The organism is Ruegeria jejuensis (assembly GCF_041537905.1).
GTDB lineage: Bacteria > Pseudomonadota > Alphaproteobacteria > Rhodobacterales > Rhodobacteraceae > Ruegeria_C.
Map to the genome: position 1 here is coordinate 1 of NZ_JBGRUO010000024.1, position 57,671 is coordinate 57,671.

Below are 57,671 nucleotides of genomic sequence, written 5' to 3' on the forward strand. Positions count from 1 at the left end.
CGCCCTGTTCGAGGGGCAGGCAACGCTGGTTCTCGGTGGCGATTTCGCGCAAGGCGCGGCGTCGGTGCGCACGTTCGATCAGGCAGGCACCACGATTGTCGAGGCGGATATCAACGCCAATGGCATCGCGAATTTCAGGCTGGAGTTTACAAGCACTTTGCAACTGTCCGAAGCGGATTTCCTCCTGTAACCTGCTCAGTGCGTTGCGCGGTGCGGGATGACATGTGGATATAGCCAAAGCAGATATCGAAAGCTTCGACCTGGCCAACGCGCCGGTTGATTTCCTGCGCGACCCGTTTGCCTATTACGATGCGCTGCTGGCGCATGCGCCGGTGCTGCCGCAGCCTGACGGGTCGGTGCTGCTCAGCCGCCACGCGGATCTGGATCGGATTTATCGCGACACGGCGCTCTATTCCTCGGACAAGAAGGCGGCGTTTGCTCCGAAATTCGGGGCGGAGTCGCCACTGTTTGAACATCACACCACCTCGCTGGTCTTCTCCGATCCGCCGCTACATACACGGGTGCGGCGGATCATGACCTCGGCGCTGACGCCGCGCGCCATTGACCGGATGGAACCGGGGCTGATCGAGACGGTGGGTCATCTGCTGGACGGTTTGGCAGGGCGTGATCAGGTGGACCTGATCGAGGATTTCGCCGCAACGATCCCGATCCAGATCATTGGCAACCTGCTGGATGTGCCGCTGGACGAACGCGCGCCGCTGCGCGACTGGTCGCTGGCCATTCTGGGGGCGCTGGAACCCAGCCTGAGCGCGGACCAACTGGCGCGGGGCAACCACGCGGTGGAGGCGTTCAAGACCTATCTAGCGGACCTTGTCGCGCGGCGCCGGGCACAGCCGGGCGATCCCGAGACAGATGTGCTGACACGGCTGATCCGGGGCGAGGGGGCGGATGCGCAATTGTCCGAGATCGAGCTGCTGCAGAACTGCATCTTTATCCTCAATGCCGGGCATGAGACCACGACCAACCTGATCGGCAACGCTCTGGCGCTGCTACACGATCACCCCGAGGCGCGCGCACGCCTGCTGGTCGACCCCGATCTGTTGCCCTCCACCGTCGAAGAGGTGCTGCGGTTTCGCTCGCCGAACCAGTTCGGCAACCGTGAGACCACCGCCGAGGTCGAATTGGGCGGGCAGGTGATCCCGGCAGGCACCAACCTGCATCTGTGCATCGGGGCGGCCAATCGCGACCCGGATGTGTTTGAAAACCCGACGCGATTCGATATCACCCGCAAGCCGAACCGGCATCTGGCCTTTGCGGGCGGGCCGCATGTATGTGTCGGGCTGACGCTTGCGCGGCTTGAGGGGCAGGTGGCGATCGGGCGGTTTTTGCAGCGCTTTCCCGACTATCACCTGCTGCCGGGGCGGGCAGGTGGCGGGCGCATCCGGTTTCGCGGCTACGCGTCGCTGCCAGCGGTCACTGGCTAACGGGTGGGGCGTCAGCCGTCGGTCGCCCGGGCGAAGTTCAACTCGGCACTCAGGCCGGGATTTGCATTGCTCAGCGTCAATGCGCCCTCATGCAGCCGGGCAATGGCGGCCACCAGCGCCAGGCCAAGCCCCGCATTCTTCTCGGTCCGGCTGGGGTCGAGGGTGACGAAAGGCTGGGCAAGTTTGTCCAAATCCTCCTCCGGCACGCCGGGCCCGCCATCCCTGACCGACAGCAGGACGTGGTCGTCGCCCTCAGCCACCGTGATGTCTATCCGTGCGCCCTCGGGTGTGTAGCGCAAGGCGTTTTCCAGCAGGTTGGACAGTGCTTGGGCGATCAATGTCCGGTGGCCAAGAACCTGTCCGGCAGTGCCAGCCTCGGCAAGGGTGATCCCCTTGTCCGCGGCGACCGGTTCATAGAACTCCATCACATCATGCACCAGTTGCGTCAGGTCCAGCGGCTCGAACTCCTCGCGGCCAATTCCCGCCTCGGCGCGTGAAATCTCGGTAAGTTGCGAGAAGACTCTGAGCAGGTGGTCGATCTCGCCCATGGCGCGGGCGGCGTCGACCTCGCGCTCCTCTGCAGTGCGATCGCTTGAGGTCAGCAATTCGACCCGCTGGCGCAGGCGCGAGAGCGGCGAACGCAGATCATGGGCGATGGAATTGGTGGTCATGCGCAAATTGCCGACCAGGTTTTCGATCCGGTCCAGCATGTCGTTGAGGGTGGTGGCCATGCGGTCAAATTCATCATCTGAGCCGCGCAATGGGATGCGGCGTGACAGGTCGCCGGACATGATGTCATCTGCGGTGTGGGTGATATCGGAGAGCCGCGAAAACACCAACCGCGTCAGCAGCCAGCCTTTGAGCAGACTTAGAACCACCGCCGCCAGCAGCGCAAGCCCGACCGATTGCAGAAGCACCCGATCAAAGCGCCGTGCCTCGGTGGCCAGACGTCCGACCAGCAATTGCTCACCGCGACCCAGGCGGATCGAGGCCGCCGCGACCGGCACCGTCTGCGTCGCGCCGGTACGCTTGATGTCAAGCTGAACCCAACCGCTGCCGGGCTCGATGGCGGCGGGCCAGCTTTTCAGGTTGCCAGCCAGCACCGTGCCATTCGCACTGGTCAGAAGGTAAAGCGCGTCACGCTCAATCGCATCCGCCAGGCGACGGTCGATCGAGTTGACGAGGCCAATCACCCCAGACCGCTGATAGCTGACCGCGAGCCCGGCCAGTTCCGCCGTCACAACGCTGCGGGTCTCATTGGCGATGGTCCGGCTTGCGCTCACATAGACCAGACCCAGCACCGCTGAGGTCATCACCATGCTGAGCGCTATGCTGGCCAGAACCAGACGCGTACGCGCGTTGCGAAAGACCGACGGGGTTTCAGCCATCGCGCATGATATAGCCAGCGCCCCGCACGGTTTCGATCAGCGCAACCTCGGCACCTTCGTCGATCTGGCGGCGTAGTTTCGAGATATGCACGTCAACGATGTTGGTGTTGGGATCGAAGTGATAGTCCCAGACGCCTTCCAGCAGCATGGTGCGGGAAATGACCCGGTTCTGGCGGCGCAGGAAAAACTCCAGAATCTGGAACTCGCGCGGGGTCAGCGTGATGTCGCGCCCGTCGCGGGTGACCTTGCGCTTGAGCAGGTCCATTTCCAGATCGCGGCAGGTCAGTGTCGCGGTCTCTTCGGTTTCCTGCGGACGGCGCAGCAGCGCCTCGATCCTTGCGTGAAGTTCCTGAAACGAGAAAGGTTTGACCAGATAGTCATCGGCCCCGGCACGCAACCCCTTGACGCGTTCGTCCACCGCGCTCATGGCGGTCAGCATCAGAACGGGGGTCTGAAGGCCGGCGGCGCGGATGGATTTGGTCAGGGACAACCCGTCAAGGCCCGGCATCATCCGGTCGACGATCACCACGTCAAAGCCACCATCGGTCGCGTGATAAAGCCCTTCGCGCCCATCTTCGGCGGTTTCGACCGCAAAGCCTTCTTCGGCGAAGCCTTTGGCGACGAATTCACGGGTTTCCGCATCATCTTCAACAATCAATACGCGTCTGCTCATGGTCTTAATCCTGTTCTAGTAAAAAGGTATAAGCCGGGTTTCTTCGGATTGCACGCGTCGGGCGCATCTTGATTGCGCCCGACGGGTCCGGCGGATCGGGGACAGAGGTGACCCGCCGGACCTAACGCGCCTCCACCCCCCCAGGCAGCGCGTATCTCTTTGTGTGGGATCGTCTTACGCGATCCTCACCGGGACAAAGATCTGGCTGCCGGAGCGGTTGATCAGCAGAAGCGCCGGATCGGTTTTTTCCGATTCAAGCGCATTGATCAGGGCTTCGGGCGTTTCGATCTCCTGGTTGCCAAGGCGAACGATCACGTCGCCTGTGCGCAGCCCCGCTTCGGCGGCAGGGCTGTCGGGGGACAGAGACTTGATGACGACGCCATTGACGTCCTCACCAACACCGATCTCGGCCCGTGCCGCCTGATCCAGCGGTGCCACGGTGACGCCCAGTTTCGGGTCGTCAGCCTTGTCGGTGAGGGTATCCGCCGCGCTGGCGCTGTCCTGATGGGCCCCCAGCGTGACCGTCATGGTCTGTTCCTTGCCGTCACGGATCAGGGTGATCTCGCTGGGCTTGCCGCTTTGGGTGCCACCGACCAACCGGGGCAGGTCGGAACTGTCATCGACGGCGCTGCCATTGAAGACGGTGATGATATCGCCGGTCTTCAGGATTCCGTCCGAGGGGCTGCCCTTGACCACATCCGAGACCAGCGCGCCCTGCGCGTCCTTAAGCCCCATCGCGGCGGCGATTTCGGGGTTCACGTTCTGGATCGACACACCGAGCCAGCCGCGATCCACCTGACCGTCATCGATCAGGTCGGCCACGATATCCTCGACGATGTTCGAGGTCACCGCAAAACCCAGACCAACCGAGCCGCCCGAGGGCGAGTAGATGGCCGAGTTCACGCCGACCACTTCGCCGTCCATGTTGAACAGCGGCCCGCCGGAATTGCCCTTGTTGATGGCGGCATCGGTCTGCAGGAATTCCGCGTAAGGCCCGGCCGAGATATTGCGACCCTTGGCCGAGATGATGCCGGTGGTCACGGTCGAGCTCAGCCCGAACGGGTTGCCCACGGCCACCACGTCTTCGCCAACGCGGATCACTTCGCTGTCGCCAAAGGTCACAGCCTGCAGTGGCTCGTCTGCAGCGATCTTGAGCACGGCCAGATCGGTCAGCGGGTCGGTCCCGACAATTTCGGCCTCATATTCGCGGTCGTCGCTGAGGCGGACGGTGACGCTGTCCGCGCCGTCCACCACATGGTGGTTGGTGACGATCAGCCCGTCCTCTTCAAGAACAAAACCTGATCCCAGGCCGCTGCGCGGGCCGGGGGCGGGCATCGGGGAGCCGCCGAACGAGCCTTCGGGCAGGCCGAAGCGCTTGAAGAACTCATCGAAACGGGGATCGGTCGCGCCGGGATTGGGCGCATTGGCGGGCTGCGGTTGTGCCTTCTGCTTGGCCAGAATGGTCACAACCGAGGGCGATACCTCGTCGACCAGGTCCGCCAGGGCGGCACCGGCCGCAGCAGGCAGCGCCGCGCTTGTCAGCAGCAATGCGCTCAGCGCCGAGGCACCGGCCCATTTGGAAAGATTGGAAGGAAAGCCGGAATGGCTGCGATCGCTCATAGTTGTCTCCTGTATTGGCTCCGGTTCAATCCGGGTCCGATCACGAAATAGGCAGGGCGCCTTTCGGGATTCTGTGCGGGACATGAAGATTTCTTAATGAACGTTAAGCCCGGCTTCATGTTTCCTGAACGGAAGAGGCACCGTCGCGGTTGTCCAGTCGGTGCCCTCACTAGGCCTGCCCGATGTTGGGATGGTGCTCCCAATTTGGTCGCGGGGGAGCGAATCGTGACAGCTCAAACCCCGCATTGTTCCCGAACTGCAAAAAATGCCGGGGTCTACAGGTTTATTGGTTCCACGAATTTCGGCTATTGCGGCGAAAAAAAGGCACCCGAGTCTGGGCAACAATCCGGTTGAGTCAGACCCGCGGTTGTTCTCGCTATGGCGACAAACATGTCACCGCCTTTTGTCCCTCGTTTGCCGGGACCAGCCTTGCGAAACAGGCGCGTCAAAGGGGTGCTTGCAGGTGGCGTGCGGAAACAGTCAACAACCACAGGGAGAGCAATGCCCACTGGCCAAACAGGTTAATCACAGCGGCAGAAACGTTTGGAAACAATTTATGTGACATTTTTCCTTTTTCACGCGCGCTCCCTTCGCTATCCATGACACAGCCCGACTGGGGGGCGGTTTGAGTTGGTCACGGGGGCGACCGCACAAAGCAGCATCGAAAGATGCGAGAGGGGGGCGCGACGTCTCAGGCGGTATTTTTCGCCATGTGACGAGTGCTTGACCGGTATGCAAGGTGGCGTACCGGGTGTTGATTGGTATCGTTGTGTACCCCCCTCTTGCTCGCTTTCGGCGTGTCGTGCGGCGTTGGATCAGGTTGGGCTGTCTCGTGGATGGGCGAGGTCTCTGTGTGTTGGAGGCCAGCAGAACCCATTGCGGAGACGAATATGACGCGCAGTCGCAACATCTCAGGCTCGGATCGGATCGCGGATAGGCCGCGTCTCTGTTACGGCATGGGTGCGTCCGGCGGTCTTGGGGGTAAGATTTCACCGCAAACAAAGAGGCTGTACCGGATTCGGGGAAACCCGGATGGGGAGGCCGGGGTGTCGCACCGTGCTGGGGGAATTGGCACGGAACTTGGCACCTCGACCGCCTTTTCGATACGGAACGGCCAGAAGCGGATTGTTTGCAGGGGTATGGAATCCGGGCAAAGGGGGATGCAGCACGGTGTCATTGCACGCAATGACGCCAGACATGAAGGGCGTGTTACAATCGACAGCAGAAACACTGTTTTAAGTGGTGTGGGGACCGTAACGAGTGTCATCGGAGAGGGGGGCGGCCTTGCGGCTGCCACTGGTGACTATGGTGTTCGAGCTGGGGGCGCATTTAACACAACTTTCATCAGGCACCGGGCCGGAGAAGATGTCGGCGGGCGAAAAGTCCGTTCGTCGGCAGGCTCCGGTCCGGTGTCGCGTTCTCTGAGGCCGGGCCATGTTGCGCGCCGGTCTGTGTGTTGTTGATGGTTTAGAGCATAGCCGGAGCATGGCGGAGATTGGTGTGTATGTTGCCAGTTATCATGCCCCGCCCTGGCTATGGTCGAGTTTCGAAAGTGAGTAACCTGTGTCCTGTTTTACGCCCGGAACCCTGATTGCCACGCCAAAAGGCGAGCGGAAGGTCGAAGAACTGCGCGCCGGCGATCGCGTTGTGACGCGCGACAACGGGATTCGGAAACTCAGTTGGACCGGTCTGCGTCGGGTCTCGGCGCGACAGATGGTGCGGGCCGGGCATCTGCAACCCATCCTGATCCGCGCGGGCGCGCTGGACTTCGAACTGCCTGAGCGGGACATGCTGGTCAGCCCGAACCACCGGGTTCTGGTCGCAAGCGACCAGACCGCGCTTTACTTCGAAGAGCGCGAGGCGCTGGCAGCGGCCAAGCACCTGACCGGGCTGGTCGGCATCTTGCGGGCAGAACTGCCCGAGATCAGCTATGTCCATATCGCCTTTGACACCCACGAAGTGGTGCTGTCGGACGGTGCTTGGAGCGAGTGCTTTCAACCCGCTGATCCGTCCCGGACCGGGGTTGGGGGCGGTAATGCGCAGCGCAACGAGCTTTATGAGCTGTTTCCGGCACTCAAGACGCGCCAGAACATCGTGCCGACGCCGGTGCCTCGAACAGGGGACGGCGTCGATCTGCGCCTCGCAACCTGAAGGTCTATTGGCGGGCGAGCCAGTCGGACCAATCCTGTTCGGTATCCAGATCCCGCAGCGCGTTGTGACCGGGCAAGGGAACGCAGATGGTCTGATCTGCGTGGGCCCGCGCCACGCTCTGCGCGCCGGCATCTCCGGTCAGGGCCAGCAATTCGGGAAAGAGCGCGCGGGAAAAGACCACGGGATGGCCGGGTTTTCCGGTCTCGGTGGCGCCGCGCCAAATCAAGTTATCATATTTTAGATCAACAACTTGCATCACCTTATTCAAGTCATCTCTGGTGATATCGGGCAAATCCGCCAGCAGTATCATTGCCGCAGGTGCCGAGGGTGGAAGTGCCGCGACCGAGCGGCGCAAGCTGGCATTCATCCCCTCCGCCGCGTCGGGCACGGGGATGATGCAAACATCAAGGCCAGACAGCGCCGCGTATCGCGGATGTGGCTCGGGCGGCAGCGCGACATAGACGGGTCCAGCCCCAAGGGCGCGGCGGGCGGTACGCCGCAGCAGGGGCTCGCCTTCGATCGGGCGCATCAGCTTGTCGGCGCCGCCCATGCGGCTTGAGGCCCCGGCGGCCAGCAGGATGATCGGGATCGACGTCATGCTGCCACCATGGCCATCACGCGCGGCGTTGTCACCCGCGCATGCGTGTCCCATCCGGGTCAAAAAGCGGCCTGTCCAGCACCCGCGCCTTGCGCATCTGGCCGAGAATCTCGATCTCGACCTCAAGGCCGGGCGCAATACGGTCGCTCGGCAGGAAGCCCTGGGCAATGGATTTCTCTGCATAATGCGAATACCCGCCCGAGGTGCAGAACCCCACAACCGCGCCGTCCAGCCAGATCGGCTCATAACCCTGCACATCCGCATCATCGGCTTCGACCTCGAATGCGCTCAAGCGTCGTGCGGGGCCGTTCTGCTTTTCTGTCTCGGCAGCAGGTCTGCCAATGAAATCAACATCCTTGCCGAAAGAGATGAAGCGATCCAGCCCGGTTTCCGCAGCCGTATAATCGGGCGAGAACTCGGCCATCCATGAGCCGAAGAACCGGTCCAGCCGCAAGCTCATCATCGCGCGCATCCCGAACGGTGTGATGCCGTGATCCTGCCCTGCGTTCCACAGCGTCAACCAGAGCTGCCGTTGCGCCATCGGATCGCAATAGATCTCATAGCCCAGATCGCCGGTATAGCTGACGCGCTGCACGATGCAGTCGGTCATGCCAATCACCATGGGGCGAACGTCGAGAAAGCGCAGGCTGCTCACATCTGCGCGACTACAGGCGGCGAGCAAATCGCGCGCCAACGGTCCGGCGATCTGAAAACCGTTGCAGGTATCGCTTATGTTTTCGATACTTACGCCGTCCACCTGATGTTGGAGGAACCAGCGCATGTGAAAGGCCTGCGCACCGTAAGAGGCGGTCAGCCGGAACTCGCGCTCATTCAGGCAGGACACCGTGAAATCCCCGATCAGCTTGCCGCTCGGCGACAGCATCGGGGTCAGCGACAGGCGGCCGGGCTGCGGGATGCGGCCCGCCATGATCCGGTCGAGCCAGGCGCGCGCGCCCTCACCGCTGACCCGGTATTTGCCGAAATTATGCACCTCGTTGATGCCGACGCGCTCGCGCACCGCGCGCACCTCGCGACCCGTTGCCGCAAACGCGTCAGAGCGGCGGAAAGAAGGGGTTTCATAGCCCGGCTCATCCCCTTGGGCGAAGTAATTTGCCACCTCCAACCCGTATTGCTGGCCCCAGACCGCGCCCAGATCGCTGAAGATGTCATACATCGGAGTGGTGCGGTTGGGACGGGCGGCGGGCAGTTCCTCGTTGGGGTAGGAGACGGAAAAGCGTTTCTGGTAGTTCTCGATCACCTTGGGTCGTGTGTAGCCGGGGCTGATCCAGTCGCCGAAACGGGCCACATCCATGGCAAAGACATCGCGTTCGGGCTCGCCCTCGATCATCCATTGCGCCAGCATCAGGCCGACGCCGCCGCCCTGAGAGAACCCGGCCATCACGCCACAGGCCGACCAATAGTTGCGCATCCCCGGCACCGGCCCGACGAGGGGGTTGCCATCGGGCGCAAAGGTGAAGGGACCGTGGATCACCGACTTGACCCCGGCGCGGGCCAGAACGGGGAAGCGCTCATAGGCAAATTCGACACTGCCGGTGATCTTGTCAAAGTCATCGGGCAGCAGTTCGTGACCAAATTCCCAGGGCGTGCCATCGACCGCCCAGGGCTTGCAGGGCTGTTCATAAAACCCGATGCACAAGCCGCGTCCTTCCTGGCGCAGATAGCTTTCTCCGGCGGGGTCCATCACATGGGGATGTTCGCCACCGCCATCGATGATCGCCTCGATTTCAGGGATGTTGTCGGTGACGATATACTGATGCTCCATCGGGTGGAGCGGGAAATAGATGCCAGCCATCGCGCCAACCTCGCGCGCCCAGAGGCCACCGGCATTGACGACATGTTCGGCATGGATGGTGCCCTTGTCGGTGACCACGTCCCAGCTGCCATCGGGGCGCTGGTTGGTCTCCTGCACCATGCAATGGGTCTCGATGCTGGCCCCACCGAGGCGCGCGGCCTTGGCATAGGCGTGGGTTGTGCCCGAAGGGTCCAGATGCCCGTCCAGCGGATCATAAAGCGCGCCGAGGATGCCGTCGGTATTGGTGATGGGCGCGATCTTCTTGATCTCATCGGGTCCGACGATCTCGGTCTCCAGCCCCATGAAGCGATGCTTGGCCCGTTCCGCCAGCAGCATGTCGAAGCGGTCCTGATTGTCGGCCAGCGTCACGCCGCCCACATGGTGCAACCCGCAGGACATGCCGGTGATCTCTTCAAGCTCCTTGTAGAGCCGGATTGTGTAGCCTTGCAGGGCGGCCATGTTGGTGTCGCCGTTCAAGGTGTGAAACCCGCCCGCCGCGTGCCAGGTGGACCCGGACGTCAACTCGGAACGTTCCAGCAGCATCACGTCCGACCAGCCCAGCTTGGTCAGGTGATAGAGGACGGAACAGCCAACGACGCCGCCACCGATGACGGCCACTCTGGTGGTGGATTTCATACGTATTCTCCGGTTTTTGCGCCAATCTGTGGGGCGTTCCTGCCAGTGGCTGTCCGGTTTGCGACATCAGTATGTCGCGGCAGTCAAACTGCGCACCAGGAGGTCATTTCAGCAGTTTGCTGTTTCAGCCATAGCACATCGAACCCGGCAATGACGCGATGACCGCGTTCAAACAGCGCAGCCGCCTGTGTCGCATTGAGCGCGGCACCGCCAAGCGGCAGACCCGCGCGCAGTGCAGCGTCTTCGACACGCTGTTGGGCCCGCATATAGTCGGGATGGTCGAATTGACCGCTGATCCCCAGAGATGTTGAAAGATCGAAGGCCGCCACCACCAACAGATCGATCCCTTCGACCGCGCAGATCGCGTCGATATTCTCGACCGCCTCGGTGGTTTCGATCAGCAGGCAACAGATCAGCTGATCCTCGATCCTCTCGCGATACTTCATCAGCGAGGTGCCCCAGCGCGAATGGGCGATGAAGGGGCCGAACCCGCGCGTGCCACGGGGCGGATAGCGCAGGCTGGCCACGGCGGCGCGCGCGTCCTCGGCGTCGCGGATCAAGGGAAAAACGATCCCTTCGGCCCCCATGTCGAGCACCCGCTTGACCTGCGCTGTGTCATTCTCTGCCACCCGCACCAGCGGAGCGCAATCAGATCCGGCGGTGGCGGCGATCATTGCATGGCACGTGCCGTGATCCACGGCACCGTGTTCCATATCGATCATCACGAAATCCATCCCCGCCGCCGCCATGGCCTGCGTGACAATGGCGGACGGGATGGTGCAGATCGCCGAGGTGAGGCGGCGGGCCGGATCGCCGAGTTTCTGTTTCAGGCTGGGCATAGAAGGTCCTCCTTGCGCCAGATTGGCGCAAGCCTGCCTGCATGACTACAGAATTTACACGGCGTTGGGATCAGTTCGACATCAGCAGCGGGCGGATTTTCAATTCGGTTACCCGGTTCCCCTCGCGCGCGGTCACCTCGAAGCGGAAATCGTGGAAGGCAAAGACCTGGCCGACCGTGGGGATCATCTGCGCCTCATGAATGACAAGACCGGCCACGGTATTGGCCTCTTCATCGGGCAAATGCCAGTCGGTGGCGCGGTTCAGGTCGCGGATCGTCATGGCGCCTTCGACCAGATATTGGCCATCTTCGGCTTTCTTCACCTGGATGTCCTCATCCGGGTCGAATTCGTCGGTGATCTCACCCACGATTTCTTCCAGAATATCCTCCAGCGTGATCAACCCGCGCAGCGAGCCATATTCATCCACCACCAGCGCGAAATGGCTGCGCATCCGCAGGAATTCCCGCATCTGGTCGTCCAGCGTGGTGGTTTCAGGCACGAAATAGGGCGCGTTCCAGACCTTCGAGATATCGAAGTTCTTGATCTGATGCGCATCGCCGCCCGCGCCGCCCACTTGCGCATACATGGAGCGGAACAGGTCCTTGGCATGGACCACGCCAACAATGTTCTCGGGCTCGTCGCGAAAGACGGGCAGGCGGGTATGGGGGCTTTGCAGGCATTGCTCCAGAATCGCCTCGGGCTGAGCGGCGGCGTCGATCATCTCGATATTCGAGCGGTGCAGCATGATCTCTTCGACCGCCCGGTCGTTAAGGTCAAGCGCGCCCAGAATGCGGTCGCGATCCTCTTTCTCGACCACGCCTTCGGAATGGCCCAGTTGCAGCGCCCCGGCGATCTCTTCGCGGACCGCAAGGATGCGGCTGTCAGGGTCGATCTGCACACCAAACAGCCGCAGCACGCCGCGCACCAAGAGCCGCACGGCGCTGACCACGGGCGCAAACAGCGTCACCACGATGCTGATCGGGCGCGACACCAGCGAGGCGGCTTCCTCGGAATTGGTGATCGCATAGGTCTTGGGCAGCACCTCGGCAAAGACCAGCACCAGCAAGGTCATCACCAGCGTTGCCAGTGCCACACCGCTTTCGCCGAAAAGCCGGGTGAACAAAGCCGTGGCCAGCGAGGCGGCCAAGATATTGACCAGGTTGTTGCCCAGCAGCACCGAGCCGATCAGCCGTTCATTGTCGTCGGTGATGTCGAGCGCCCGTTGCGCCCCGAGATTGCCCTTGTCGGCCTGCGCGCGCAGCTTGCCGCGCGAGGCGGCGGTCAGCGCGGTCTCGGAGCCGGAGAAGAAGCCGGAAAGGATGAGAAGAAACAGAATTGCGCCAGAGGTGATCCAGAATGCGCTGTCGATCACAGAAGGGGTGGGGTCCATTGGTCCTTGACTATCATAGATACAGGCCCGTTATGGGCACCGTCGCATGCTGGTTCAAGAGCTAACGCGGTTTCTTCGAGAGCGGGTGGTGATCCAGCACCAGTTCGGCCAGCCGCTCGTCCAGAACATGGGTGTAGATTTCGGTTGTGGCGACGTCTGCGTGGCCCAGCAATGTCTGGATCGAGCGCAGATCGGCGCCATTTGCCAGCAGATGGGTGGCAAAGGCGTGACGCAGCGTATGCGGCGTGACCTTCGCGGGCGACACACCGCCCGCAACGGCCAGTTCCTTGATCAGCAGATAGAACCGGTGCCGGGTCAGATGCCCCAGCTTGCCGCGCGAGGGGAACAGAAAACGCGAGCGGGGCTTGCCCTTGTCGGCGGCGGCCTCTTCGGCCTCGTCGCGCAGGGTCAGCCAGGCGGCAAGCGCTTCGCGAGCCGGGGGCGACAGCGGCACCATACGTTCCTTGCCGCCCTTGCCGAGGATCAGCAACATGCGCGGGTCGCCACGCGCGGCAGAGACGGGCAGCGAGACCAGCTCGGTCACCCGCATGCCGGTGGCGTAAAGCAATTCCATCAGGCAGGTGTTGCGCACGCGGTCAGCCTTGCTGCGCCCGGTTTCACGCGCAGCGGCCAGCAGCCGGTCGACCTCGATCACCTCCAGCGTCTTGGGCAGCGATTTCTGCCGCCCCGGACCGCGGATTTGAATGGCGGGGTTGTCGCTGCGCCAGCCTTCCTCGAAGGCGAAGCGATAGAGCTGCTTGATCGCCGACAGCCGCCGGGCGCGGGTGGCGCGTGACAGGCCCTCGGCATCGCAATCAATCAGATAAGCCACGACCTGATCGCGTTCGGTGCGCGCGAAGTCGAGCTTCTTGCGGGTCAGCCAGCCGGAGAAATCCTGCAGGTCGCGGCCATAGGCCAGCAACGTGTTCGTCGCTGCCCCCAACTCGGCGGCCTGCGCTTCGAGAAAGCTGGAAATCCAGAGATCCTGTGTCTGCGGCGCGGCCATGCTCATCCCCGATCCAACAGCATCAGTTGCAGACCGGATTGGCGCGCGGTGTCCTCCAGACCGACCGAGCGGAACAAGGCGGTCGCCGCCGTCAGATCGGCGGGGTTGCCGCTGGCACCGTCGTCAAACAGGATCATCGCTTCGAGAATCGCCTCGCCCAGCCGGCCACTGTCGATCATGTCCTGCAATTCCGGGCGCAAGGCAGGGCGGGCGAACCCGTCGGCTATGGCCCGTGCGGTGGCATCGGGCGCGGTCAGATCGCCGGGGTTGCCATTGGCGAGGGCGGCCAGAAACAGCGAGGCCGCCGATCCGTCAGACGCAAGCGGGCGTGCGCCTGACAGCAGTGTGATTTCCCATATCAGGCGCGAGGTACCCGGGTCGGTCTGCGCGATCTTGCCCAGCTTCTCGGCAAAAAGTTCGGCAAAGGGCACTTCCAGCCCCGCTTGGCGCATTGCGGTCCAGGCGGCGGGCAGCGTTTTCGAAACGGCCTCGGCGCTGCCGCTTTGTAGGGCCTGATCGAAGCGTCGCAAGGCGTCGACCCGGTCCCAGACCCCGCCCGAGGCGGAGGCCTTGCGTTCGGTATACAGCCCCAGCAGGTGGTTGGGTGTCAGCGCGCCGATCCGTGTCAGCCGCTCGGCGGCTTCCAGCTGCGCTTTCCAACCGGCCACATCGCGCAGATCGGCGGTGGCAAAGGCGCGCGGCATCGGCGCGGTCGGCAGCCGCTCTCCGATCGTTTCATAGAGCCGGAAGGTCAGTGGATCGGGCATGTCGGGCCGGGGCAGGGGCGGTGCACCCTCGAACAGGTCCGGGCTGAGGTACCGGTCCATCAGGTTGAGCTTGTCCGGCGTCAGAAGCTCCAGCGCATGGGCGGCCTCAAGCGTCAGGGCGGCGGATTGCCAGTCGCCACCGCGCGCCTGGCAGAAGATCATCGCGTCATAGCCCGGCGACAGATGCGGTGCAGTGGTCAGCACCTCGCAACTGCGGTCCTCATCCCCGGTCAGCAGCGTCGCATCGAACCAGCGCCGGAATCGGTCGGCATTCCGGGTGGCACCGGCCACCTGCGCGAGGTTCTGCGCCGGATCGGTTGCGCCCAGCTCCAGCAACCGGTCGAGCCGGGCATGCAGCAGGATTTCTTCGGCGCCGGTGCCTGCGGGGGCAGTCGCCTCGGTCAGCAGCAGCGAATAGAGCAGCTTTTGCATCGCGGGCGAATTGCGCACCGGCACCCGCGCAATGAGCTGCGCAAGCCTATGCGGATCGCTGCCGCGCCACAGATCGACCGGCAGGCCCGTCACCGAAGACGGTACAAGACCGATGGGCGGGCTGGGAGCATCCAGCGGCTGGACCGCAATTTCGGGCAGCCGCCCCACGGCAGCAACCGGCGGCTCCATAAGCACCGTGCCGGGCAGTGCGGCGGTGGGCGGGTCATTCAGCCATTCGATCGCAGAGAGCGGCTGTTGCGCCGATGCCAGCACCGGCAGCGCGGCAAGGGCCAGCGCAAGTCTAGTTCGCATCCAGTGTCACCGGTTCCCGCACCTCGCTCTGCGGCGCGCTGAAATCCACACCGAAGAACGGACCAAGATAGGCATATCCAATCAGCGCCACGAAACACAGGCAGATCACGTATACCAAGAATTTTATCAGACGCCCCATAGCCGCAACTGCCTCTTTTCGTCGTTTTGCCCCAAGTTATAGCTAGCCTTTTTCACAAGATCACGTCATTCAAGGGCAAATGAGCGAAATTGAGCACAACTTGACCAAATCCGCATCGCACGCCACGTGGCGGTTGCACAAGACGGTGGTCATGGTCGGCATGATGGGAGCCGGAAAAACCGCCGTGGGCCGGGCGCTTGCGCAACGTTTGGCGGTGCCCTTCCTCGACAGTGACGCCGAGATCGAATCAGCCGCCAACATGACAATACCCGAAATTTTCGCCCGAGATGGCGAGCCGTTTTTCCGGACCAAGGAAAGCCAGGTGATCGGGCGGTTGCTGGACGAAAAGCGCGGGATTCTGTCAACGGGCGGCGGCGCGTTCCTGTCCGAGGCCAACCGCGCGATGATTTCCGCACGTGGTGTCTCGGTCTGGCTCAACGCGGACCTGCCGGTGCTGTGGAACCGGGTCAAGCACAAGGACACGAGACCGCTGCTCAGAACCGACAATCCGCGCGCGACGCTGGCCGCGCTCTATGAGGCGCGGGTGCCGCTTTATGCCAAATCGGACCTGAGCGTGACCTCCGATGGCGAGGCCGCGATTGAACAGATGGTGGACCGGGTGATCGGGATGCTGGAAACCCGGCCCGATGTTTTGGAACGGATTTAGATGCAGGAAACGGTGTATGTGGACCTGGGCGACAGGTCTTATGATGTTGTGATCGGCCCCGATCTGCTGGCCGAGGCAGGGACCCGGATCGCGCCGCTGCTGCGCCGGCCCCGCGTGGCGGTGGTCTCGGACGAACAGGTGGCAGCGCTGCATCTTGACGGGTTGCGCGCCGGGTTGGCCAGTGCGGGGATCGAGATGGTCTCGATGGACCTGCCCGCCGGAGAGGCCACCAAAAGCTGGCCGCATTTCGAACGCACGGTGGAATGGCTGCTGGCCGAAAAGGTCGAGCGTAACGATGTGGTCGTGGCCCTGGGCGGCGGTGTGATCGGCGATCTGGTCGGCTTTGCCGCTGCCGTGCTGCGCCGGGGTGTGCGGTTCGTGCAGATCCCGACCTCGCTGCTGGCACAGGTGGACAGTTCAGTGGGCGGCAAGACCGGCATCAATGCACCGCAGGGCAAGAACCTGATCGGTGCCTTTCATCAGCCGTCGCTGGTGCTGGCCGATACCTCGGTACTGCAAACCCTGACCCCGCGCGATTTCATCGCTGGCTATGGCGAGGTGGTGAAATACGGCCTGCTGGGGGATGCTGCATTCTTCGACTGGCTTGAACAGAACGGACCGGCGCTGTCGGCAGGCGATATGGGTGCGCGGGTGCGGGCGGTGACGCGCTCGGTCCAGATGAAGGCCGATATCGTGGCGCGTGACGAGACCGAGCAGGGTGACCGCGCGCTGCTCAATCTCGGCCACACCTTCTGTCACGCGCTGGAGGCCGCCACCGGCTATTCCGACCGGTTGCTGCATGGTGAGGGCGTTGCCATCGGCTGTGCGCTGGCCTTTGAGCTCTCCTCACGGCTGGGGCTCTGTTCACAGGAGGACCCGAGCCGGGTGCGCGCGCATCTCAAGGCGATGGGGATGAAGACTGATCTGGCCGACATTCCCGGCGATCTACCGGGGGCCGAGGCGCTGCTTGATCTGATGGGGCAGGACAAGAAGGTGATCGACGGGCAGTTGCGGTTCATCCTGGCGCGCGGGATCGGGCAGGCCTTCGTCACTTCGGATGTGCCTGGCGATGCGGTGCGATCGGTGCTTGAGGATGCGCTCGCAACCTGTTGAGAAACATCAACGACCCTGGATCACCATAAGCTCGCCGATATTCTCCGGTGTGATATAGCCCAGCATGATGCCGTTGGCGGCGCAGACCGCGACGGCGGGGGCCCCGTTATGCAGGGCCTCCAGCACCGTTTCCAGCCCATCGGTCAGCGCGACGCGCGGGATGTTCTGATCCATCACGGAAACCGCCGGGGTGGTGCGAGGTTCCTCGCCCGCCAGTGCCGCAAATAGGCGCGCGCGCGTCACGAAACCCAGCAAAGCGCCTGATGTATCGACCACGGGAAACTCGTGCTGCGTGCTGCGGATCACCGCCTGAGCCGCAGAATTCAGGGTATCGGCAGGCGTCAGCGTCTCGAAGCTGGTGATCATCGCGTCACGCGCCACAAGGCTGCGCGAGACTGCGCGCATGGCGACATCCTGACTTTCGGCGCTGGCGGCAAAAAACACGAACACCGCGATCAGCACCAAGACCGGATTGCCGGAGCTGAGCCCATAAAAGCCCAGAGCCAGCGCCAGAATCCGCCCGGCGGTGGCCGCAACCCGTGTGGCCATGACCCGGTCCATCCAAAGGCAGAGCAGCGCGCGGAACACCCGCCCGCCATCCATCGGAAAGGCCGGGATCATGTTGAAGACCGCAAGAAACAGGTTCACCAGCGCCAGGCGACCCCAGAAATCGGCATTGGGATTTTCGACGCTGCTGAGCGTGTCAGCGCCAATCCGCGCGCCGAGTAGGAACAGCACCGCGCAGATCACAACGTTCACCGCCGGTCCGGCCAGGGCCACAGCGATCTCTTGGCCGGGTTTTTTTGGCATCCGTTCCAGCCGGGCCAGCCCGCCGATCGGTAAAAGCGTGATGTCAGGGGTGCGGATGCCATAGCGCCGCGCCATCAGCGCGTGGCCGTATTCATGGGCAACGACGCAGGCAAACAGCGCCAGAACAAAGATAATGTTCCACAAGGCGCCCACAGCGCCGCCGCTGCCATAGGCCGAAAACCCGACCCAAGCGATCAGCAGGAAAAACGTGACATGGACCCTCAGTTCCGACCCCAGAAGGCGGCCTATCGGAAAGGACCATGTCACCGGTTCATGTCCCTAGAACGGAATCTCGTCATCATCGATTCCGCCCGAAGCCGGGGCAGGGGCGCTGCTGCTGCCGCGCGAGCCGCCATAGGGATCGCCCTGCGGCCCGCTGTCATAGCCGCCGCCCTGACCACCGCCATAGCCGCCGCCGCCACCGCCGCCTTCGCCGCGGCCGTCCAGCATGGTCAGCGTTGACCCGAAGCCCTGCAGCACAACTTCGGTTGAATACCGGTCCTGACCGGATTGATCCTGCCATTTGCGGGTTTGCAACTGGCCCTCGATATAGACCTTCGAGCCTTTGCGCAGATATTGCTCGGCAACACGGACCAGACCTTCGTTGAAGATCGCGACCGAGTGCCATTCGGTCCGTTCGCGGCGTTCACCGGTGTTGCGGTCTTTCCAGGTCTCGGAGGTTGCGATGCGCAGGTTGCAGACCTTGCCGCCGTTCTGGAACGACCGCACCTCGGGGTCGCGGCCCAGATTTCCGATAAGAATGACTTTGTTGACCGAGCCTGCCATGGCTTTCCCCATCTGTTGTTCTGTCTTGGTGTCGCGAATCTGTGCGATCTGTCGTGGTGACCCTATACGGCCCTGAAGTTGGTTAAAACTATGTATAGCAACGCGGAGCCACTCGCGCGGGATAGATATCCCGAACTCTTTCATTTCCGGGCAAAATATGTATAGTCCGGCGTCGAGGTGTAGTAGGCGGGCAGTGAGTATGCGCAGGTTTGTATCGGGGCTTGTTGTTGTTGGCTTTGTGCTATCGGCGGTGCCGGCGGCGGCTGATATGTTCGGAACCAAGAGCCGCAGGGACCTGTTCAAGAATCAGGCGAGATTCCTCGATACGCGCGGTGCCAGCCAGTACGAAAACTCGGTGCGCCTGCGTCCGCCCTCGGCCCATGGCAGTTTCGACAAGCGCTATACCGGCAAATACCGGGGCCAATACACCGCCATGGCGCGCGATGCGGCGCGGCGGCACAATGTGCCCGAGGAGCTTTTCTTGCGTCTGGTGCAGCAGGAAAGCAATTGGAACCCGCGTGCCAAGTCACACAAGGGTGCGCTGGGTCTTGCGCAGCTGATGCCCAAGACTGCGCGGTCACTCGGTGTGAACCCGCATGATCCTTATGAAAATCTGGATGGCGGCGCGCGGTATCTGTCGATCCAGTTCCGCGAGTTCAAATCCTGGCCTCTGGCGCTGGCCGCCTATAACGCCGGGCCAAAAGCGGTGCAGAAGCATGGCGGCGTGCCGCCTTACAAAGAGACCAAGAATTACGTGAAAAAGATCTGGGGTGGGTGACGCTGGTTTGCGTTGCATCAATTCCTGATTGATTTTATCTGGTATGACGAAGCCCATGATCCCGCGCTTCGGAGGCCACTCATATGCGTTCCTTTCTGATATCTGCACTCTTTGGCCTTGCTGCCGGGGTGGTTCAGGCTGATCCGCCTGACAGTTTGGAAGCGCTGGGAGAGGCGCTGTTTTTTGACGCCAACCTGTCGGCCAACCGCACCATGTCCTGCGCGACCTGCCATGACCCCGAGGCCGGATTTTCCGATGCGCGCGAGACCGATCTGGGCCGGGCGGTGTCCTTGGGGGATGACGGGCACTCGCTGGGCGATCGCAACGCGCCCACCGCGTCTTATGCGGCACTGGTGCCGGGGCTGCACCGCACCGAAGAGGGTGTCTGGGCCGGCGGCCTGTTCTGGGACGGGCGCGCCGCCACGCTAGAGGATCAGGCCGGTGGACCACCACTGAATCCGATCGAGATGGGGATGCCTGACAAGGCGGCGGTCGTGGCGCGCCTGCAGGAGAACCCTGATTACGTCACCGCCATGCAGAGCCTGTTCGATACGGCGGTATTTGATGATGCGGATCAGGCCTATGCGGCCATGACCTCGGCCATCGCGGCCTTTGAGCGGACCGAGTTTTTCGCACCCTTCGACAGCAAGTATGACCGGTTCCTGAAAGGTGAATACCAACTCACCAAGGAAGAGGAACTGGGCCGCCTGCTGTTCTTCTCGCAGCAATTCAGCAACTGCAACCAGTGCCATCAGCTCAAGCGCAGCGAGATCGATCCGGGCGAGACCTTCACCAATCACGAATATCACAATATCGGGGTGCCCATACATGAGGCGGTGCGCGCCCATAATGGCGTGCCGCTCGATCTGGCTGATGCCGGGTTGCTCGCCAACCCCGAAATCGACGATCTGACGCAAGAGGGCAAGTTCCGGGTGCCCACGCTGCGCAATGTGGCGGTGACCGGGCCGTATATGCATAATGGTGTCTTCGAAGATCTGCGCACGGTCGTGCTGTTTTATAACAAATACAACACCAGGGCCGCTGCCCGGCAGATCAACCCCGAAACCGGCGCGCCCTGGCGTGAGCCCGAGGTGGCGCCGACCCTGTCATTCAAGGAATTGACAGACGCCCCGGCGCTGGACGATCAGCGCATCGACGCGCTTGTGGCTTTCCTGAAAACACTGACAGATGCGCGCTACGAACATCTGGTTGATCCCGACTGAGACTATGTCGGACAGGTGAGCCTGCGGCTTTCGGAGCGGGCGCATTTCAGAGCTGCGCCGCCGAGACGGCGCGGCGGGCAGCGGGATTGGCGGCGCGCTGTTCGATCCAGTCAAAGACCAGTTTCGGCCCTCGTCGCGTACTGGAGTGATCGCGGGACATGACATAGCCCGCATTGCTGACCACCACATCCTCGGTGGCCTGTACCAGCAGGTTCTGCTGTATCAGACCATCGACCAATCCAAGCCATCCCAGCGCGACACCGTTCCCGGCAATCGCCGATTGGGTGACCATGTCGTAATTGTTGAAGCTGATATAGTTCTTGGACCGTTCGCCTGAAATGCCCAGCCCCTCGAACCACCCTTGCCAGGTTTGCCAATGGGCTGATGGTGGTTTTGACAGGCTCAGCAATTGATGATCGAGCAGGGCCTGCGAGGATGCAATCGGACCGTTCTCCGCCAGGAAACGGGGGCTGCACACCGCCGCAACACGTTCGCGGAGCAGCGCGACATCCCCTTTCCCGATTGTGCTGAAAGATTGAACATGAATTTTGATATCCCAGTCCTCTGACCCTTTCTCGGGTGGCGCTTGCGAGGCGAGGATCTGAATCTCGATCTCGTCCCCCAATTCCTCGCGCAGGTCAGACAATTGCGGCAGGAGCCAGAAGGTCGAAAAGGAAAAATCTGCCGAGATACGCACCCGCGGTCTGGATTTACGTTCCAGCAAAGACGCGACCGAGCCTCCCATCTGGCTCATGGCAGGTCGCACCACGTTGAGCAGGCGCAACCCTTCATTGGTCAGGCTCACGCCGCGATGCTCGCGCCTGAACAGGGTGACGCCCAGTTCAGCCTCAAGCCCTTTGATTTTCTGCGAGATCGCCGATTGCGTCACCCCCAAGGCCTCGGCCGCGCCTGAGAGGTTCCCAAACCGGGCAACAAGGTCAAACGCGTGTAGCGCGACAAGCGTATGACCAAGCTTCCTATTAACACTGCTAAGATCATCCATAATCAATTCACTACTGCAAAACCGCCCCGTGTTCTAAATAAAATTCCCCAATGCAAGCGATTAGCTTAGACTCAGGCTGTCGAACAATAAGAACCGCGAACAGAACAGGGAAGTTCCATGTCAATCAAACCACCCTTAACAGACCTGCCCATCGGCGTTGCCGATGAAGGTTTTTACCGGGGGTTCAGTCACATCGTCACCATTTCGTCAAAGCTGGCGATTGGTGGGCTTGTGGTCTGGGCCATCGCGTTCCCCGAGCAATCGGGCGCCGTCCTGAACTCGATCAACGCGTTTATCCTCTCATCCTTTGGCGCCTGGTATATCTGGACGGTGGCGCTGTTCATCATCTGCTGCATTGCCTTCGCACTCTGGCCAACGGCGGGCAGGTTGAAGCTGGGGCTCGACAGCGACGTTCCCGAGTTTTCCAATTTCTCATGGTTTTCGATGATGTTCGGGGCCGGGATCGGGGTGGGGATGCTCACCTGGGCCGTGGCCGAACCGATGTATCACTGGACCAATAACCCCGAGGTCATTCAGGGCATTACCGAGGGCAGTACCGAGGGCAATGTCAGAATGGCCTATAAGTGGTCCTTCTTGCATTGGGGGCTTGGGGCTTGGGCCTGTTACGCAATCGCCGGTCTGGCGCTTGGCTTTTTTGCCTATCGCCGGGGCCTGCCGCTGACCATGCGGTCGTCGCTGACACCGCTTTTTGGTGCGCGTCTGTCTGGCTCGCTGGGGCATATCGTGGATATCGTGGCGGTGGTCGCAACCATCCTGGGTGTGGCGCAGACGCTGGGGTTTGGTGTTGAGCAGTTTGTCGCGGGTCTCACCCGGATCGGGATCGGAGGGCTGACCAATGCCGAAGGCACGGCCAACACCGCCGGGGTTCTGATCGCCATCGTAGTGATCATGGCCGCCTCGACCGCCTCGGCCCTGTCTGGTGTCGGCAAGGGCATCAAGTGGCTGTCGAATATCAACATGGTGCTCAGCATCGCTTTGCTGGCGTTTTTCCTGGTGTTCGGGTCAACCTTCTTCGGGCTGCAGGCGCTGTTCCTGGGGCTCTGGGATTACCTGATCGCCCTGCCGGACATGATGTTCCGCGTCTGGGCGGGCGACGGCAACCCCGACAGCACCGCCTCCAAGCTGGAAGGCTGGCAGGGCGGCTGGTCGGTGTTCTACTGGGCCTGGTGGATCGCGTTTGCACCGTTCGTCGGCCTGTTCCTGGCGCGTATTTCCAAGGGTCGGACAATCCGTGAATTCGTGCTGGGCGCGATGATCGTCCCGTCGCTGATGTGCTTTGTCTGGTTCACATGGGCCGGTGGCACCGCGATTGATCTTGAGATCAAGGGCGCCGAGGGCATCATCAAGAGCGCACCGGATGGCGACAAGATCTTTGCCATGGTGCAGTACATGCTGACGCCGTTCCTCGGCTGGGCCATGTCGGTGATGATCGTTGTCCTGCTGATGACTTATCTGGTGACCACTGCGGACAGCGCCGTGCTGATCGTGAACACCATCAATGCCGCTGGTGATGAAGGCCCGAAAGCGCGCCCGCATATCATCTTCTGGGGTGTTGCGCTGGGGGCTGTGGTGACCGCGCTGCTGCTGGTCGGTGGCCTCAAGGCCATCCAGACCGCGATGGTGATCGGGGCGCTGCCATTCTCGCTGGTAATGGTGCTGCAGTGTTTCGCGCTGATCAAGGCGATCTACAATGACGGTAAGCGCGAGAAAGTCGGGATACCTACGACCGTGGCGCAGGAGCCTGCTGAATAAGCGACCATGTCAAATTGCCGCTGCCAAGTCCTGATGGTGGCGGTAACGAAAGGGCTGGGCCGGATGGCTCAGCCCTTTCAATTTGATCCTGCCGTGATTTATTCGGCGGCGATCTTGATGACCGGTTGCATCCGCTCCAGCACCTCGTCGGAGAGATGACATTTGATCTGATGCCCATCGGCCAGCGTCTTGACCGGCGGCACATCCTTTTCGCACAGACCGCCAGCCACTTCGGATTTCCAGCGACACCGCGTCTGGAACGGGCAGCCCGGCGGGGGGTTCATCGCCGAGGGGATGTCGCCCTCCAACACGATATGCTCCTTCTCGATCGAGGTGTCGGCAATCGGCACCGCGCTCAGCAAGGCCTCGGTATAGGGGTGATAGGGCGGGCTGAAGACCTGATCGGTCGAGCCCAGTTCCACCACATGGCCCAGATACATCACCATGACCCGGTCGCTGAGATAGCGCACGATGGACAGGTCATGGCTGATGAACAGCAGCGTGGTCTTGTGCTCGCGCTGGATCTCCATCAGCAGATCGGTCACCGCCGCCTGCACCGACACGTCCAGCGCCGAGACCGGCTCATCGGCCACCACGATCCTTGCGTCACCGGCAAAGGCGCGCGCGATGCCCACACGCTGTTTCTGGCCACCCGAGAGTTGCCGCGGCATCCGGTCGGCAAAGGCGCGGGGCAGTTTCACCAGATCGAGCAGTTCCAGCATCCGCTGTTTGCGCTCGGCCTCGGAATTGCCGATGCCGAAAATCTCCAGCGCCCGGATGATCTGCCGCCCCACCGTCATCGAGGGGTTGAGCGTATCAAACGGGTTCTGGAACACCATCTGCACCTCGGATACGGTCTTGGTGTCGCGTTCCTCGATGGGCACGCTTTCGATATTGCGGTTGTCCAGCAGAATCTGGCCATCCGTGGCGGTTTCCAGCCCCATCAGTACCTTGGCGAAGGTGGATTTGCCGCAGCCGGATTCGCCCACGATCGCCAGCGTCTCGGATTCGCGGGCCTCGAAGCTCAACGTCTCGTTGGCCTTCACCACCTTGGTCTCACCACCGCCGAACAGGGCATTGGCAGCCACCTCATAGTATTTCTTGAGGTTGTCCATCTTCAGGACAACATTACCGACCTCACCCTTTTCTTTCTGTTCGCCCAAGGTGATCGGCGCGTTCCAGTCGATCTCCTTGTATTTCAGGCAGCGGGTGTGGTGCCGGTCATTGCCGGGCACTGCCTCCATCATGATATCGCCTGCGTCGCAGCGATCCTCTTCGAAATAGTCGCAGCGCGGGCCGAAATTGCAGCCCGGAGGACGCTCATGGGGCAGGGGAAAGTTGCCCGGAATCGCCACCAGCGGGCGCGCGTTCTTGTCAGCGCCGGGCAGCGGGATCGACCGGAACAGCGCCTGCGTATAGGGGTGCTGCATGTGGTCAAACACATCAGCGATCGAGCCGCGCTCCACCGCCTCGCCGGAATACATGACGCAAAGCCGATCGCAGGTTTCCAGCACCAGTCCAAGGTTGTGCGAGATGAACAACATCGAGGTGCCGTATTTCTTGCCCAGATCCTTGACCAGTTCGACCACGGCGGCCTCAACCGTCACGTCCAGCGCGGTGGTCGGTTCATCCAGGATCAACAGCGCTGGTTTTGACATCAACGCCATCGCGATGACGATCCGTTGCTGCTGACCACCCGACAATTGGTGCGGGAAGGAGTTCAGCATCCGCTCGGGGTCGGGCAGGCGCACATCGGTGACCACCTCCAGCGCGCGGGCATAGGCCTCTTCCTGGCTGACCCCCTCATGGATCATCGGCACTTCCATCAGCTGCTTGCCGATCTTCATCGCCGGGTTCAGCGAGGCCATGGGTTCCTGATAGATCATCGCGATTTCATTGCCGCGAATGTCGCGCAATTCCTCGTCGCTCATCTGACCCAGGTCGCGGCCCTTGAACTTGATCGAGCCGCCCACGATGCGCCCGTTCTTGCCCAGATCCTGCATCACGCCCAGCGCCACGGTGGATTTGCCGCACCCGGATTCGCCGACCAGTCCGACCGCCTCACCGGGCCGCACCGTGACCGAGAAATCCATCACGGCCGGAATTTCGCGTAACCGGGTGAAGAAGGATATCGACAGCTTGTCGATCTCCAGAATGGGCCCGTCATATTCCGCCAGTTTGTTCATCTTGTCTTCTCCTCGCGAGAGTCAGGGCATCCCCTTCATCTGGCTTAAATCGGTCTGGAGACCGGGGGCTGCCCCCCGGTCCATCCTCTCCATCAGTCCTTCAGGCTCTCTTCCCGCAAACCGTCTGCCAACAGGTTCAAACCCAGAACCATGGTCAGCAGCGCAAGCGCCGGGGGCAGAGCAGGGTGCAGATAGACCGAGAGCAGCTTGCGCCCCTCATTGATGGTCGAACCCCAATCCGGGCTTTCCGGCGGCAGTCCCAGCCCGAAGAAGCCCAACGTCCCCAGAAGGATCGTGGTGTAGCCGATGCGCAGGCAGAAATCGACGATCAGCGGACCACGCGCATTGGGCAGGATTTCCCACAGCATGATGTACCACGGGCCTTCACCCCTCGTCTGCGCGGCGGCCACATAGTCGCGTGTCTTGATGTCCAGCGTCAGGCCGCGCACGATGCGGAACACCGTGGGCGAGTTGACGAAGACCACCGAGACGAACACCACCAGCACGCCGCCCGGTATGTCGAACAGATCAAGGATGTTCGGGATGCCCGGTATCCAATAGCTGTCGGTTTGGACGATCGCGCCGTTGTTCGAGATCAGCGACAGATAAAGCCAGATCGCGACCCCAAGCACACCGATCAGCAGTGGCGTTCTGAACCGTGGCTGCGTATAGAACCGCGAGTTGAGCAACACCGCCAGAAACACGATGGGAAACACGAACAGCACGGTTGCCATATAGTTCGGCACGCCGGTTGCCACGATCTCGGGCGTGACCAGCAGGTAGAACAGCAGGATCACCGGGAAGGCCAGGATCAGGTTCGACAGGAAGGACAGGATCGTATCCAGCCGACCGCCATAATAGCCCGCAGGCAGGCCCAGCGTGATCCCCACCATGAAGGCAAAGACCGTCGCCAGCGGTGCGATCTGCACCACGATCCAGGCCCCTTTGACCATGCGGCTGAACACGTCGCGCGCCAGATTGTCGCCACCCAGAAGATACCATGCATACTGGCCTTCTTCGGCACCGCTCACCGGAGTTCCCGGCGGCTTGTTCTTCATGCCCGAGACCTGATCCAGCGCATCCTGCGTGACGATCAGGTCCATCGCGCCGAAGATGCCGGTAAAGACCCAGAACATCACGAGGCCAAAGCCGATCATGCCGATGGGACTGTCAAAGAGCTTGCCATAAAGCCCCAGCCGCCGCTTGAACGCCATTGAGACGGCAAAAAGCAGGATCAGCGCAATCCAGACCGAGGTGAACTGATAGAAGATGCGGGTAATGATTTCGAATGTTGTGAGAGGTTCCATGCTCAATCTCCTCCCTTAAGCAATTCGAATACGAGGGTTCAGGTAGACATAGCCGATATCTGATATCAGCTGCGTCACCAGCACCACGATGACGGACACCACCGACACTGCCAGCAGCAGCTGGATGTCGTTGTTGCTTGCCGCCTGCACCAGCACCCATCCGAAGCCCTTGTAGTTGAAGAGCGTCTCGACGATCACCACACCGTTCAGCAGCCATGGGAACTGCAGCATGATGACGGTGAAGGGCGCGATCAGCGCGTTGCGCAGCGCGTGTTTCATCACAATGTTGCGGAAGCTGACGCCCTTGAGCCGCGCGGTGCGGATGTATTGCGCCGTCATCACCTCGGTCATCGAGGCGCGGGTCATCCGGGCGATATATCCCATCCCGTAGAGCGAGATGGTCAGCACCGGCAGGAAGAAGTTCTCGAACGTGGCATGTTCCATCGCCGAGGTTGCGGTGCCCTTGAACCATTTCAGCCCAACTGCAGAAGAAGCAAAGACCGCGATAAAGATCACGCCTGAAACATATTCCGGCGTTGCGGTCGTGGTGATGGCGAAGGTCGACAGGGTCCGGTCGGTTTTTGATCCTTCCTTCATACCTGCCAGAACGCCGAGCAACAGCGCTGACGGGATCATCAGCAGCATCACCCAGAACATCAGCTTGCCGGTCAGGCCAAGCCGCGTTCCGATAACGCCGGAGACCTCATCCTTGAAGACGGTGGAATAGCCCCAATACCCCTGCAGGATACCGCAAAACTCGGGCGAGTCTTCGGCGGTCCTGCCGGGCAGGATGCACCGTCCCTGGACACTGCCATCTTCATTCGTATGCCGATATGAAGGCAAAATACCCAGCCATTCGCCGTATTTGACCGGCACCGGCTGAAGATACCCGCCCTTTTCCAGAAAACTGCTGACCTGCTCATCCGACATCCGGAAGTTGCCCTGGGTCTTGGCGAGTTTTTCAAGGTTGGGGTAGAGGTTGGTCAGAAAGAAGACGAGGTAGGTCAGGCATAATGCGGTCAAGATCATGACGCCGACGCGTTTTAAAATAAATAGTCCCATGTAAGCCCCTGTTGGTGGCCAGCGCGAGGAGTGTCAGGCCCTGCGCTTCGCTTTTTTGTTCGCCGGTCATCGACGAAGAAGCCGCGCCCCGGGGGGCGCGGATTGTGTTTTTCTCGTTCAGCCGACGATGCCGAACTTGTAGATCTGCGGCAGGTCGGCGATGTGCTTTTCAACACCCACCAGATTGTCGCGGTGATGGCGCATGGCCGTCCGCCAGAACGGCTGGATGGTCACGCCTTCGTCGATCATGATGCCTTGCAGCTTGCCCATCACTTCGCGGCGCTTGTCCACATCGGCGATCGAGTTTGCTTCTGCCAGCAGAGTGTCGAACTCTTCATTCGCGAACCCGGATTCGTTCCATGCCTCGCCTGACTTATAGGCAAGCGCCAGAATCTGGACGCCAAGCGGGCGGTGGTTCCAGTTGGTCGACGAGAACGGATACTTGGTCCAGTCGTTCCAGAAGGTCGATCCCGGCAGCACGGTGTGGCGCGCCTTGATCCCCGCATCGTTGAGCTGGGCCACAACGGCGGCCGTTGTGTTGCGGCGCCAGTCATCGTCGATCGACTGAATCTCATGCTCGTAGTCGCCCATGCCGGCTTCGTCCATCAGGGCCTTGGCCCGTTCCGGGTCGAAGGGCAGCCGCTTGACGGTGGAATCAAACTCGGGATGCATCGGTCCAACATGGCAGTTATCCGCCGGAATGCCGTAACCTGCCATCCCAAGTTCAAGACAAACCTCGTTGTCCACCGCCATGGCCAGAGCCTGACGCACGCGACGATCGCCATAGATCTTGTTGCCATCGGCGTCTTCGGCCAGCTGATTGGGACGAATGACAATCGTGAAGCCGGACGGAATTTCCGAACGGGTCAGGCCGAGGCTGTCGAAGATATCGACAAACTCACCCACCGATTCCCAGTTCATATCGATCTCTTCGGCCTCGTAAGCCGCCAGGAACGCTGCAGGATCGGTGCCGTAGTCAATGAACTCGATCCGGTCGACGTAGCCGCCCTTGCCAGCGGCATAGCCCCACCAGTCATGGCCTTCGTTACGTACCAGAACGCCCTTCACGCCAACTTCGTGGCTTTCCGGCAGCATGAAGCCGGTGCCAACGGGATTGGCGAGCATATTGTCGGGGTCGTGGCTGCTGTGCACCACAGCCGCCGGATAATCCGCCATGCCGGGAATGATCGTGATATCGGGATTGTTGCTCTTGAGCTTAACGGTATGCGAATCCACGACCGTGATCGCGCCATCGGCAGCTTTGTTGGTTTCCGAATCAACCAGCGAGGACATCCGCGAGGCCATCGAGTTTCCTTCGACGGTGCCATCGCACCACATGGCAATGTTGCGCGCCACGTCGTCGGCGGTGAAGTCGTCGCCGTTGTTCCACTTGACGCCTTTGCGCACATTCAGGGTGTGTTCGGTTGCATCATCGTTGGTTTCCCAGCTTTCAAGCAGCATCGGCTTGAACGACCCGTCATTGTTGTACTCGACCAGGTATTCCAGCCAGCCTGCAGTGAAGGTCGCGATCTGGGTCCAGTCATAGGTGCGCGGATCCTTCAGGCCCCGCACTTCCATCTGATAGCGGATGGTGCCGCCCTTCTGGGGCTCCTGAGCCTGCGCGGGCGAGGCCAGCCCGATCATGCCGTAGGCTGCGGGCACGGTCACGCCAAGTGCCGTTACGCGCGCCATGAATTCGCGGCGGCTGAGCTGGCCGTCGCGATATTCGCGGGCATGCATCTCGGCCGCGCGATGCACCGGCTTTCCTGTCAGTGTCTTGTTGGTCATTTAGATCTCCCCTGAGTGAGTTTGTTTTTGATTAAAGACGGGAGCGGCTGCGTCAGAAGTCGCACCGGATATCACTCTGTGGCGCGCGCATGGCGCGTTGGTTCTTTCAAGCTCCCCATGCCAGTATACGGCAACAGAAAATCCCGGGCGTCAACGATTGCTTTCGCCCTTTCACGGTCTAAAAACGACATCCGTATGATTAAAAAACGACTTGACGGCAAAAGCCTGGCTAAGGGCGGCTTAAGTTGGCTTTATGCTGCGCTGCGGCGGATGGCGGTGGGGGCCAGTCCGGTATGGTGTTGTATGAAGCGGGTAAAATAGGCTGCGCTGCTGAAGCCGAGGTCCTTGGCGATGTGGCTGGCGGGGCGTTTGCTTTGGATCAGCGCAGCGCGCGCTTCATGCAGAACGCAGCCGGTCAGCAACGCGGCGGCGGTGCGCCCGGTCTGGGATTTGCAGACCCGTGTCAGATGGGTGGGTGTCACGCCCAAGGCAGCGGCATGGTCGGCCATGCTGGCGCCAGTGGCATGGGCGTGTACCAGCCGGTCGAAATAGCGGCGCGCCAAGCGTCGGGCTGCGCTGGCGCGGGGCGCGGCGGGCTCTGCCTCGGTCGTGCGCTGCAGCCAGATGGCGGCCAGTTCCGCATAGGCCAGAACCGCCTTCGTATTCAGGCTTTTGGTGCTGTCCTGCTCACGGGCGATGGCATCCAGCAGACCCGCCAGCTCGTTCTGGGTGGCCACATCGCGCACCCGCAAATGGACGGGGCGATCCGGCAGCGACGGGGCGCTGCCCACCGGCAGCACCAGTGCCTGGCCGAAACACTGTCGCCCCAGATCGATGGCCAGAAGCTGCCGGGCAGGGACGAAGATGGCGTTATGGGTGCCGATACCCGCGCGCGCGCCATCAAACAGCGCCACGCCCTGACCGCGCGTGATCCAGAGCAGCAGGTGATCGGCCCGGCTATGGGGCAGCTCAAGCTGCCAGCGCCCGAGCGGCGCAAGCTGCGGCAGGCTCAGCAGCCGCACGTCATTTGCCTGATCGGGTCCGCTCGTCATGGGTTTGATCCGCCGAGAAACACTCTGTTCGCGCCATTTACAGCATGAAAGCGAGGGGTGGACAACCAGCCCCGCCAATCACAGGTCTGGCCGCAGCCTGTGCCAGCCCGCTATCCGCGCGCGAAACCATGTGCGCTGGCGCTTGGCGAATTGCCGCGTCGCGATGGTGGCCCGTTCGCGGGCGGTCTCAAGATCAATCTCGCCATCGAGATAGGCGATCAGTTCCGGCACGCCGATCGCCTTGCACGAGGGCAGGGTGTCCTCATAACGGTCGCGCATCGCGGCCACCTCCTCCAGCGCGCCGCCCGCCAGCATCGCATCAAAGCGACGCGCGATGCGGTCCAGCAGCCAGTCGCGGTCGTTTTCCATCACGATCGGCACGCTCTGGTCGAGTGGCAGGATCGGCGCAGAGGTTTCGGCCTGCCAGTCCGCCAGCGGACGACCCGTGGCGCGCAGCACCTCCCAGGCGCGCTGCACCCGTGCGCGGTTCTGCCGGTCGATGCCTTGGGCGGTCCCCGAATCCAGCCCGGCCAGAAGCGCCTCAAGGGGCAGGGTGTCGCCCTCGGCGCGAATCTCGGGCGGCGTTTGTGGGATGTCGGCTATACCTTCGGTCAGCGACCGGAAATAGAGCCCGGTGCCCCCCACAATGATCGGGCGTTGGGGGCCGGTCAGCAGCGGCGTCACCTCGCGCAGCCAGTGACCCGCTGAATAAGCCACATCATAGGGGACGTGACCATAGAGCAGGTGCGGCGCGCGGGCTTCTTCCTCGGGGGACGGGCGGGCGGTGATCACGCGCCAGCAGTCATAGACCTGACTGGCATCGGCATTGATGATCACCCCGCCATGGCGCTCGGCGATTTGCAGCGCCAGTTCCGACTTGCCCGAGGCGGTTGGACCGGCAATCAGAACCGGCAATCCTTTGGGGATGTCAGGCAGTTGTGCGACAAGCCTCATGTGGCGACCCGCCGCTGGTGCAAATTCCTGACTGTCTGGTGCCCGACCCGCATTGAACCTCGCTGCGTTTTGCTTCATTTTGCGCCGCAAATACACCGGTGCCGCAGCGGAGCGCAACATGACCTCACTTTCCCCCGAATTCGTGACGCAAGCCAAATACAATCGGGTGATGCTGAAAATATCCGGTGAGGCGCTAATGGGGGATCAGGGGTTCGGCCTGCATCCGCCCACCGTGCAGCGCATCGCCGAAGAGGTCAAATCGGTCCACGATATGGGCGTCGAGATCTGCATGGTAATTGGCGGCGGCAATATCTTTCGCGGGCTGCAGGGCTCAGCGCAAGGGATGGAGCGGACCACGGCAGATTATATGGGCATGCTGGCAACCGTGATGAACGCGCTGGGGATGCAATCAGCACTGGAAGAATTGGGGGTGTTCACCCGGGTGATCTCGGCCATTCCGATGGATCAGGTCTGCGAGCCCTATATCCGCCGCCGCGCGGTGCGCCACCTTGAGAAAAAGCGGGTCTGCATCTTTGCTGCCGGTACCGGAAACCCCTATTTCACCACCGACACCGCCGCCGCCCTGCGCGCCAGCGAGATGGCCTGCGAGGCGATCTTCATGGGCAAGCAGGTGGATGGTATCTATGACAGCGATCCAAAGACCAACCCGGATGCCAAGCGCTATGACCGGATCACCTATAACGAGGTGCTGACCCGGAACCTCAAGGTGATGGATGCCTCGGCGATTGCGCTGACGCGCGACAACAACATGCCGCTGATCGTGTTCTCGCTGGACGAGCCGGGCGGGTTCCGGGGCATTCTGGCCGGTGAGGGCACCTATACCAAGGTCATGGGCTAAGCCATCTGCACCCGGGGAAGCTTGTGCTACCCTAGATCCGCACCCGGTCAAGGACACGGGTCCCGGCGCGCTTAAAACCCTGTTCTGCTGTCGTTTGACCTAAAGAACCTTGTTGATGCTGGGTTGTATGGTTTCGCGTCCCATTTGCGATTTCCCTCACGATTCTGATAACGAGCAAGGCCATGTCGACCCATCTGACATCCCGCCAGATGGCCTCAGTTTTTGCTCATGTTAACAGGCTGTTCCGGCGGTTTTTTGATATGCGCCGCCATATGCGAGCATCATCCTGCACCCCGAAGGGTCTGGATGCCAATTGGGGGCATCCAAAGGGAAATATCACAATACTCGGTTGTGAAAGTGGTCGGGGCGGCGAGATTCGAACTCACGACCCCCTGTACCCAAAACAGGTGCGCTACCAGACTGCGCCACGCCCCGGACCGTGCGCCTACCTAGCGATGCGAAACGGGTTTGAAAAGCCCTAAAAGCACCCGTTTCTGCCGCACGTTCATTTTACCCGGTTTGCGCCTTGCACCAAGGAACGCCCGATCCCGCCAGCAACCAAATGTCGTGTTGATGGCGGCGCGTGTGCAAGCCGGTCAGCAGCCGATCGCCGCACAGATTCGTTCACGATAGGCTGCGTTGGCAGGACTATCGGGAACGGATGCCGCAGGCTCCTGGCGGCAATTGGGGACATAGTTCACATCAAGTCCCCGGTTGACGCATGATCCGATATCCCATCCGGGGGGCAGCTCGTTCAGATCAACCTGACCCCATTTTGGGTGGCCAATCTGCTGCAGCGCCGAAAACTGGTTCAGGATCAGGTTCGACACATCTGCCACCGCGTCGCAGCTGAGCCGGTGGTAGTTGTTCTTGCGTCTGTCGTATTCATAGGTCATCAACACCGCCTTTACGGCGACGGTATCAAGCGGGTCAGAGACGAAGTCATAGGTCCCCGAAGGGATCTGTACCGGCGTGTAGACCGCCTGCAATACCGGATCGACAATAGGCAGCAGATGGTAAGTCGATGCGTCCAGATTCGAATCCGCAAACAAGCGCGCTGGCGCTCCGGCAACATAGAAGAACGCATCGATCTCACCGCTTTTCAGGCGTGCCATCGACTCGTCTGGCCCGATTGTCAGAGTTTCCCCGGCTTCGACGCCGACCAGGTCGAGCAGCAAGGACGCTGTCAGGAACGTGCCGCTATCGGCAACGCCCACGGCGACGCGCTTGCCGCTCAGATCAGCGACCGATCCGATATCTTTGGAGGCCAGAATATGCACTTCCTCGTTGTAAAGCGGGAAGGCGATCCTGACGCCGGCAATCGCCCGGGCAATGTCCGGGTCGTTCGCGGAATAGGTCTTCAGATATTCAAGAACGTCGCTTTGCACGATCCCGAATTGCGTCGCCCGGCGCCTGCGCACACCCAGAAAGTTCTCTAGCGAACCGGCGCTTTCATTGACGGTCAGCGTCTGTCCGCAGCCCGCCATCAGGTTCGAGATGTCACGACCGATCTGAATATAGGTGCCGGTCGGGCCGCCGGTCAGAATGTTCTTCTCGAATTCTTGTGCTTCGATGCTGGTGGTGCCAAAGCACACGGCCAGGGCAGCGCCCAACAAGTGCAGTGATCGTTTCGCAAAATTCGTCATCTTTCTTCCTGTCCCTTGATATCAATTCTCTCAACAACGCCCAAGATCGCGAACCAGTGACGCGAGCGTCTGACGGTTGATCGAGGTGAAAACGGTGCTCAAGGCGTCATGCGCACATACGCCTTCGACCAAGAGCTGTTGCAGTTCGGCACGCTTTTGGGCCGTCGTCCCGCCCAGCCCCGGCGCTGCTGCAATCGCCCGGCTCACGTCTGCTGACTCCAGAGGGTCCGCCCGGCGCTGCAGCGATCTGTTCTGATCTTGAGTCGGCGCAACCTGGATCGCCGCCTGAGCGGGCGTCGGAGCGGCCCTAGACGCATCTATAGCCGCCTGTGTCTCTTGTTGCTCTGAGCGAAGCGCATCGAGTTGCGATCTGAGATCCGCCGTATTCGCTTGCAAACTGGCCAGTTCGGCAAGGGTGGACTGGATTTCGGCTTGTTTGGCTTCTTGCTGTGCCGCGATCGCGTCGCGTCTTGCCGCCACCTCCTGGGCCTGTTGTTCCGCCGCCGCGCGCGCGTCCTCGGCCTCTGCGATCTGCGCCTGCAACGCGCTGTGGGACTGGCGCAGTTGCTCGATCTCGTTGCTCAGCGCGGCCAGGTCGGTCTTGGCCTCCTCGCTCTGGGCCACCACCGTGTCTTTTTCGGCCAGCGCGGATTGAATGTCGGCCTGCGCCGCCGCCACCTGCTGCTGTTCCGCTGTCGCGCGTGCCTCTTCGGCCTCGGCGATCTCGACCTGCAACGCGCTGCGGGACTGGCGCAGTTGGTCGATCTCGGCGCTCAGAGCGGCCAGATCGGCCTTGGCCTCCTCGGTCTGGGCCACCACCGTGTCTTTCTCGGTCAGTGCGGATCGAATGTCGGCCTGTGCTGCCGCCACCTGCTGCGCCTGCTGTTCCACTGTCGCGCGTGCCTCTTCGGCCTCGGCGATCTCGGCCTGTAACGCGCTGCGGGATTGGCGCAGTTGGTCGATCTCGGCGCTCAGCGCGGCCAGATCGGCCTTGGCTTCCTCGGTCTGGGCTACGACCGTGTCTTTCTCGGTCAGTGCGGATCGAATGTCGGTCTGCGCGGCCGCCACCTCCTGCGCCTGCTGTTCCACTGTCGCGCGTGCCTCTTCGGCCTCGGCGATCTCGGCCTGTAACGCGCTGCGGGATTGGCGCAGTTGGTCGATCTCGGCGCTCAGCGCGGCGAGGTCGGCCTTGGCTTCCTCGGTCTGGGCTACGACCGTGTCTTTCTCGGTCAGTGCGGACTGAATGTCGGCCTGTGTCGCCGCCACCTCTTGCGCCTGCTGTTCCGCCGCCGCGCGTGCCTCCTCGGCTTCTGCGATTTGGGCCTGCAACGCGCTTCGGGATTGACGCAGTTGGTCGATCTCCGTGCTCAGCGCGGTAAGGTCGGCTTTGGCCTCCTCAGTCTGCGCTATGACCGCGTCTTTCTCGGTCAGTGCGGATTGAATGTCGCCCCGTACCACCGCCACCTGCTGCGCCTGGAATTCTGCCGCCACGCGTGCCTCTTCGGCTTCGGCGATCTGGCTCTGCAACGCGCTTCGGGACTGGCGCAGTTGATCGATCTCGGTGCTCAGAGCGGCGAGGTCGGTTTTGGCCGCTTCGGTCTCTTCGATCATCTGGTCGCGGCGTTCCGCCAACGCTTCAATATCCGGGCCCGCATTTTCCTTCGCGTCCGAAAGGTCAGCCTGCATCGCCGAGCGCTCAGACCGTAACTTCTGAAGTTCCTCGCGGGCAGCGTCCACGCGCGCGTTCATGTCCGCCTCCGTGCTCCGCAGATCGTCTATCTTTCTGGCAAGCTGGCCGACCTCTGCAAGCGCCGTCTTGAGTTGCGAACGGGTGGCTTCCAGCATGTTCTCAGCCATCCTGGCGTCATCTTCGAGCCCTGCGATGATACTTTTGAACGACGACACCTTATACGAGAGGACATCGGATTGGTCTGCAGCGACCAGCGGCGCATCCTCGCTGCCCGAGCTCTGCGCGATGGTTGGCTGTGCCCAACCAAACAAAATGAAAAAGGATGCCAACGCGACACGACGGATAAGCAAAGACATCAAAACCTGACCTTAGAACATAAAAAACAAAACAATAATATTATCCTAGCACCATTGTCTCTTGAAAAAAAGATTGGAATGCGGGCAGGGCGCGAGCAATATTTGATCGCGGTGCATCAGTTTGATCCTGGTAGACCATCGGACCGCGCACCTTTCGGCGAGCCGATGCGGCATTTACTTGCGAGGATTCACGGGGAGGTAGAACCCCCACAGGTTCCCTGTGCGCCAGTTTGATTTGATATGTCCCTGCCATGTTCCCGGGTTCAACGCGCGAAAGAACACCGGACACTTCGTCACCTGTGGTCCGGCCATTTGGGCCTCACCGGTTGACCTGACCTGCGTGTCGTGCTTTGCCGGGCCGGACCAAGAGGCAGTGAGCATATCAATACGATGCTGAAAAAACTCTATGACTGGACCATGCGTCTTGCCGAACACCCGCACGCACTTTGGGCGCTGGCCGCGGTGTCGTTTGTGGAAAGCTCGGTCTTTCCGATCCCACCGGATGTGCTGATGATCCCGATGATCCTTGCCGCGCCGTCGCGCGCCTTTCTGATCGCGACTGTCGCGCTGGTGTCCTCGGTTCTGGGCGGGCTTTTGGGATACGCGATCGGTGCGTTTTTCTATGACACCATTGGCCACCCGGTCCTGGCTGCCATGGGCAAGGCGCAGGCGATGGATGAGTTCAACACCCGCTTTAACGATTTTGGGTTCTGGGCAGTGCTGACCGCGGGGATTACTCCGTTTCCCTACAAGGTCATCACCATCATGTCGGGCTGGACCGGCATGCCGCTGGGCACTTTTGTCGCCACTTCGATCCTGGCGCGCGGCATCCGGTTCTTTGTCGTGGCCGGGCTTTTGTGGAAATTCGGTGAACCCATTCGCGATTTCATCGAAAAGCGCCTTGGCCTCATGTTCACATTGTTTATCGTATTGCTGATCGGTGGCTTTGTGCTTGTGAGGTTCCTGTGACACATCGAAACAGGCTGATTCTGACCGCCACAGCCACCTCGACCGCCCTGCTTGTCGGGGCCTATATCACCGAGTTCTTCGGATGGGAGCCCTGCGCCATGTGCCTGTGGCAGCGCTGGCCGCATTTTGCCGCCATCGTTGCGGGCCTCTGCGCGCTGGCCATACCCGGCCCCGCCTTTCCTCTGCTGGGGGCGGCCGCCTCGGCCACCACGGGTGGCATCGCGATCTTTCACTCAGGCGTTGAGCGCAAGTGGTGGGACGGTCCCGCCAGTTGCAGCGGGAGCGGAGACGCGATGAGCGCGATGAGCGGCGACGCGCTGCTGCCCGGAGGCGCCGATCTGGCACCGCTGGTGATGTGCGACGCGTTGGAGCCATTCCTTTTTGGTCTGACCATGGCGAACTGGAATGCGCTGTTTTCCCTGTTCCAGATATTTGTCTGGATTTCGGCCGCCCGCGCCGGGCGCAGCTGATCAGGTCGTTTTCTTCGTCGACAGCAACAGGCTGGTTTCACTGGTCTGCACCCCTTCGAAACTGCGTATCCGGGCCAGCGCCCGGTCCAGTTCCTCCAGCGTTTCGGTGCCAAGCTCGACAATCAGATCCCAGCGCCCATTGGTCGAATGGATGGCGCGCACCTCGGTCAGCCCCTGAAGCTGGCGGGTGATCCGTTGCGCGCCGCGCCCCTCGATCCCGATCATCATCAGCCCGCGCACCGGGTCCTGCAGCGCGTCTTCCTTCAACACCACCGAAAAGCCGAGGATGTCACCGCGCTGGATCAGGCGTTCGATCCGGGCACGGACCGTGGTGCGCGACAGGCTGAGCTGCAGCGCCAGATCGGACAGCGACGCCCGCGCGTCATGTCGCAGAGCAGAGATCAGGCGTTCGTCCGTTTTGTCCACATTATATTCTCATATTGACCAAATTACCTTCTAAATGATCAAATTTCTTACTGGATTGCAATCCATTTCGGATAGATTTTGGAAAGAGACCCCAAAGACAGGCAAATGAAGATGTCCAGAAAATGCATTCTGATCGGTGCTCCGGTCGATAGTGGCAAGCGGCGCACAGGCTGTTTGATGGGCCCAGATTCCTATCGTACCGCAGGGCTTGCCGAGGCGCTGAGCGATCTTGGTCACGATGTCGAGGATATGGGCAACCTGACCCCGGCCTCGCATGCGCCAGAACCCGACGATACCCACCTGCACCAGCCCAACCGGACCATCGGCTGGACCCACAGGCTGATCCGTGCCGGGCAAGAGGCCGCGCAGCGGGGATTACCGATCTTTCTGGGTGGCGATCACGCGTTGGCGCTGGGAAGCGTGGCCGGGATGGCGAACCATGCGGCTGCAGTCGACCGTCCACTCTTCGTGCTCTGGCTGGATGCTCACAGCGATTTTCATACGCCTGAGACCAGCCCATCCGGCAATCTGCACGGCACGCCGTTGGGCTATGTAACCGGGCGCCATGGGTTCACCGGGTTTCCGGTGATCACCAACCCGGTGCCGGAAGAAAACATCTGCATTATCGGGCTGCGCTCGGTCGATACGGCCGAACGCGAGGCGCTGCAAAACTCGGGTATCCGCTTTCACGACATGCGCCAGATCGACGAACATGGCATCGCCCGCCCGCTGGCCGCTTTCCTGGACCATGTGGCCAGCCAGAACGGGCTGCTGCATGTCTCGCTCGACGTGGATTTCCTCGACCCTTCGATCGCGCCTGCCGTTGGCACCACCGTGCCGGGCGGCGCCACCATGCGCGAGGGGCATCTGGTGATGGAGATGATCTGTGACAGCGGGCTGATGACCTCGCTCGATCTGGTCGAGTTGAACCCGTTTCTGGACGAGCGCGGGCGTACCGCGCATCTGATGGTCGATCTGACCGCCTCGGCGCTCGGCCGCCGCGTCTTTGACCGCCCGACACGGAGCTTCTCGTGAGCATCATACAGGCCCCGTCCTCGGTGGTGATGATCCGGCCGCACGCCTTTCACCCCAATCCCGAAACCAGCGCTGACAACGCGTTTCAGACGCAGGCTCAGGTAGATGACGTTTCGTCTCGTGCCCGGGCCGAGTTCGACACCGCCGCCGAGACACTGCGCACGGCTGGCGTGACGGTGCATGCGTTTGATGATTTCGGTGACAGCGACACGCCCGACAGCGTCTTTCCGAATAACTGGTTTTCCACTCATACCGGCGGGCATGTCGCGCTTTATCCGATGTACGCCGAAAACCGCCGCCGCGAACGGCGCAGCGACGTGATCGAAATGCTCAAGCGCGACTACCGCGTTTCGGAAGTGATCGATTATAGCGGGCTGGAACAGGACGGGCTGGCGCTGGAGGGGACGGGGGCCATGGTGCTCGACCATATCGGGCGCATCGCCTATGTGGCGAAGTCCAACCGCGCCGATCCGGTACTGCTGGAACGCTTCTGCGCGCATTTCAACTATGAACCGATCAGCTTTGATGCGGTCGACGCGCAAGGCACCGCGATCTATCACACCAATGTACTGATGGGGATCGGCACCGAGTATGCGCTGATTTGCCTCGACATGATTCCCGATCCCGAGCGTCGCCGCACCGTGGCTGAGCGGCTGTCCGAGAACGGGCGCGCGGTGATCGACCTGACACATGATCAGATCGCAGATTTCGCCGGAAACGCCATCGAGCTGACCGGCGACTCACGTGTGCTGGCGCTGTCCGCCCGCGCATATGAGGCGCTGCGCCCCGATCAACTGGCCATTATCGAGCGCTCGGCCAGACCGCTGCCGCTCACCATTCCCACAATCGAAACCGCGGGAGGATCGGTGCGCTGCATGCTTGCCGGTATCCACCTGACCCGCCGCCCCGAAAGGACCGACCGATGAAACCCTCCGACAAGGCGCTCGTGCCGTTTGTCTCCGTCGATCACATGATGCAACTCATCCACCATATCGGCGTGGAAGAGATGATGTCCGGCATTGCCGACTATATCGAGGATGATTTCCGTCGCTGGGAGCTGTTTGACAAGACGCCCCGTGTGGCCAGCCATTCCGAGGTTGGCGTGATCGAGTTGATGCCGACATCGGACGGCGAGATGTACGGGTTCAAATACGTCAACGGCCATCCCAAGAACACCAAGGAAGGGTTGCAGACCGTCACCGCCTTTGGCTTGTTGGCGAATGTCGAAACGGGTTATCCGATGCTGCTGAGCGAGATGACCATGCTCACCGCGCTGCGCACTGCGGCCACCTCGGCCATGGTTGCGAAGCATCTCGCGCCCAAAGGATCCGATACGATGGCGATGATCGGCAATGGCGCGCAATCCGAGTTTCAGACACTGGCGATGAAATCGATCTGCGGGTTGAAAACTGTTCGGCTCTACGATGTCGACCCCGCCGCAACCGAGAAATGCGCCGCAAACCTCGCGTCACAAGGGGTTGAGGTGGTGACCTGCAAAACGCCGGAAGAAGCCATCGAGGGCGCGCAGATTCTGACCACCTGCACCGCCGACAAGCAATATGCCACGATCCTGAGCGACAACATGGTCGGCAGCGGCGTGCATATCAACGCAATAGGCGGCGACTGTCCGGGCAAGACCGAACTGGCCGCAGGCATTCTGCAACGCTCCGATATCTTCGTGGAATACCCGCCGCAGACACGGGTCGAGGGTGAGATTCAGCAACTGGACGAGGATCATCCCGTCACCGAGCTTTGGCAGGTCATCACCGGCGCGGCACCGGGTCGGACCTCGGATCGCCAGATCACGCTCTTTGACAGCGTCGGCTTCGCCATCGAGGATTTCTCGGCCCTGCGTTATGTACGCGATCAATTGGAAGCGACCGGGCTTTATCACGCACTCGATCTGCTCGCCGACCCAGACGATCCGCGCGATCTGTTCGGAATGCTGCAAAGGGCGACACCGGACAATGCCTGAAACAGACCGGATCGGAGCACCGCCTCCGATCCGGCTGAACCTTTGACGTCATGCCCCGAAGCGGACCGAAGCCACCGGCCTGTTCAAGAGCCACATAGGCAAGATGCCGGGCTGGCGGTTCGGGCGTCCGAATCTGGGCTTGCGCCGATCCTTCAGGTTCATGATTTGGTCGCCGCAGAGATCTCACCTGTGCCGGAATTAGAGCGGGGTGACGCTGGCGGTTGGATTGTCCGCCGCAGACTTGGCCGCTCTTTCGATCGTTGAGATTCCAATAGCCTCTTTGTCGCCATCGTTTGGCACGGTGCCGACCGCGTCGGGGTCAGACATAGGTACGGCTGCCATCTTACAAGTCCACAGGGTCGAGGGTGACGACATCATCTCCGGTTCCGATATCGACCAGCCGTCGCTGCTCTCTGACGCTGATCTGCTGATCAGCTAGTGGGTGATGGCCGGGATACCGTCAGCTAGTGGGTGATGGCCGGGATGCCGATTGCCTATTGAGCATCTTTGTCTGGCCTGCGATCCTCGGGCTCTTTTTCTTCAAGGTTAACGGACTTGGGAAGCTGCAGGGGCTTTGCTTCCAGCTGTATTTTGAAGGCCATGGCTTCCCCAACTGCCTTTGAAAGGCGCTCTATTATCACCACCACCGGCTCAAGGTTCTTGACCCCAGCTCCCATAGCTGTCGTCACTTTAGACCAGACATCCGCTATAGCGTCAGTACGAGTTCTATTTCTGTCTATCTCCGCTTGCAGAGTCTCCAAGCTTCGCATTATCGGCTCGCGAAGGCCCTCTTCCATTGTGGCCTTAGAAACAGTCTCGCGAATGTGACCTACCAGCGTCGTTGCTTTGGCTTTCCAGTTGTCATCAAGCTCAATTGTGTCGGCGGCCAAATTAGGTTCGATTTGATAGAGGTTTCGCGCGCGCATCAAATCCATAAATTCTTCAAGAAGAAAGAGGTTGTGGACAACGTCTCCGTCTTCGGACGTAACCGCCATCCGCACCACGGGGAGGTCTGTGATGCCCAATGCCTCGCCTTATGAGCAAGCGGCATTGACATAAAGTATCGCACGTTCCTTAAAACCATTTTGCCCAATGTCATTAATTCGGACCCGGCGCTCATTAACCTTGTTGTAAAAGATCGTCTCGGTGTTCATGAAAAATTCCCTTGCCTTAAGAAATGCGGTGTTTGTGGGGTATCGGGCCCGAGTCCCTCGTTCAATGAGCTAAATCAAGCAGCCCCATTGCACGGGCACTGAGATACTCGCGGTGCGTTACCTTTTTCGTATCAGAGCCCCGGGCGATCTGTAGCGCGCAGCATCGCGAACCTGAAAATCCGGTAGATGTATCGGGAGGCCCCCCTTAGCACTAAGGGAAAGTTTGTTGGTGCCCAAGGAGAGACTCGAACTCTCACGCCCGTGAAGGCGGGGGATTTTGAATCCCCTGCGTCTACCATTCCGCCACTTGGGCCACCCGTGTTGAATTAGCGTCGCTTTTCGCGAAGGTCCAGCGGCAAAACGTGGCGGAGAGCAGTTTCCTGTTCATATGCCCCGTCCCAGAGAGTATGCCTCATTGATGTGTCAAAGGAATATGGGCGGGAAGGGCTGGCATTTGGTGTCGGCAAGGTTGACCGACATATGATCGCCAATCGTTTGGCCAATGCGTATCTTCAGGTCCACGGGCGTAATCCCAACCGCCTCGGGGTTTAGTGTGAACTGCACCGCGGTTCGGCCTCCGGCTGCGGCGCTGCGCACCCGTTCGCTGGCCACGTAAATCTGGGCTTGCCAATCGGCACCCAACCGTTTGCGGGCATATTGCGCGGCACCGCACCAGTATTCATCGGTGGGGGCCAACGCGAAGGGCACAACCTCAAATATATTGGGGTCGACCTGATAGACGCGGGTTCCGTAGGGCGTTGAGAACGCAGCACCAGTACGTCCTGTCGCGGCAACGCCGACGCCCGAGCCGCCGGAATACTGCGCACCGGTCGCCACCTGACACGCTGCCAGAACCGAAAAAGCCAAGACCCAGAGTTTCTTCATCGCGCATGACCCATCTTACCTATGGTTGAAACGGTAGGGGGGTATCGCGCCCTTTGCAACGCTTGCGATTGGAGGGAATTTGATTTGTTGGAGCGGGTAACGGGAATCGAACCCGTAACTAAAGCTTGGGAAGCTGCCGTGATACCTTTTCACCATACCCGCGCCGGAGCCTTGGGATAGCCAGTCACTGCCATGGCGTCAAGCGGATTGAGGTAGGGGCGATCGCGAAGGGGGCGGATTCAGATGCGGGCCTCAAAAAGGTTGATCTGCGCCGGGACGCGCAGGCCGTCCGGGGTGTTCATCTGGTCCAGGCGCCGGGCGATATCCTGCTCGATTGCGGCGGCATCCTCCTGATTCCCTTCAAAGAAATTCATCAGGCGCGCGGCGGGGCCGACGCGCAGACATTGGGCCGCCACATCTTCGATGCGGCCCATCGGCGTCATCAGAACATCAACAACGTCGCAGCGCACATCCCGCAGGCCAGCGGCACGCATCAGTCCGGTGACCCGTTCGACATTCTGAAACGCCATCGGCCCCGGCGCATCGGGATCTGCGGGCGGCGGGGTGCCGAGCCGGTCCGCTGCCGCCTCAAACGGCAGGCGAAACCAGGGATTGCCTGAAAACCCGCCCCAGGCGGCGAAACACATCCGGCCACCGGTACGCAGGGCGCGGGCCAGATTGGCGAAGGCGGCCTGGGGGTCGGCAAAGAACATCATCCCAAACCGCGAGATCATCACATCGCGGGATGGCCCATCAAAGGGCGCGACCTGCGCATCACCCTCCCGGACCGAGACATTGGCCAGGCCGGCCTGCACCGCCCGTGCGGCGGCGCGCTCCAGAAACGGCTTTGCGATGTCGAGGCCAAGCACGTCGCCGGTTGGGCCCACGAGTTCTGCGGCGGCGAGAAGGCTTGCGCCGGTGCCGCACCCGATATCGATGACGCGCTCGCCGGGCTGCAATCCGGCCCGCTGCACAACCAGATCGAGGATCGGGGCCATGGCGGCATCAAGGTGATCCTCGTAGGTCAGCCATTTTATCCCGCTGGGTGTGGCGCTCCAATAGTCTTTCTGATCGGCGTTGGGGGTGTCCATGTGTCGTCAGGCGCGGCGTCTGCGTTTGCGGCCGGGCCGGTCGCCATCGCCGCCTGTGTTGAAGGCGACTGCGGGCAGCGTGACCACCTTGGCCAGATCGGGGAACGGATCGGTCTTGTGCGGGATCGCGTTGGCAGCGACGAAATGGTCCTGGAACTTGGGCTCGATCGCGGTTTCGACCTTGGTGATCTGGCGCACGACCTGCTCGATCTCACGCCGCGCGGCTATGTTGCAGAGCGCGATGCGCGCGCCGGTCCCGGCCGCGTTACCCGCGCTGGTGACCTTGTCGAGGGGCGCGTCGGGGATCATGCCCAGCACCATCGCGTGTTTGGTCGAGATATGCGCGCCAAAGGCCCCGGCCAGCACCACGCGGTCCACCCGGTCCACGCCCATCTCGTCCATCAGCAGGCGCGCACCGGCATAGAGCGCGGATTTTGCCAGTTGAATGGCACGGATATCGCCCTGGGTGACAGTGATGCGCGGGCCGCCCTCGGCGCTGGCATCGTGGATCAGGTAGGAATGGGTGCGCCCTTCGGGCACGCAGCGCTCCGTTCCGGTCTGCTCAGCCGAGCCGATCAGACCGCTTTCATCCAAGAGGCCCGCCATGCGCATTTCGGCCACGGCTTCGATAATGCCGGACCCGCAGATGCCGGTGATGCCGGTTGTGGCGATAGCGGCGTCGAACCCGTCTTCGTTGGACCACAGGTCTGATCCGATGATGCGGAAGCGGGGTTCCTTGGTCTCGGGGTTGATCTCGATCCGTTCGATTGCGCCGGGCGCGGCGCGCTGACCGGAAGATATCTGCGCGCCCTCAAAGGCGGGGCCGGTGGGTGAGGAACAGGCCAGAACGCGGCTTTTGTTGCCCAGCAGAATCTCGGCATTGGTGCCCACATCGACCACCAGCACGAGGTCTTCGGATTTGCCGGGCTCTTCGCTCAGAGCAACGGCGGCGCAATCGGCGCCGACATGGCCCGCGATGCAGGGCAGGATATAGACCTGCGCGTTCTCGTTCATCACCGTCAGGTCCAGATCGCGCGCGTTCAGTTCCAGCGACTCGGATGTGGTCAGGGCAAAGGGCGCCTGTCCCAGTTCGACCGGGTCGATGCCCAGCAGCAGGTGATGCATGACCGGGTTGCAGACAAACACCGTCTCGACGATCTGGAACGGGCGGATACCCGCCTCGGTGGCGATGGCCTCGGTCAGACCGTTGATCGCGACGCGCACCGCGTTGGTCATCTCCTTGTCGCCGCCGGGGTTCATCATCGCATAGGAGACCCGGCTCATCAGGTCCTCGCCAAAGCGGATCTGCGGGTTCATCACACCCGAGGACGCCTTGACCTCGCCATTGCGCAAATCGCAGAGATGCGCGGCGATGGTGGTCGAGCCAAGGTCGATGGCCAGCCCATAGATGCGCTCTTCGGTCAGGCCGGGCCAGACTTCCAACACCTTATGGGTGCTGTCCTTGTGGGATTTGTGCAGCGCGACGGTCACCTGCCACTTGCCCTTGCGCAGCACCGGTTGCAGGCGCGACAGGATGGTGAGGTCGGCGGTGATATGGTCGATGCCCCATTGTTCGTGCAAGGCGCGCTCCAGCCGTTCCAGATCGCCGGTGGGTTCGTGCATGTCGGGTTCCTGCACCTCGACGAAGTAGAGATGCGTCGCCGGGTCCATGGTGATCGCACGCGCGGTGGCGGCCTTGCGCACGACCTGACGGTGAACCTGAGACTCGGGCGGCACATCGATCACCACGTCGCCCTGAACCGTGGCCTGACAGCCCAGCCTGCGCCCATCGATCAGCCCGCGCTTGTCCTTGTAGCGCTGTTCGACCTTGTTCCATTCGCTGAGCGCGCCATCGCTCACGGTGACGCCATGTTTGGAAAACTCACCGTAGGAGGGCGTGATCTGGCATTTCGAGCAGATGCCGCGCCCGCCGCAGACCGAATCGAGGTCCACGCCCAATTGCCGTGCTGCGGTCAGAATCGGCGTGCCGACCGGGAAATTGCCGCGTTTGCCGGACGGGGTGAAGACAACGAGAGGGTCGGTGCTCATCTGTGATCTGCCTTGGAATTCGTGCATTTGCGCAGCACCATATGGCTTCTGTGCCAAAGGGAAAGACCCGTGAGCGGCAGGTTGCGTTCTTGCGGCGTCGTTTTCGGCTTTCAGCAACAAGACAGCACCTCATTCAACGGGGGTTTCCCCCGGTTTCGATCCATGTCATAGGGTGACCGCCAAACGGGATATTGCACGGGGATTGACGATGCAGATTCGTGAGGCGCTTACCTTTGACGATGTACTTCTGGAACCTGCGGCCTCGTCGGTGCTGCCATCGACGGCGGATACCACGACGCGGGTGACCAATCGTATCAGCATGAACATTCCGCTGCTGTCCTCGGCCATGGATACGGTGACCGAGGCGCGTATGGCCATCGCCATGGCGCAGGCTGGTGGTATCGGGGTGATCCACAAGAACCTCGACCTCGAAGAGCAATCCCGCCAGGTGCGCCGCGTGAAACGCTTTGAATCAGGTATCGTCTACAATCCGATCACGCTGACCGCCAATCAGACACTGGCCGATGCCAAGGCGCTGCAGGAACGCTATCGCGTCACCGGGTTTCCGGTGGTGGATGAGGCGGGCCGCGTGGTCGGTATCGTCACCAATCGCGACATGCGTTTTGCCAGCGATGACAGCACGCCCGTAAGCGTCATGATGACCTCGGACAATCTGGCGATGCTGCAGGAACCGGCAGAGCTGGAAGAGGCCAAGTCGCTGATGAAGGCGCGCCGGATCGAAAAGCTGCTGGTGGTCGATGGCAGTGGCAAGCTGACCGGTTTGCTGACGCTGAAAGATACCGAACAGGCGGTGCTGAACCCGACCGCCTGCAAGGACCAGTTGGGCCGCCTGCGGGTCGCTGCGGCCTCGTCAGTGGGCGAATCCGGCTTTGACCGGACCGAAGCGCTGATCGATGCGGGCGTCGACATTGTGGTGATCGACACGGCGCATGGTCATTCCGAAGGCGTGATCGCAGCGGTGCAACGCGCCAAGCGCCTGTCCAACGATGTGCAGATCGTCGCGGGCAACGTGGCCACGGCGGAAGCCACCCGCGCCCTGATTGATGCAGGCGCGGATGCGGTCAAGGTGGGGATCGGGCCGGGCTCGATCTGTACCACACGGATGGTGGCCGGTGTCGGCGTGCCACAGCTGACCGCGATCATGGATTGCGCTGCGGCGGCGGGCGATACGCCGGTGATTGCCGATGGCGGCATCAAGTTTTCGGGCGATTTTGCCAAGGCGATCGCGGCGGGGGCGTCCTGCGCCATGGTCGGCTCGATGATCGCAGGCACTGATGAAAGCCCCGGAGAAGTCATTCTGTATCAAGGCCGTAGCTTCAAAAGCTATCGTGGCATGGGCTCGATGGGTGCCATGGCGCGCGGCTCGGCGGATCGGTATTTCCAGAAGGATGCCGCCAGTGACAAGCTGGTGCCCGAAGGGATCGAAGGGCAGGTGCCCTACAAAGGCTCCGCCGGGGCGGTGATCCACCAGCTGGTGGGCGGGCTGCGCGCGGCGATGGGCTATACCGGCTGCGCCACCGTCGATCAGATGCGCCGCAATTGCCGCTTTGTGAAGATCACCGGCGCGGGCCTAAAGGAAAGCCATGTGCATGACGTACAGATCACCCGCGAGAGCCCGAACTACCGGGTCATGTGATCTGGTCGTGCCGGGTATGCGTCCATGATCCCTGCCGCCCGCGTTCAGGCGGCGATCGAACTGCTGGACGAGATCGCGACCGGCAAACCGGTCGAGCAGGCACTGACCGGCTGGGCGCGACGCAGTCGCTTCGCGGGCTCGGGCGACCGCGCTGTGGTGCGCGATCACGTGTTCGAGGCGCTGCGCTGCAAACGCTCCTTCGCCGCTCTTGGCGGGGTCGAAACCGGGCGCGGGCTGATGCTGGGCGCGCTGCGGCGCTCCGGCACCGATCCAGAGAGTGTTTTCACCGGCGCGCGCCATTGCCCCGGTCCTTTGAGCGATGCGGAGCGCGTCGGTGGCCGGGCTCCCGTGAACGCGGGGGAACGTTTTGACATGCCCGATTGGCTCTGGCCCGCGTTCAGCGCCAGCCTGGGGGCTGAGGCAGAGGCAAGCGCCACCGCATCCCAGCACCGCGCCCCGGTCTGTCTGCGTGCCAATCTGGCCCGGACAACGCGTGAGGGCGCGGTTCGCATACTATCAGGAGACAACATCAAGTGTGATTTTCATCCATCTGTAAATACAGCGATTCGTGTCATCGAAGGTGAACGCAAGGTCGCCGCAAGCAGAGCCTATCGAGAGGGTCTGGTTGAGCTTCAGGATGCCTCCAGCCAAGCGGTCATCTCGGCGCTGCCGTTGCAGAGCGGGATGCGGGTTCTGGACTATTGCGCCGGTGGCGGCGGCAAATCTCTGGCGCTTGCGGCCACAAAAGAGGTGCAGGTCTGTGCCAGCGATATCGACCCGCGCCGTATGCGTGACCTGCCCGAGCGCGCCACGCGCGCTGGCGTCAGCGTCAAGCTACTTGATCCCGACGCGTTGGCACGGGCAGGCCCGTTCGATCTGGTTCTGGTCGACGCGCCGTGTTCCGGCAGCGGCGCGTGGCGGCGCTCACCCGCTGGGAAATGGGCCTTGACGCAGGAACGCCTTGATGTGCTGACCGGCATACAGTCGGACATTCTGGACCGCGCTTCGGGTCTTGTCACTGCGGGCGGAGCGCTGGCCTATGCCACCTGTTCTGTCCTGAACGTCGAGAATGCCCGGCAGGTGCAGGAATTTGTCACACGGCATTCCGCGTGGCGTTGCGTGTTCGACAATGTCTGGCCGGTCAGCGACCTCGGGGACGGTTTTTTCACGGCACACTTGACGCGGTAGTGATTTTCTCTGCTACACTTATAGGTAGTTTTGAGGCATGTTAATCGGGATTTAACCGAATTGGCGTGAGAAGAGACTGTCTTGTTTGTGTCGCCGGAGCTCTCAGTGCCATTCTCTGCCCAACTCGCCCCTTTGATGTCCAGACCGGAACGAAAGACCCAAGGGCGTCTTTTGGTGCTGTTCATAGTCGGTGCTGCCCTGTTTCTGGCGGCGCTGAATGGCGGATTTTTCTGGCCGGTCCCGATGATTTTTGCCGGCGCCGGCGCATCGGTTCTGCTGGTCGGCCTCCTGTCGCTGTGGGTCAACCGTGGCCAGAGACGGGCTGATCATAAGGCGATGGAGATTTTTGCAGGCTTTATCGAAAAAGATGCCGCGCCCAGCTTCATCACCGATGACGAGGGCGAGGTTCTGGCCCGTAACTCGGCCGCCGCAGTACGATTTTCCGGCACGCGTGAACAGACATTTGCTGCCGAATTGCGGTCGGTCTTTGCCAATCCCGATGCGGTGATCTATCGCCTGCAATGCCGCGCCCGTCTGGAAGGGAACGCCCGCGAGGATGTGGTCACTCGTCGTGGCCATGTGCGACTCGCGGTGCATGTGCTTGAGGATGCGCGGTTTTTGTGGCGGTTTGAGGATGTGCAGGAGCGGAGCTCGGGCGGCAAGGGGAGCGAGGTGCTGCCGATGCTGACGGTCGGGCGGGGCGGCGCGGTCTTGTTCATGAACGACGCGGCGCGGGCGTTGGTCGGCCAACGGGTCAAATCACTGGACCGTCTCTTTACCGATCTGCCTCTGGAAAATGGCAGTATCGTCTCGATCTCGACCGATGAGGGCAATCGCAACGTGGTTGTGTCCGAGCTGGGCCAGTCCAGCGTGCGCAAGGAAATCTTCCTGACACCGATCAGCCCGGAGGCCAAGGTGTCGGGCGCAGATTTCGACACGCTGCCGGTGCCCATGCTGAAGCTGGATGCAGAGGGCTGCATTCTGGGCGTCAATGTTCTGGCGCGTGGGTTGCTGGGGCCGGGCGCGCAACCCGGCACGCAGATTTCCGAGGTCATGCAGGGGCTGGCGCGGCAGACGGCGGAGTGGTTGCGGGAAAACGCACGCGAAGATGCCGGTTCGAAATCCGAGTTCCTGCGCCTGTCCCGTAATGATCGCGAAACCTATGTTCAGGCCACGCTGTCGCGCGCGCAGGAGGACGGAAAGACCGTTTTTGCCGCGGTACTGAGTGACGCCACCGAGTTAAAGACATTGGAAGCGAAATTCGTGCAAAGCCAGAAAATGCAGGCGATCGGACAGCTTGCAGGTGGCGTGGCGCATGATTTCAACAATCTTCTGACAGCGATTTCGGGCCATTGCGATCTGCTGTTGTTGCGCCACGATCAGGGTGATCCCGATTATGGCGATCTGGTACAGATCCACCAGAATGCCAACCGTGCTGCGGCCCTGGTCAGCCAGCTTCTGGCGTTTTCCCGCAAGCAGACGCTGCGCCCCGAAACGCTCGACCTGCGCGATACATTGTCGGATCTGACCCATCTGCTGAACCGTCTGGTGGGCGAACGGGTGACGCTGACGCTCAGCCACGATCCGGTGCTGAAACCGATCCGCGCAGACAAGCGGCAGTTGGAACAGGTGCTGATGAATCTCGTGGTCAATGCTCGCGATGCGATGCCCGAGGGCGGCGAGATCCGGGTCGATACCGAAGTGGTCACGCTGGACAAACCGGTCGAGCGCAATCGCGCGGTGCTGCCGGCGGGCGATTATGTCACCGTCAAGGTCTCGGATGAGGGGATCGGGATCGAGCCGGGCGTGCTGCAGAAAGTGTTCGAACCGTTCTATACCACCAAGCGCACCGGCGAGGGCACGGGCTTGGGGCTGTCCACCGTTTACGGCATCATCAAGCAAACCGGCGGATATATCTTTGTCGATAGCGTGCCGGGGCAGGGGACTGAATTCATTCTCTATTTCCCGGTCAGCGAGGTAGAAGACCCGGTGCTGGATACCGCCAGCGACCCCGCTCCGGCAGCGGTTCACAAAAATGGCGACGGGGTTGTGCTGCTGGTCGAGGATGAGGCCCCGGTGCGTGCCTTTGCTTCGCGTGCGCTACGTTTGCGCGGCTATACCGTGCTTGAGGCCGAATCGGCCGAGGATGCGCTTAACATGTTGCAGGACAAGGACCTGGCGGTGGATGTCTTTGTTACGGACGTGGTCATGCCTGGCCTGGACGGACCGACCTGGGTCAGGCAAGCGCTCGAGGATCGGCCCGATGTGCGCGTGGTCTTTGTCTCGGGTTACGCGCAGGGCGCGTTCAGCGAGACCGGGCCGCAAGTGCCGAACTCTGTCTTCCTGCCCAAGCCGTTTTCGCTCAACCAATTGACCGAGACGGTGTTTCAGCAACTACACTAGGACAGCGCCGGGGCGCTTGAATGCCGCATTCATACCGCATCCCAACCGCGTCAACCGATCCTTAACCCTGTGTGGTCTACTGATGACGTAGATAGAAATTTCTTGAAATGTTCTCTTTTTGATCTCATAAGGAACAAGAGGCGAACAAAGCAGCGATTGCCGCTCGCAAGCGGGTGTGACACAAGGAAAGAGAACAGGGTAATGGCGGATCTTCTGACGATGAGCAGCAAGCAGAACGCGGACAAGCAAAAGGCGCTGGATAGCGCATTGGCACAGATTGAGCGGCAATTTGGCAAGGGCTCGATCATGAAACTGGGCGGCGACAATGCCATGCCCGAAATCGCGGCAAGCTCGACCGGCTCGCTGGGGCTGGACATCGCGCTGGGGATCGGCGGGCTGCCGATGGGCCGGATCGTGGAGATTTATGGCCCGGAAAGCTCGGGGAAGACGACGCTGACGCTGCATTGCATTGCCGAACAGCAAAAACGCGGCGGTGTCTGCGCCTTTGTCGATGCCGAACACGCGCTCGACCCGCAATATGCCCGCAAGCTGGGTGTTGATCTGGACGAGTTGCTGATCAGCCAGCCCGATACCGGCGAACAGGCGCTTGAGATCACCGATACGCTGGTGCGCTCGGGCGCGGTGAACATGGTCGTGGTCGATTCGGTTGCAGCGCTGACGCCGAAATCGGAACTGGAAGGCGATATGGGCGACAGCAGCGTCGGCGTTCAGGCCCGCCTGATGAGCCAGGCGATGCGCAAGCTGACCGGCTCGATCAACCGCTCCAACTGCATGGTGGTCTTCATCAACCAGATTCGCATGAAGATCGGTGTGATGTTCGGCAGCCCCGAAACCACCACGGGCGGCAATGCGTTGAAATTTTATTCCTCCGTCCGTCTGGACATTCGCCGGATCGGCGCGATCAAGGATCGCGACGAGGTGGTCGGCAACCAGACCCGTGTGAAAGTGGTCAAGAACAAGGTGGCCCCGCCCTTCAAGCAGGTCGAGTTCGACATCATGTATGGCGAGGGCATCTCGAAAATGGGTGAGCTCTTGGATCTGGGCGTCAAGGCTGGGGTGGTCGACAAGTCGGGCTCGTGGTTCAGCTACGGTGACGAGCGGATCGGGCAGGGGCGCGAGAATGCCAAACAGTTCCTGCGCAGCAATGAGCGCATCGCGCTGGAGATCGAGGACAAGATCCGCGCCGCTCACGGACTGGATTTCGACATGCCGCCTGAATCGGACGAGGATATTCTGGAAGCCTGACGCGCCTATTCGGGCCCGATGACAGAACCACAGGGGGCGGCCATCAGGCCGCCTCGTTTCGTTTCAGGCCGCAGCACCTGTGGACTATCGCCCGAGGCAGGGCTAAACCGATCCGAACCCTTCCGATTGCGCCCGAGAGAGCCCGATGCCCACGCTGAACGATATCCGATCCACCTTTCTGAATTATTTCGCCAAAAACGGGCATGAGGTCGTGGATTCCAGCCCGCTCGTGCCGCGCAATGACCCGACGCTGATGTTTGTCAATTCCGGTATGGTGCAGTTTAAGAACCTGTTCACCGGGCTGGAACATCGCGACTATCAGCGCGCGACCACGGCGCAGAAATGCGTCCGCGCCGGTGGCAAGCATAATGATCTGGACAATGTGGGCTATACCGCCCGCCACCATACGTTTTTCGAGATGCTGGGCAATTTCAGCTTTGGCGATTACTTCAAGACCGAGGCGATCCCCTTTGCCTGGAACCTGATCACCAAAGAGTTCGATATCGATCCCAATCGGTTGCTGACCACGGTCTACCATACCGATGACGAGGCGTTCGAAATCTGGAAAAAGGTCGGCGTCCCCGAGGACCGGATCATCCGCATCGATACCAGCGACAATTTCTGGCAGATGGGTCCGACCGGGCCGTGCGGGCCGTGTACCGAGATCTTCTATGATCACGGTGATCACATCTGGGGCGGCCCTCCGGGCAGCGCCGAGGAAGACGGCGACCGTTTCATCGAAATCTGGAACATTGTCTTCATGCAGAACGAGCAGTTCGAGGACGGCTCGATGAAGGCGCTCGACATGCAGTCGATCGATACCGGCATGGGGCTGGAACGGATCGGCGCGCTGCTGCAGGGCAGCCATGACAACTATGACACCGACCTCTTCAAATCGCTGATTGAGGCCTCGGCCCAGGCCACTCATGTCGATCCCTATGGCGACGAAAACGTGCATCACCGGGTGATCGCGGATCACCTGCGCTCGACCTCTTTCCTGATTGCAGACGGGGTCATGCCCAGCAATGACGGGCGCGGCTATGTGCTGCGCCGCATTATGCGCCGCGCCATGCGCCATGCACATCTGCTGGGCGCCAAGGACCCGGTCATGCACCAGTTGGTGCCGACGCTGGTGCAGAAGATGGGCGCGGCATATCCTGAATTGAGCCGAGCACAGATGATGATCGAGGAAACGCTGCTGACCGAGGAAACCCGGTTCAAGCAGACGCTGGATCGCGGGCTAAAACTGCTGGATGACGAGCTGGAACAACTGGACGGTGACGCGCCATTCCCGGGCGAGGCGGCGTTCAAGCTGTATGACACGTACGGTTTCCCGTTGGACCTCACGCAGGACGCGCTGCGCGGCAAGGGCCGGGTGGTCGACACGGATGGGTTCGATGCGGCGATGGCCGAGCAGAAGGCCAAGGCCCGCGCCGCTTGGGCGGGCTCGGGCGAGGCTGCCGATAACGCGGTCTGGTTTGACGTATTGGACGAAAGCGAAGCCACCGATTTCCTGGGCTATGACACCGAAAAGGCCGAGGGGCAGATCGTGGCGCTGATCACTGATGGCAAGCGGGTCGAGGCGTTGCCTGAGGGCACGGAAGGCTGGATCGTTGTGAACCAGACGCCGTTTTATGGCGAGGCCGGGGGCCAGATCGGCGACACCGGCGTGATCCGCCGTCTGGAAGATCTGGACGACGTGGCGCCGGTCGAGGACACCCGCAAATTCGCCGAAGGCAAGGTCTATGCCCATAAGGTGCGAGTCGAAAAAGGGGCCATGCGCAACGGCGACGCGGTGGAGCTGGAGGTCGATCACACCCGCCGCTCCGCGATCCGGGCCAATCATTCGGCCACGCATCTGCTGCATGAGGCGCTGCGCGAGACGCTGGGCGATCACGTGGCACAGCGCGGCTCGCTGAATGCGGCTGACCGGCTGCGCTTTGACTTCAGCCATGCCAAGGCATTGACCGGCGCTGAACTGACCAAGGTGGCTTCGGATGTGAACGCCTATATCCGGCAGAATTCTGCAGTCGAAACCCGGATCATGACGCCGGATGATGCCCGCGAGATCGGGGCGCAGGCGCTGTTCGGTGAGAAATACGGCGACGAGGTGCGCGTTGTCTCGATGGGTCGGGCCGAGACCGGCAAGGGCCATGACGGCATGACCTATTCGATCGAACTCTGCGGCGGCACCCATGTGAAGCAGACCGGTGATATCGGCACCTTTGTGTTGCTGGGCGACAGTGCCTCGTCGGCCGGGGTGCGCCGGATAGAGGCGCTGACCGGCGACGCCGCCTTCCAGCACCTGTCGCAGGAGGCTGGGCATCTGGCCGATATCTCGGGACTGCTCAAGGCGCAATCGGGCGAGACGGTGGATCGCGTGAAGGCGCTGATGGACGAGCGCAAGGCGTTGCAGAACGAGGTAGCGCAGCTGCGCCGCGATCTGGCCATGGCGGGCGGTGCCGGGCAGGGTGGCAATGGCGCGGACGCACGCGAGGTGAACGGCGTGAGCTTCCTCGCGCAGACGCTCAGCGGCGTGTCGGGCAAGGACCTGCCCTCGCTGATCGACGAACACAAGGCGCGCATCGGGTCGGGTGCGGTGCTGCTGATCGCTGATGCCGGTGGCAAGGTTGCCGTGGCGGCGGGCGTAACCGAGGATTTGACGAGCCAGGTCTCGGCGGTGGATCTGGTGCGCGCGGCGGTGGCCGAACTGGGCGGCAAGGGCGGTGGAGGCCGCCCCGACATGGCGCAGGGCGGCGGTAAGGACGCGGCAAATGCCGATGCGGCAATCAAGGCCGCCGAGGCCGTATTGGGAGGTTGAGGAAAATGGCTGCACTCTGGATTGCACATGTAACGGTGACCGACGCCGAGGCTTACGGCAAATATGCCGAACTCGCAGGCCCCGCGCTGGCCAAGCACGGTGGCGAGTTCATCGCCCGCGCGGGCCGCTATGTTCAGCTTGAAGGCAAGGAACGCCCGCGCAACGTGGTGGCGCGTTTCCCCTCGGTCGAGGCGGCGGTGAACTGCTATAACTCGCCCGAATATCAGGCGGCGCTGGACCATGCGCGCGGTGCCTCCGAGCGTGAGCTGATTGTGGTCGAAACCACCGACTGAGCCAAAGCGACCTTAATCATCGGACGCGATGTCGCCCGATAGTCTTCATGTCCTGTATTAATGTCCGGGCCGGTGATCGTCATCTGCTCGCCCTAAGATTGTACGTAAATCCGCCGATCCTCCTTTGAAATGAAATCCCTGCTTGAGCAGTTGGTTTCAGTCCGTTTAATCGGAGAAGAGAGGAGCAGGGATGATCTATCGAGCGAGGGGCAGCACCGGGACACTGCGCAAGAGCGCTCTGCTGGCTGTGTCGGCATTTTGCATGCAGATGATTGCAGGCGGCGCGCAGGCGGGTGATGCCCGGTTCATGGAGGTCTCAGCCAGGTTTCCGGCGCCGAGCGGCGCCAATGATCTGTGCCGGAGCTATGCCTGGGCCTGCGCGGGGTCGCGGGGCCAGCGGCTGGATTCGGCGCTTGAATTTGACCTGGTGCGGCAGGTGAACCGGCAGGTCAACGCGGTCACGCGCGATGTGACCGACAGGCAGCAATACAATATGGAAGAGAAGTGGGCGCTGCCGACCCGGATGGGCGGTGATTGCGAGGATTTCGCCCTGCTCAAGAAGCGAGACCTGATCCGACTGGGCGTGGACCCGCGCAGGCTGCTGCTGGCGACCGTGCTGGACCGGCGACGCAATGCCCATGCCGTGTTGATCTACCGATCCTCTCAGGGCGATCTGGTGCTGGACAACCTGAGCAACCAGATCAGGCCGTGGAAGGCGACGGGCTATATCTTTTTGCGTATGCAGGATCCCCGCCGACCCCGCAGCTGGGTTGGTGTACAGAACAAGACCTGAGAAGGCGCGCCAACTGGCGCGCCTTTTGAATTGTGATCTGCTGTCCGGGAAGCGGATGCGTTAGCGGTTCTTGCCGCCTTTCCCGCCGCCGCCTTTGCCGCCGCCGCCTTTGCCGTCACCGCCTTTGCCGCCACCGTTGCCGTGACCTCCGCCGCCGTTACCAGATCCGCCACCTTGGCCGTTATTGTTGCCGCCATTGCCGGAACCGGGGCCGTCTCCATTGTTGTTGCCGCCGCCGTTTCCGGGATTGCCGTTGTTTCCATTACCGTTTCCGGGGCCACCGCTGTTGCCGCCACCGCTGTTGCCGCCACCGCTGTTGCCGCCACCGTCGTTGCCGCCACCGCTGTTGCCGCCACCGTCGTTGCCGCCGCCGCTGTTGCCACCGCCGCTGTTGCCACCGCCGTCGTTGCCGCCACCGTCGTTGCCGCCACCGCTGTTGCCGCCACCGTCGTTGCCGCCGCCGTCGTTGCCGCCGCCGCTGTTGCCGCCACCGCTGTTTCCGCCACCATCGTTGCCGCCGCCGCTGTTGCCACCGCCGCTGTTGCCACCGCCGCCGTTACCGCCACCGTTGTTGCCGCCGCCATTGTCAGCAAGCTGGTCGCCACCTGCGTTGCCAAAATTGCCCGAGTTTCGGTCGTTGCTGCCGTCCCGGTCTTCCCCGCGACTAAAGAGTCCGGACCGGACAGAGGCCGTCGGATAGTCGGTCAGGACCGCCGCAAAGGCGGGGCAGGATTGTGTGGTGCGTGCAAGGATATCTTCAAAATCCGAACGGCGCTGCAGATAGCGCAGCATCCTGTCCTGCACCACACCGCAAGAGCACAAGGTCTCGGTCGAGACCGATTGGCGGGCCGTATTGACCGTGCAGCGTTCCGTTGCCGCAAAAGCCGCACCGCCGACAAAGGTCAGCGCTGTGCAGGTCATTGCCAGCGAGAGC

General features: G+C 61.6%; 50 protein-coding genes and 3 tRNA genes (1 of these 53 running past the window's edge). 22 read left to right on the forward strand and 31 right to left on the reverse strand.

The annotated features are described in order from the left end of the window. Positions 1 to 190 (forward strand): hypothetical protein (locus AB1E34_RS21430; protein ID WP_372574353.1); only part of this gene is annotated, 190 nt, incomplete at its 5' end. A gap of 34 nt (positions 191 to 224) precedes the next feature. Then, positions 225 to 1,445 (forward strand): cytochrome P450, encoded by a 1,221-nt coding sequence (locus AB1E34_RS21435; protein WP_372574354.1) that lies wholly within the window; start codon positions 225 to 227, stop codon positions 1,443 to 1,445. A gap of 11 nt (positions 1,446 to 1,456) precedes the next feature. Here the strand turns inward: AB1E34_RS21435 and AB1E34_RS21440 are convergent, their stop codons facing one another. The 3 genes from AB1E34_RS21440 to AB1E34_RS21450 all read right to left on the reverse strand — a co-directional run bounded on the left by AB1E34_RS21440 (position 1,457) and on the right by AB1E34_RS21450 (position 5,126). Next, positions 1,457 to 2,833, reverse strand: a complete 1,377-nt coding sequence (locus AB1E34_RS21440; RefSeq protein WP_372574355.1) for a sensor histidine kinase — start codon at positions 2,831 to 2,833, stop codon at positions 1,457 to 1,459. After that, complete coding sequence (locus AB1E34_RS21445) at positions 2,826 to 3,506, reverse strand: response regulator transcription factor (protein WP_372574356.1); 681 nt, start codon at positions 3,504 to 3,506, stop codon at positions 2,826 to 2,828. The genes AB1E34_RS21440 and AB1E34_RS21445 overlap by 8 nt, the downstream gene beginning before the upstream one ends. Before the next feature lie 174 nt (positions 3,507 to 3,680). Then, positions 3,681 to 5,126, reverse strand: a complete 1,446-nt coding sequence (locus AB1E34_RS21450) for a Do family serine endopeptidase (protein ID WP_372574357.1) — start codon at positions 5,124 to 5,126, stop codon at positions 3,681 to 3,683. Between the two features lie 1,563 nt (positions 5,127 to 6,689). Between AB1E34_RS21450 and AB1E34_RS21455 the strand changes: the two genes are divergently transcribed. Then, positions 6,690 to 7,277 (forward strand): Hint domain-containing protein, encoded by a 588-nt coding sequence (locus AB1E34_RS21455; RefSeq protein ID WP_372574358.1) that lies wholly within the window; start codon positions 6,690 to 6,692, stop codon positions 7,275 to 7,277. A gap of 4 nt (positions 7,278 to 7,281) precedes the next feature. Here AB1E34_RS21455 and AB1E34_RS21460 read toward each other — a convergent pair whose 3' ends face one another. From AB1E34_RS21460 to AB1E34_RS21490, 7 genes are all read right to left on the reverse strand, one after another. Continuing rightward, positions 7,282 to 7,929 carry a nucleotidyltransferase family protein gene (locus AB1E34_RS21460; RefSeq protein ID WP_372574359.1) on the reverse strand — a complete coding sequence of 216 codons (648 nt, stop codon included), beginning with the start codon at positions 7,927 to 7,929 and terminating at the stop codon, positions 7,282 to 7,284. Then, positions 7,907 to 10,324 carry a GcvT family protein gene (locus tag AB1E34_RS21465; protein ID WP_372574360.1) on the reverse strand — a complete coding sequence of 806 codons (2,418 nt, stop codon included), beginning with the start codon at positions 10,322 to 10,324 and terminating at the stop codon, positions 7,907 to 7,909. Before AB1E34_RS21465 ends, AB1E34_RS21460 begins: the two co-directional genes overlap by 23 nt. Before the next feature lie 83 nt (positions 10,325 to 10,407). Further along, positions 10,408 to 11,163, reverse strand: a complete 756-nt coding sequence (locus tag AB1E34_RS21470) for an HpcH/HpaI aldolase family protein (RefSeq protein ID WP_372574361.1) — start codon at positions 11,161 to 11,163, stop codon at positions 10,408 to 10,410. 70 nt (positions 11,164 to 11,233) lie between these two features. Then, a complete protein-coding gene (locus tag AB1E34_RS21475) occupies positions 11,234 to 12,553 on the reverse strand; it encodes an HlyC/CorC family transporter (RefSeq protein ID WP_372574362.1) in 1,320 nt (439 codons plus the stop codon). 61 nt (positions 12,554 to 12,614) lie between these two features. Further along, positions 12,615 to 13,559: a tyrosine recombinase gene (locus AB1E34_RS21480; protein WP_372574363.1), complete on the reverse strand. Its 945-nt coding sequence runs from the start codon at positions 13,557 to 13,559 to the stop codon at positions 12,615 to 12,617. 2 nt (positions 13,560 to 13,561) lie between these two features. Then, the gene (locus AB1E34_RS21485; RefSeq protein WP_372574364.1) at positions 13,562 to 15,070 is read right to left on the reverse strand and encodes a hypothetical protein; all 1,509 of its coding nucleotides are present in this window, start codon (positions 15,068 to 15,070) and stop codon (positions 13,562 to 13,564) included. Beyond that, positions 15,060 to 15,209 carry a hypothetical protein gene (locus tag AB1E34_RS21490; protein WP_372574365.1) on the reverse strand — a complete coding sequence of 50 codons (150 nt, stop codon included), beginning with the start codon at positions 15,207 to 15,209 and terminating at the stop codon, positions 15,060 to 15,062. The genes AB1E34_RS21485 and AB1E34_RS21490 overlap by 11 nt, the downstream gene beginning before the upstream one ends. Positions 15,210 to 15,288: 79 nt before the next feature. Between AB1E34_RS21490 and AB1E34_RS21495 the strand changes: the two genes are divergently transcribed. Both AB1E34_RS21495 and aroB read left to right on the forward strand, forming a co-directional pair. Then, positions 15,289 to 15,876 carry a shikimate kinase gene (locus AB1E34_RS21495; RefSeq protein ID WP_372574366.1) on the forward strand — a complete coding sequence of 196 codons (588 nt, stop codon included), beginning with the start codon at positions 15,289 to 15,291 and terminating at the stop codon, positions 15,874 to 15,876. Beyond that, on the forward strand, positions 15,877 to 16,989 hold the full coding sequence (aroB, locus tag AB1E34_RS21500; protein WP_372574367.1) for a 3-dehydroquinate synthase: 1,113 nt from the start codon (positions 15,877 to 15,879) through the stop codon (positions 16,987 to 16,989). Positions 16,990 to 16,995: 6 nt separating this feature from the next. Here the strand turns inward: aroB and AB1E34_RS21505 are convergent, their stop codons facing one another. Further along, positions 16,996 to 18,066 (reverse strand): site-2 protease family protein, encoded by a 1,071-nt coding sequence (locus tag AB1E34_RS21505; protein WP_372574368.1) that lies wholly within the window; start codon positions 18,064 to 18,066, stop codon positions 16,996 to 16,998. 12 nt (positions 18,067 to 18,078) lie between these two features. Further along, complete coding sequence (locus tag AB1E34_RS21510; RefSeq protein WP_372574431.1) at positions 18,079 to 18,585, reverse strand: single-stranded DNA-binding protein; 507 nt, start codon at positions 18,583 to 18,585, stop codon at positions 18,079 to 18,081. Between the two features lie 199 nt (positions 18,586 to 18,784). On the opposite strand from AB1E34_RS21510, the gene AB1E34_RS21515 reads away from it, so the two are divergent. After that, a complete protein-coding gene (locus tag AB1E34_RS21515; RefSeq protein ID WP_372574369.1) occupies positions 18,785 to 19,363 on the forward strand; it encodes a lytic transglycosylase domain-containing protein in 579 nt (192 codons plus the stop codon). 83 nt (positions 19,364 to 19,446) lie between these two features. After that, a complete protein-coding gene (locus tag AB1E34_RS21520; RefSeq protein WP_372574370.1) occupies positions 19,447 to 20,586 on the forward strand; it encodes a cytochrome-c peroxidase in 1,140 nt (379 codons plus the stop codon). Between the two features lie 46 nt (positions 20,587 to 20,632). Here the strand turns inward: AB1E34_RS21520 and AB1E34_RS21525 are convergent, their stop codons facing one another. Next, positions 20,633 to 21,589, reverse strand: a complete 957-nt coding sequence (locus AB1E34_RS21525) for a LysR family transcriptional regulator (RefSeq protein ID WP_372574371.1) — start codon at positions 21,587 to 21,589, stop codon at positions 20,633 to 20,635. 117 nt (positions 21,590 to 21,706) lie between these two features. On the opposite strand from AB1E34_RS21525, the gene AB1E34_RS21530 reads away from it, so the two are divergent. After that, complete coding sequence (locus AB1E34_RS21530; RefSeq protein ID WP_372574372.1) at positions 21,707 to 23,362, forward strand: BCCT family transporter; 1,656 nt, start codon at positions 21,707 to 21,709, stop codon at positions 23,360 to 23,362. Between the two features lie 98 nt (positions 23,363 to 23,460). Here the strand turns inward: AB1E34_RS21530 and AB1E34_RS21535 are convergent, their stop codons facing one another. From AB1E34_RS21535 to miaA, 6 genes are all read right to left on the reverse strand, one after another. Continuing rightward, entirely contained in the window at positions 23,461 to 25,548 is a 2,088-nt protein-coding gene (locus AB1E34_RS21535; protein WP_372574373.1) for a dipeptide ABC transporter ATP-binding protein, read from the reverse strand. Positions 25,549 to 25,640: 92 nt separating this feature from the next. Then, a complete protein-coding gene (locus AB1E34_RS21540) occupies positions 25,641 to 26,855 on the reverse strand; it encodes an ABC transporter permease (protein ID WP_372574374.1) in 1,215 nt (404 codons plus the stop codon). Positions 26,856 to 26,870: 15 nt separating this feature from the next. Beyond that, positions 26,871 to 27,917: an ABC transporter permease gene (locus AB1E34_RS21545; protein ID WP_372574375.1), complete on the reverse strand. Its 1,047-nt coding sequence runs from the start codon at positions 27,915 to 27,917 to the stop codon at positions 26,871 to 26,873. A 117-nt stretch (positions 27,918 to 28,034) separates the two neighbouring features. Next, positions 28,035 to 29,705 (reverse strand): ABC transporter substrate-binding protein, encoded by a 1,671-nt coding sequence (locus AB1E34_RS21550; RefSeq protein WP_372574376.1) that lies wholly within the window; start codon positions 29,703 to 29,705, stop codon positions 28,035 to 28,037. A 251-nt stretch (positions 29,706 to 29,956) separates the two neighbouring features. After that, positions 29,957 to 30,757, reverse strand: coding sequence for an AraC family transcriptional regulator (locus AB1E34_RS21555; RefSeq protein ID WP_372574377.1), 801 nt, complete (start codon positions 30,755 to 30,757; stop codon positions 29,957 to 29,959). A gap of 78 nt (positions 30,758 to 30,835) precedes the next feature. Beyond that, positions 30,836 to 31,711: a tRNA (adenosine(37)-N6)-dimethylallyltransferase MiaA gene (miaA, locus tag AB1E34_RS21560; protein WP_372574378.1), complete on the reverse strand. Its 876-nt coding sequence runs from the start codon at positions 31,709 to 31,711 to the stop codon at positions 30,836 to 30,838. Positions 31,712 to 31,829: 118 nt separating this feature from the next. On the opposite strand from miaA, the gene pyrH reads away from it, so the two are divergent. Beyond that, positions 31,830 to 32,570, forward strand: a complete 741-nt coding sequence (gene pyrH, locus AB1E34_RS21565) for a UMP kinase (protein WP_372574379.1) — start codon at positions 31,830 to 31,832, stop codon at positions 32,568 to 32,570. A gap of 358 nt (positions 32,571 to 32,928) precedes the next feature. Here the strand turns inward: pyrH and AB1E34_RS21570 are convergent. The 3 genes from AB1E34_RS21570 to AB1E34_RS21580 form a co-directional block, all read right to left on the reverse strand. Continuing rightward, positions 32,929 to 33,005: transfer RNA gene (locus AB1E34_RS21570), tRNA-Pro, on the reverse strand. 161 nt (positions 33,006 to 33,166) lie between these two features. After that, positions 33,167 to 34,216: a TAXI family TRAP transporter solute-binding subunit gene (locus AB1E34_RS21575; RefSeq protein WP_372574380.1), complete on the reverse strand. Its 1,050-nt coding sequence runs from the start codon at positions 34,214 to 34,216 to the stop codon at positions 33,167 to 33,169. 30 nt (positions 34,217 to 34,246) lie between these two features. Next, positions 34,247 to 36,073, reverse strand: coding sequence for a coiled-coil domain-containing protein (locus AB1E34_RS21580; RefSeq protein ID WP_372574381.1), 1,827 nt, complete (start codon positions 36,071 to 36,073; stop codon positions 34,247 to 34,249). Positions 36,074 to 36,142: 69 nt separating this feature from the next. Here AB1E34_RS21580 and AB1E34_RS21585 point away from each other — a divergent pair, with 69 nt between their 5' ends. From AB1E34_RS21585 to AB1E34_RS21595, 3 genes are all read left to right on the forward strand, one after another. After that, positions 36,143 to 36,496, forward strand: coding sequence for a hypothetical protein (locus AB1E34_RS21585; RefSeq protein WP_372574382.1), 354 nt, complete (start codon positions 36,143 to 36,145; stop codon positions 36,494 to 36,496). Positions 36,497 to 36,652: 156 nt separating this feature from the next. Beyond that, a complete protein-coding gene (locus AB1E34_RS21590; protein WP_372574383.1) occupies positions 36,653 to 37,231 on the forward strand; it encodes a YqaA family protein in 579 nt (192 codons plus the stop codon). Continuing rightward, a complete protein-coding gene (locus AB1E34_RS21595) occupies positions 37,228 to 37,701 on the forward strand; it encodes a disulfide bond formation protein B (RefSeq protein ID WP_372574384.1) in 474 nt (157 codons plus the stop codon). The genes AB1E34_RS21590 and AB1E34_RS21595 overlap by 4 nt, the downstream gene beginning before the upstream one ends. Here AB1E34_RS21595 and AB1E34_RS21600 read toward each other — a convergent pair whose 3' ends face one another. Continuing rightward, entirely contained in the window at positions 37,702 to 38,127 is a 426-nt protein-coding gene (locus tag AB1E34_RS21600; RefSeq protein ID WP_372574385.1) for an Lrp/AsnC family transcriptional regulator, read from the reverse strand. It lies immediately after the preceding gene. A gap of 111 nt (positions 38,128 to 38,238) precedes the next feature. On the opposite strand from AB1E34_RS21600, the gene rocF reads away from it, so the two are divergent. Genes rocF through ocd form a run of 3 tightly spaced genes read left to right on the forward strand, consistent with a single transcriptional unit; the run spans position 38,239 to position 41,137 of the window. After that, complete coding sequence (rocF, locus tag AB1E34_RS21605; RefSeq protein ID WP_372574386.1) at positions 38,239 to 39,162, forward strand: arginase; 924 nt, start codon at positions 38,239 to 38,241, stop codon at positions 39,160 to 39,162. Beyond that, positions 39,159 to 40,088 (forward strand): citrulline utilization hydrolase CtlX, encoded by a 930-nt coding sequence (gene ctlX, locus AB1E34_RS21610; protein ID WP_372574387.1) that lies wholly within the window; start codon positions 39,159 to 39,161, stop codon positions 40,086 to 40,088. Before rocF ends, ctlX begins: the two co-directional genes overlap by 4 nt. Then, positions 40,085 to 41,137 carry an ornithine cyclodeaminase gene (gene ocd, locus AB1E34_RS21615; protein WP_372574388.1) on the forward strand — a complete coding sequence of 351 codons (1,053 nt, stop codon included), beginning with the start codon at positions 40,085 to 40,087 and terminating at the stop codon, positions 41,135 to 41,137. The genes ctlX and ocd overlap by 4 nt, the downstream gene beginning before the upstream one ends. Before the next feature lie 198 nt (positions 41,138 to 41,335). On the opposite strand, the gene AB1E34_RS21620 is transcribed toward ocd, so the two are convergent. The 7 genes from AB1E34_RS21620 to AB1E34_RS21650 form a co-directional block, all read right to left on the reverse strand. Continuing rightward, positions 41,336 to 41,479, reverse strand: coding sequence for a hypothetical protein (locus AB1E34_RS21620; RefSeq protein WP_372574389.1), 144 nt, complete (start codon positions 41,477 to 41,479; stop codon positions 41,336 to 41,338). A gap of 152 nt (positions 41,480 to 41,631) precedes the next feature. After that, positions 41,632 to 42,162: a hypothetical protein gene (locus AB1E34_RS21625; RefSeq protein ID WP_372574390.1), complete on the reverse strand. Its 531-nt coding sequence runs from the start codon at positions 42,160 to 42,162 to the stop codon at positions 41,632 to 41,634. 356 nt (positions 42,163 to 42,518) lie between these two features. After that, positions 42,519 to 42,604 (reverse strand) — tRNA-Leu (locus tag AB1E34_RS21630). Between the two features lie 110 nt (positions 42,605 to 42,714). Then, on the reverse strand, positions 42,715 to 43,176 hold the full coding sequence (locus AB1E34_RS21635) for a hypothetical protein (protein WP_372574391.1): 462 nt from the start codon (positions 43,174 to 43,176) through the stop codon (positions 42,715 to 42,717). Positions 43,177 to 43,264: 88 nt separating this feature from the next. Further along, positions 43,265 to 43,338 (reverse strand) — tRNA-Gly (locus AB1E34_RS21640). A gap of 77 nt (positions 43,339 to 43,415) precedes the next feature. Beyond that, entirely contained in the window at positions 43,416 to 44,267 is an 852-nt protein-coding gene (locus AB1E34_RS21645) for a class I SAM-dependent methyltransferase (RefSeq protein WP_372574392.1), read from the reverse strand. Positions 44,268 to 44,273: 6 nt separating this feature from the next. After that, positions 44,274 to 46,316 (reverse strand): ASKHA domain-containing protein, encoded by a 2,043-nt coding sequence (locus tag AB1E34_RS21650; protein ID WP_372574393.1) that lies wholly within the window; start codon positions 46,314 to 46,316, stop codon positions 44,274 to 44,276. A gap of 208 nt (positions 46,317 to 46,524) precedes the next feature. On the opposite strand from AB1E34_RS21650, the gene guaB reads away from it, so the two are divergent. From guaB to AB1E34_RS21685, 7 genes are all read left to right on the forward strand, one after another. After that, a complete protein-coding gene (guaB, locus tag AB1E34_RS21655) occupies positions 46,525 to 47,973 on the forward strand; it encodes an IMP dehydrogenase (RefSeq protein WP_372574394.1) in 1,449 nt (482 codons plus the stop codon). A gap of 24 nt (positions 47,974 to 47,997) precedes the next feature. Next, positions 47,998 to 49,161 (forward strand): RsmB/NOP family class I SAM-dependent RNA methyltransferase, encoded by a 1,164-nt coding sequence (locus AB1E34_RS21660; RefSeq protein ID WP_372574395.1) that lies wholly within the window; start codon positions 47,998 to 48,000, stop codon positions 49,159 to 49,161. Positions 49,162 to 49,296: 135 nt separating this feature from the next. Then, complete coding sequence (locus AB1E34_RS21665; protein WP_372574396.1) at positions 49,297 to 51,564, forward strand: ATP-binding protein; 2,268 nt, start codon at positions 49,297 to 49,299, stop codon at positions 51,562 to 51,564. A gap of 201 nt (positions 51,565 to 51,765) precedes the next feature. Continuing rightward, positions 51,766 to 52,830, forward strand: coding sequence for a recombinase RecA (gene recA, locus AB1E34_RS21670; RefSeq protein WP_372574397.1), 1,065 nt, complete (start codon positions 51,766 to 51,768; stop codon positions 52,828 to 52,830). 145 nt (positions 52,831 to 52,975) lie between these two features. After that, a complete protein-coding gene (gene alaS / locus AB1E34_RS21675; RefSeq protein WP_372574398.1) occupies positions 52,976 to 55,651 on the forward strand; it encodes an alanine--tRNA ligase in 2,676 nt (891 codons plus the stop codon). 5 nt (positions 55,652 to 55,656) lie between these two features. Beyond that, on the forward strand, positions 55,657 to 55,944 hold the full coding sequence (locus AB1E34_RS21680) for a DUF1330 domain-containing protein (RefSeq protein WP_372574399.1): 288 nt from the start codon (positions 55,657 to 55,659) through the stop codon (positions 55,942 to 55,944). A 190-nt stretch (positions 55,945 to 56,134) separates the two neighbouring features. Beyond that, a complete protein-coding gene (locus AB1E34_RS21685) occupies positions 56,135 to 56,737 on the forward strand; it encodes a transglutaminase-like cysteine peptidase (protein WP_372574400.1) in 603 nt (200 codons plus the stop codon). A gap of 60 nt (positions 56,738 to 56,797) precedes the next feature. Here AB1E34_RS21685 and AB1E34_RS21690 read toward each other — a convergent pair whose 3' ends face one another. Beyond that, a protein-coding gene (locus AB1E34_RS21690) for a hypothetical protein (protein ID WP_372574401.1) crosses the window boundary here: on the reverse strand, positions 56,798 to 57,671 show its 3' portion. It continues 20 nt past the right edge of the window; the window shows 874 of its 894 coding nt (coding positions 21-894); its start codon lies beyond the right edge, outside the window; it ends in the stop codon at positions 56,798 to 56,800.

What these genes read in the sequence shown, in the direction of transcription:
- AB1E34_RS21520 (WP_372574370.1), top strand. Translation starts at nt 19,447, where the DNA reads ATGCGTTCCTTTCTGATATCTGCACTCTTTGGCCTTGCTGCCGGGGTG.
- AB1E34_RS21465 (WP_372574360.1), bottom strand. Translation starts at nt 10,324, where the DNA reads ATGAAATCCACCACCAGAGTGGCCGTCATCGGTGGCGGCGTCGTTGGC.
- AB1E34_RS21495 (WP_372574366.1), top strand. Translation starts at nt 15,289, where the DNA reads ATGAGCGAAATTGAGCACAACTTGACCAAATCCGCATCGCACGCCACG.
- AB1E34_RS21545 (WP_372574375.1), bottom strand. Translation starts at nt 27,917, where the DNA reads ATGGGACTATTTATTTTAAAACGCGTCGGCGTCATGATCTTGACCGCA.
- AB1E34_RS21590 (WP_372574383.1), top strand. Translation starts at nt 36,653, where the DNA reads ATGCTGAAAAAACTCTATGACTGGACCATGCGTCTTGCCGAACACCCG.
- AB1E34_RS21525 (WP_372574371.1), bottom strand. Translation starts at nt 21,589, where the DNA reads ATGGATGATCTTAGCAGTGTTAATAGGAAGCTTGGTCATACGCTTGTC.
- guaB (WP_372574394.1), top strand. Translation starts at nt 46,525, where the DNA reads ATGCAGATTCGTGAGGCGCTTACCTTTGACGATGTACTTCTGGAACCT.
- AB1E34_RS21685 (WP_372574400.1), top strand. Translation starts at nt 56,135, where the DNA reads ATGATCTATCGAGCGAGGGGCAGCACCGGGACACTGCGCAAGAGCGCT.
- AB1E34_RS21515 (WP_372574369.1), top strand. Translation starts at nt 18,785, where the DNA reads ATGCGCAGGTTTGTATCGGGGCTTGTTGTTGTTGGCTTTGTGCTATCG.
- AB1E34_RS21440 (WP_372574355.1), bottom strand. Translation starts at nt 2,833, where the DNA reads ATGGCTGAAACCCCGTCGGTCTTTCGCAACGCGCGTACGCGTCTGGTT.
- AB1E34_RS21485 (WP_372574364.1), bottom strand. Translation starts at nt 15,070, where the DNA reads ATGCGAACTAGACTTGCGCTGGCCCTTGCCGCGCTGCCGGTGCTGGCA.
- AB1E34_RS21680 (WP_372574399.1), top strand. Translation starts at nt 55,657, where the DNA reads ATGGCTGCACTCTGGATTGCACATGTAACGGTGACCGACGCCGAGGCT.
- AB1E34_RS21665 (WP_372574396.1), top strand. Translation starts at nt 49,297, where the DNA reads ATGTCCAGACCGGAACGAAAGACCCAAGGGCGTCTTTTGGTGCTGTTC.
- AB1E34_RS21635 (WP_372574391.1), bottom strand. Translation starts at nt 43,176, where the DNA reads ATGAAGAAACTCTGGGTCTTGGCTTTTTCGGTTCTGGCAGCGTGTCAG.
- AB1E34_RS21575 (WP_372574380.1), bottom strand. Translation starts at nt 34,216, where the DNA reads ATGACGAATTTTGCGAAACGATCACTGCACTTGTTGGGCGCTGCCCTG.
- AB1E34_RS21580 (WP_372574381.1), bottom strand. Translation starts at nt 36,073, where the DNA reads ATGGCTGAGAACATGCTGGAAGCCACCCGTTCGCAACTCAAGACGGCG.
- rocF (WP_372574386.1), top strand. Translation starts at nt 38,239, where the DNA reads ATGTCCAGAAAATGCATTCTGATCGGTGCTCCGGTCGATAGTGGCAAG.
- AB1E34_RS21445 (WP_372574356.1), bottom strand. Translation starts at nt 3,506, where the DNA reads ATGAGCAGACGCGTATTGATTGTTGAAGATGATGCGGAAACCCGTGAA.
- AB1E34_RS21530 (WP_372574372.1), top strand. Translation starts at nt 21,707, where the DNA reads ATGTCAATCAAACCACCCTTAACAGACCTGCCCATCGGCGTTGCCGAT.
- AB1E34_RS21510 (WP_372574431.1), bottom strand. Translation starts at nt 18,585, where the DNA reads ATGGCAGGCTCGGTCAACAAAGTCATTCTTATCGGAAATCTGGGCCGC.
- AB1E34_RS21660 (WP_372574395.1), top strand. Translation starts at nt 47,998, where the DNA reads ATGATCCCTGCCGCCCGCGTTCAGGCGGCGATCGAACTGCTGGACGAG.
- miaA (WP_372574378.1), bottom strand. Translation starts at nt 31,711, where the DNA reads ATGAGGCTTGTCGCACAACTGCCTGACATCCCCAAAGGATTGCCGGTT.
- ocd (WP_372574388.1), top strand. Translation starts at nt 40,085, where the DNA reads ATGAAACCCTCCGACAAGGCGCTCGTGCCGTTTGTCTCCGTCGATCAC.
- AB1E34_RS21645 (WP_372574392.1), bottom strand. Translation starts at nt 44,267, where the DNA reads ATGGACACCCCCAACGCCGATCAGAAAGACTATTGGAGCGCCACACCC.
- AB1E34_RS21490 (WP_372574365.1), bottom strand. Translation starts at nt 15,209, where the DNA reads ATGGGGCGTCTGATAAAATTCTTGGTATACGTGATCTGCCTGTGTTTC.
- AB1E34_RS21470 (WP_372574361.1), bottom strand. Translation starts at nt 11,163, where the DNA reads ATGCCCAGCCTGAAACAGAAACTCGGCGATCCGGCCCGCCGCCTCACC.
- AB1E34_RS21540 (WP_372574374.1), bottom strand. Translation starts at nt 26,855, where the DNA reads ATGGAACCTCTCACAACATTCGAAATCATTACCCGCATCTTCTATCAG.
- AB1E34_RS21620 (WP_372574389.1), bottom strand. Translation starts at nt 41,479, where the DNA reads ATGGCAGCCGTACCTATGTCTGACCCCGACGCGGTCGGCACCGTGCCA.
- AB1E34_RS21460 (WP_372574359.1), bottom strand. Translation starts at nt 7,929, where the DNA reads ATGGGACACGCATGCGCGGGTGACAACGCCGCGCGTGATGGCCATGGT.
- pyrH (WP_372574379.1), top strand. Translation starts at nt 31,830, where the DNA reads ATGACCTCACTTTCCCCCGAATTCGTGACGCAAGCCAAATACAATCGG.
- AB1E34_RS21475 (WP_372574362.1), bottom strand. Translation starts at nt 12,553, where the DNA reads ATGGACCCCACCCCTTCTGTGATCGACAGCGCATTCTGGATCACCTCT.
- AB1E34_RS21550 (WP_372574376.1), bottom strand. Translation starts at nt 29,705, where the DNA reads ATGACCAACAAGACACTGACAGGAAAGCCGGTGCATCGCGCGGCCGAG.
- AB1E34_RS21650 (WP_372574393.1), bottom strand. Translation starts at nt 46,316, where the DNA reads ATGAGCACCGACCCTCTCGTTGTCTTCACCCCGTCCGGCAAACGCGGC.
- alaS (WP_372574398.1), top strand. Translation starts at nt 52,976, where the DNA reads ATGCCCACGCTGAACGATATCCGATCCACCTTTCTGAATTATTTCGCC.
- AB1E34_RS21450 (WP_372574357.1), bottom strand. Translation starts at nt 5,126, where the DNA reads ATGAGCGATCGCAGCCATTCCGGCTTTCCTTCCAATCTTTCCAAATGG.
- recA (WP_372574397.1), top strand. Translation starts at nt 51,766, where the DNA reads ATGGCGGATCTTCTGACGATGAGCAGCAAGCAGAACGCGGACAAGCAA.
- AB1E34_RS21480 (WP_372574363.1), bottom strand. Translation starts at nt 13,559, where the DNA reads ATGGCCGCGCCGCAGACACAGGATCTCTGGATTTCCAGCTTTCTCGAA.
- aroB (WP_372574367.1), top strand. Translation starts at nt 15,877, where the DNA reads ATGCAGGAAACGGTGTATGTGGACCTGGGCGACAGGTCTTATGATGTT.
- AB1E34_RS21535 (WP_372574373.1), bottom strand. Translation starts at nt 25,548, where the DNA reads ATGAACAAACTGGCGGAATATGACGGGCCCATTCTGGAGATCGACAAG.
- AB1E34_RS21555 (WP_372574377.1), bottom strand. Translation starts at nt 30,757, where the DNA reads ATGACGAGCGGACCCGATCAGGCAAATGACGTGCGGCTGCTGAGCCTG.